This is a genomic window from Fictibacillus sp. 7GRE50 (assembly GCF_015903875.1).
GTDB classification, from domain to species: domain Bacteria; phylum Bacillota; class Bacilli; order Bacillales; family Fictibacillaceae; genus Fictibacillus; species Fictibacillus phosphorivorans.
This window is the reverse complement of record NZ_JACZDW010000002.1, coordinates 516,251-573,921: the sequence shown is the minus strand read 5'-3', so window position 1 is coordinate 573,921 and position 57,671 is coordinate 516,251. Positions and strand designations below refer to the sequence as shown.

The window sequence follows — 57,671 nt, the reverse complement described above, 5'->3', positions numbered from 1 at the left end:
AACAAGTAGGGGTAGGGGTGCTAGGCTATCAGCGTATCATCGCTAAATACGCTGGCTATGATTCCTGGATATCAGTCATCATAGCTGCCATTTTTGTACATGCTCTTATATGGATGATTTATTATGTACTCGATAACGGCGATGGGGATATCGTATCAACTCATAAATCGCTGTTTGGTGGTTTGATTGGAAACTTATTTAATCTATTTTTACTTCTATATTTTCTGCTCTGGTCGATTACAGTGTTACGAACGTATATTGAAGTCATACAAGTATGGATGTTTCCCACTCTAAGTACTTGGAAGATCGCTGCTGTATTCCTGATATTAACGTACTATGTGGTTTCGTCTGGTTTTCGAACGGTGGCGGGCATCTGTTTTTTAGGAGTTGTCATTCCATTAGGTTTGATCGTGTTACTCGTATACCCATTGGAATTTACTCATTTTTCTAATCTCCTGCCGGTCTTTGATGAGAATGTAAAAGACTATTTATCTGCAACGAAAAATATGATGCTGAGTTATCTTGGTTTTGAAACACTTCTTGTTTTTTATCCGTTTATTAAAAATGCAAAGCGGTCTCAAAAATTTGCGCATCATGCTAATCTTTTTACATTTATGATGTATTTGCTAGTCACTTTGTTTTCATTTGCGTTCTTTAGCGAAGAACAGTTGTCTAGAAATATATGGGCAACCCTTTCTATGGTGAAAATCGTTCAAGTTTCATTCGTGGAACGATTTGATTTTGTTTTCGTTTCGATGTGGTGTTTAGTGATTTTGCCAAATATTGCACTGGCGATCTGGTGTTCGAGCCGTGTGGCCAAACTGATGTTGAACATCCGCCAACATATCACACTGATCATTTTATTAGCGATCACGTTGGCTGCTTGTTATTACTTAGACACTCGTTTGAAGATCAACATGCTCAATAACTATACGAACAAGATCGGTTTTTATTTAGCCATCAGTTATATTCCACTTTTATTTATCATGACTTTTATTAAGAAACATATTAAGAAAAATAATAAAGAACAGACATCATCTACTACATGATTCACCACAATTAAAAAAACTGACTGTTAGTCTTCCTCAATCTGTTGCACATAGGAAAGAGGGAAGTTAGCAGTCAGTTTTATTATTTTTACCTAGGCTTGAAGAAGCATAGTTAATCGCGTCTTGTGTTTTTCGCGCTGTGAATCATCTGATGTATTATGCCAATTTTGAAGAGTTTCGTTGATCAATTGCGTGACCATATGCTTTGTCCAGACTACATATGCGCCATACGTATCACCTTTAAAAAAGGAAGAAAGCATATTATTATCAGGACCGAAGAAGAAACCGAGCTGATCATGAATGAGCGTTGCTTCATTCATCGAAAAAGGCATAATTTTATCTGAAAGAGTAAATTGATATGAATTATTTTCTTTTTTAATAAATGCGATCGCGTACACCTGTCCTTCGGGAAGAAATCCTTTTGTAGTAGGCAAGAGCAGTAACGGGTTATGTCCTTTGTCATAAGCGATAAAAAAGTCATTCACATCTTCCTCGAACTGTGGTGTGCGTGACATTGAAGCAAGTGCAATTTCTTTTTGTACGTTTAACATGTAACAACCCTCATTCCGTTATATTTCTTACTATCATTCTTACCGCTAGTTTGATAGATTATACGTGTCATTTTCTTTACTATACTGCTGTGATAAGTTGTTGAAAGGGAATTGACGGACAAATTGTAAACGCATACACTAGAAGTAGTTATTAGCCGTTAGAGAAAGAGTGATTCATGCAATGGCATTATCAAATGAACGTTTGATCGGAAAGATGGCCATGTTAGGGGTATTAGATGAAAGTTATCTGCCTGAGATCGAGAAATTGGGCTGGAAGTATTGCGTAGGCAAAGCCGGTTCAATGGATTCACAAAAGGTAGTAGCTGCCATTGAAACAGCGGCCAAAAGTGAAAATATAATTCAAACTGGGATTTATCGTGAAACACATTCTTTATATCATGCCATCATGGAAGCTTTTCATGGGGTGACAAGAGGACAGGTTCAGCTTGGAACCGTTCTTAGAACTGTAGGTTTGCGTTTCATCGTCGTTCGCGGTAATCCATATGAGAAAAAAGAAGAAGGTGACTGGATAGCAGTCGCTCTCTACGGAACGATCGGAGCTCCTGTAAAAGGATTAGAGCATGAAGCGATCGGTCTAGGAATCAATCATATTTAAATAGTGCCCATAGTAACTAGTGATGAGGGGGCGTATTCGAAAGAGTTTTCTTTCGGGTGCGCTCTTTTTGTATGTGAAAAAGCCACACCTGTTGACTTGAAAGTAGTTGATTTCCGTTACAGGTACTCGCTTTCCGGGGGGCGTGCGGTGAGCCTCTTAGCGCTCTGCGCTGTTAAGAGTCTCACCTGTCCCGCTGATCCCCCAGGAGTCTCGCACCTTACACTCCAATCAACTAATCATTGAAGTTTTTTGAGCAAAAGCGATAGACAGCCTTTCATAATCACTGTTGGTTTGAAAAATTCCTATTTGCTTTAAGTCGTGAAAAAGTTAGTAGAGAAGAATAAAAGAACAGAACCTTAGTAAAAGAGGGATGAAGATGATTACATTAACAGGTAATACGCTTTCGATGGAAGAGATCAAGCGGATTCTGCATGAGAATGAACCCATTGAAGCTTGCCCGGTCAGTATGAAGAAAGTGGCTGACAGCCGGAAAGCGGTTGAAGCGATTGTGGCTGAAGGTAAAGTGGTGTACGGAATCACGACTGGCTTCGGAAAGTTTAGCGATGTTTTTATTTCTAGAGATGATGTGGAGACATTGCAGATCAATCTGATCCGCAGCCATGCGTGTGGAATCGGAGAACCGTTTCCTGAGACGATCAGTCGTCTTATGCTTATTTTAAGAGCAAATGCTCTTCTGAAAGGCTTTTCGGGTATCAGGCCAATCGTAATCGAAAGGTTGCTAGAATTAGTCGAGAAGAATGTTCATCCTGTTGTTCCGCAACAAGGATCACTTGGAGCGAGTGGAGATCTTGCACCGCTTTCTCACTTAGCCCTTGTGTTAGTAGGTGAGGGAGAAGCGTACTACAAAGGAGAACGTATTTCTGGTCAGGATGCTTTAAAGAGAGCGGGAATTGAACCTGTCGTCTTAACAGCGAAAGAAGGGCTTGCCTTGATCAATGGAACGCAAGCAATGACAGCACAAGGTATTGCTGCCTATATAGAAGCGGAACGCATCGGACTCATGGCAGATGCGATTGCAGCGCTTACCACAGAAAGTTTACGAGGCATAACAGATGCGTTTGATGAAGATGTTCATCTTGCTCGAGGTTATCAAGAGCAGGTAGATGTTGCAAAGCGTTTAAGAGAATATTTAGAAGGCAGCCAGCTGACAACGAAACAAGGAGAGATCAGGGTACAAGATGCATATTCGTTAAGATGCATCCCTCAAGTACATGGGGCCTCGTGGCAGGTTCTTGGTTATGTAAAAGAAAAGCTTGAGATCGAGATGAATGCTGCAACGGATAACCCACTGATCTTTGATGACGGAAACAAAATCATATCAGGTGGGAATTTTCATGGTCAGCCTATCGCTTTTGCAATGGACTTTCTGAAGCTCGCCGCAGCAGAATGGGCGAACATTTCAGAGCGACGGATCGAACGGATGGTCAATCCTCAGTTGAGTGATTTACCTGGTTTCTTAAGTCCGAATCCAGGGCTTGAGTCAGGTGCGATGATCATGCAATATGCTGCTGCATCGCTCGTTTCAGAAAATAAAACATTGGCGCACCCTGCAAGTGTCGATTCGATTCCTTCATCAGCCAATCAAGAAGATCATGTGAGTATGGGTACGATCGCTTCTAGACATGCGGCTCAGATCATTGCCAATGCAAGACGAGTGCTGGCTGTTGAATTAATCTGTGCGATGCAGGCTGCAGATTTCCGAGGACCTGAAAAGCTCGCACCTAAAACAAAGAAAGTATATGAACAAGGAAGAATCGTTTGTCCGACGATACAGTGTGACCGTATGTTCCACAAAGATATGGAAGCTGTTGCTTCATGGATCCTTGATACATCGTGGAATGACATCTTAATCGGATCTAAAATTCAAAAGTTAGCACATTAAAAGGAGGTATTTTTACATGTCAAACGTAAAACATTCTATATCAGCTGCAAGAGGTACGAAACTATCTGCAAAAGGATGGGTGCAAGAAGCGGCAATTCGAATGCTTATGAACAATTTAGATGGTGAAGTAGCAGAAAATCCTGATGAGCTTGTCGTATATGGAGGAATTGGTAAAGCTGCCCGCAACTGGGACTCTTATCATAAGATCATAGAAACATTAGAGCGTTTAGAGAATGATGAAACCCTTCTCGTACAATCTGGAAAGCCGGTCGCCGTATTTAAATCGCATACTGATGCTCCGCGTGTTTTACTCGCCAACTCCAATCTTGTCCCTGCATGGGCAAATTGGGAGACATTCCGTGATCTTGAAAAAAGAGGTCTGATGATGTACGGCCAAATGACTGCAGGAAGCTGGATCTATATTGGCACACAAGGCATCCTGCAAGGGACGTATGAAACATTTGCCGAAGCGGCTCGCAAACATTTTAACGGATCACTAAAAGGAACGATCACGCTAACAGCAGGTCTCGGAGGTATGGGAGGCGCACAACCTCTAGCAGTAACAATGAACGATGGCGTTGTGATCGCAATCGATGTAGACGAAACAAGGATTCAACGTCGTTTGGATACGAGATACCTAGATAAAATGACAAAGAGTTTAGATGAAGCATTAAGCATGGCGAAAGAATATGCGGCCAAAGGTGAGCCCTTATCGATTGGTCTTCTAGGGAACGCTGCTGAACTTTTACCAAAGATGATCGAGATGGGAGAGATTCCTGATCTTGTTACGGATCAGACTTCTGCGCATGACCCGTTGCATGGTTACTTACCAGTAGGTTTTTCTATGGAAGAAGGAGCAGAACTTCGTAAACGTCATCCGGAACAATATATCGAAAAATCAAAGCAATCGATGGCGGTTCACGTTCAGGCTATGCTTGAGATGCAGAAGAAAGGTTCTGTCGTATTCGATTATGGGAATAACATCAGACAAGTAGCACTTGACGAAGGAGTAAAAAACGCATTCGATTTCCCTGGATTCGTACCAGCTTTTATACGCCCATTGTTCTGTGAAGGGAAAGGACCTTTTAGATGGGTTGCGTTATCGGGCGATCCAGAAGATATCAGAAAAACGGATGAAGTAATTTTACGAGAGTTTAGTGATAACGAGCACCTCTGCAAATGGATCAAGATGGCTCAGGAAAAAGTACAGTTTCAAGGCCTTCCTTCCCGTATCTGTTGGTTAGGATATGGTGAACGTGCGAAGTTTGGAAAAATCATCAACGAAATGGTAGCTAGCGGAGAATTGTCAGCACCAATCGTGATCGGGCGTGATCACTTGGATTGCGGTTCAGTTGCTTCGCCTAATCGTGAAACAGAAGGAATGAAGGATGGCAGTGATGCCGTTTCGGACTGGCCGATTTTAAACGCAATGATCAATGCGGTAAACGGAGCGAGCTGGGTCTCTGTTCACCATGGTGGCGGTGTTGGGATGGGGTATTCTCTTCATGCCGGAATGGTCGTTGTAGCAGATGGAACAGAAGAAGCAGCTCGTCGTTTAGAGCGTGTATTAACAAGTGATCCTGGAATGGGAATCGTTAGACATGCTGATGCAGGTTATGACCTTGCGATTGAGACGGCAAAAGAAAAAGGCGTAGATCTGCCAATGATCGAGAAATAAAAAAGGAGTGTGACGAATGCTAGATACATTGATTTTTGCTGGACAGGTGATTGTTCCAAAAAGTAATGGAGCGGCGCTTCGAGGTACACAGATGAACGAACTCTCCATCATTGATAACGGAGCTGTTGGGATAAAAGATGGTGTAATCGCGTTTATAGGAACTGCGGAAGAAGCATCTCAGTTACAGGCAAAAGAAACGATTGAGGCAACAGGCAAACTTTTATCACCAGGCTTGGTGGACCCTCACACACACCTCGTGTTTGGGGGATCGCGTGAGCATGAACTCGCTTTGAAACAACAAGGAGTTCCTTATCTAGAAATTTTGGCTCAAGGCGGGGGAATTCATTCGACCGTTAAAGCTACGCGTGAAACATCAGAAGAAGATCTCTATGAAAAAGGAATGTTCCATTTAAACAGATGTTTAACTTATGGCGTTACGACGATGGAAGCAAAGAGTGGATACGGACTGGATAAAGAGACCGAATTAAAGCAGTTGAGAGTAGCAAAAAAGCTGAATGAAACTCACCCGATCGACCTTGTTTCAACCTTTTTGGGAGCTCATGCGATTCCTGAAAATTATAAAGGAAGACCAGATGCCTTTTTAGAAGAGATGCTTTCTTTGTTGAGTGTAATCTCAAAAGAGGGTCTTGCAGAGTTTGTAGATATTTTCTGTGAAACAGGTGTCTTTACAGTAGAACAGTCTAAAGTCTTTCTTCAAAAAGCAAAAACAGCAGGATTTGGTGTAAAGATTCATGCGGATGAAATTGATCCTCTTGGCGGGACGGAGATGGCTTGTGAGATCGGGGCTGTATCTGCCGATCACTTAGTTGGAGCAAGTGAGGAAGGGGTTCGTATGCTCGGTGAGTCAGATACGATCGCAGTCCTTCTTCCAGGCACTACGTTTTATTTAGGGAAAGATCATTTCGCTCCAGCACGGGGCATGATCTCAAGTGGGGCAGCTGTAGCACTGTCGACTGATTTTAATCCTGGAAGTTCACCGACAGAAAATTTACAGTTCATTATGAGTTTAGCTGCATTAAAGCTGAAGATGACGCCAGAAGAAATTTGGAACGCTGTAACGGTCAATGCAGCTTTCGCTATTGGACGCGGAGATGTTGCTGGTAGTCTAGAAATAGGAAGAAAAGCAGATCTAGTTCTGTGGGATGTACCAAACTACAAGTATATTCCTTACCACTACGGTGTTAACCACGTAAATAAAGTATGGAAGAACGGTAAGTTAGTTGTTGGAAAGGGAGATATTCATGCAAACTATACCCTTTCTACGTAAATCGGATGAGGCACCCTTTACTGACCGCGGCATTAAAAAGGCAGGTCAGCTATTAAAGCCTTGGTCAGGAGAAGAAGTGAGAGGAGTAGCGATTGCTGGAGCTCCTCTCTCTAAGACTTCTATTTCACATTCAGGTGCACATCTCACACCACAGACCATTCGTGCGATGATGCATTCGTTTTCCACATATAGCATTGAAGAAGAAAGTGATCTTTGGGATCAGAGCATTACCGATTTTGGAGATATTGAGATGCATGTAACAGATCTCTTTACGTCACAATCCCGTATCCATTCGGTCTTAAAAGATATCGGAGCTCAGCATAGAGATGCATGTGTGATAACTCTGGGTGGTGATCATTCTGTTTCTGCAGGAGCGATCAAAGCTTTCCAAGAAACGAGGGGACGAGTTGGCATCATACAGTTTGATGCACATTTTGATCTCCGTAACACGGAAGACGGTGGTCCATCAAACGGTACGCCGTTTCGCCAACTTATTGAAAATGGTGTGATTACAGGCGACCAACTTGTTCAGATCGGTATTCGAGATTTCTCAAACGGGAAACTCTATCATGATTATGCGAAGGATCATGGTGTTACCGTGCATACGATGGGTGATGTTAAAAGAAGTGGCTTGCTTTCTTTATTGAAAAAATCAGTTGACCAGTTAAAACAGACAACAGATAACATATATATTTCTCTTGATATGGATGTTTTGGATCAGGCTTTTGCACCAGGATGTCCTGCAATCGGGCCAGGTGGATTAGACAGCGACTCGTTAATTGAAGGTATACAATATCTTGCACAAGAACCATCTGTTAAAGGAATGGACATCGTAGAGATTGATCCAACCTTAGATTTCCGCAATATGACGAGCCGATTAGCGGCCTACATCATCATACAATTCACACTTTTTTATACAAAAAGAAAAGGAGGAATAAAGGATGAGTGAATTTGGAAGGTTTATAGAAATGTCCAGAAACCAAAAAGGATTGAGTAAATCAGAGCTTGCTCGAAGATTAAGTATTACTCCTCAATACATGGCTGATATTGAAAAGGGAAGGATGATTCCTTCTGAAGAAAAGATAGAAAAGCTTGTAACGACATTGGAGTTAGACGAAAAAGAAGCGTTTAAACTCGCTGACAAACTTCCGTTACGTGTGTTAGCAGAAGCAAAACAACATTACTATAAGCAGGGGTCTTAGAATTTATTTTAATAGCACTCTTTCTATTTATTATATTCTTATCGGAACGAAAAAACACCGCTAGCCATTTCGGCTTAGCGGTGTTTTCTTTATGAAAACTAGCTCTCTCTAGGCTGAGAGGGCTTTGGTTTTAACATTTTTTTAAGCTTAGACCAACGTAGCTCTATAAACGGCTGTGTTAGTGCGATAACGGGTTTGCTAGCTAGAAATAGAGTTACGATAACAGCTAAGAACAGAAGCATAAAGTATGCACCGTTTTCCTCAATAGATGCAAATAAATCTGTTGTAAACAAGTATTTCAACACAAATCCATGCAGCAGATAGATATATAATGTGCGTTCACCGAATTCAGTGAAGAACATTCTTCTGCGGGGCAGAAGTGCTAAAAAGCTGAAGGTCGCCGCAAACATGACACCGTACATAGCAAGTCTGACAATACCCCCATACCAATCGTTGTATCCAAGGATTTCCGAGTAAGAAGATGACGAGAGGAGCCATTCTTTTGTTCCGTTAGGAAAAATAAAATGATACGTAACAAATAGTACGACTAAGAAAGCAGCTGAGACGATTTTGGCTCTCGGTCGTAAAATCTTTTTGAAGTCTCTCTTTTCAAGCAGATGTCCAAGCAAGAAAACAGGGAAGAAGACAAATGTTCGAAGGAGACTTAAAAATGTACCAATATCATGAATGTAGCCTACTGCAACTCCTATACCTATGGCAAGTACGAGCGGATATTTCATTTTCACAAAGACTTTTAAAAGTATGTTCCAGAAAACTAGACTTAATAAGAACCAGAGCGTCCAATGTGGAGAAAAGAAGTCTAGCTTAACTTCACTTTTACCGTACAAATCATAATAGAAAAAGCTGTAGATTAGTTGAAATACCAAATAAGGAATCAAAACCTTTTTAAAGATTTTTGGAAGATAACCGTCACGCCAAACACCTTTTGTAAAGAATCCCGCTATCAAAATAAACGCAGGCATATGAAAGGTATATATAAAGTTGTAGATCGTGTAAAGCCACTCGTTTTGACTTTTTATCGGGGAAATAAAGTGCCCGAACACGACAAGGAAAATTAGAATAAACTTTGCGTTGTCAAAATAATAATCGCGTTCTTTTATAGCAGTACTCATCGATATTCCTCCAATAATTATTCACCTTATAAAGTATTCGTATGAATTTCTCATTTTTTTTACTTATTCTTTATAATTCCCAACATTGCAGGTGTTTCTAACCTATAAATAGAAAAAAACGTGTTTCCTATTACAGGAAACACGTTTTTATTAGAAATCAATCTTTATTTTGATAAACCCTGCACTTCTTAATGCTTCATAAATGATGACGATAGCGGGACCGACAATCAATCCAATAAAGCCAAGAAGCTGGAATCCGATATATAAGGATACGAGAGCTGCTAGAGCAGATATACCAAGACTTGAACCAAGTATTTTTGGTTCGATGATTCTTCGAACAATCGTAATTACTCCGAACATGATCAGAAGTCCGAATGCAAGATGGTCATTATTGTTGATAAAGAATGAATAAGCGGCCCATGGGACAAGGAATGAACCTGTTCCAAGGATTGGAAGTATATCAACAATAACAATTAAAAGAGCGAGAATCACAGCATACTCGACATCTAAAATCATAAGTCCGATCAAAGCCAATGCATATGTAACAAAACTTAAGATGATCTGAGCACGAAAGAATCCTACCGTTGCTCTAGATAATTGACTAAAGACCAGTTCAACTTTTTCACGGGCTGCCGTTGTAAACAGGTTAAGAAACTCAGCATACAAACGCGGAAGATCCAACGAAAACAAGAAAACGGCTACTACATAGATAATAAAGTAGATCAGCAATCCAGGTATGGCTGTGATCAGCCCTAAGATACCAGATGTTAAGTTCTTTGCTGTTTCAACGCCATAATCCTTTAAACCTACTAATCCCTCTTCAAGTGTTCTTACCACTTCAGGAGGTAAGCTAGCATAAAAGTTTTCCATTTCATAAAATGTATTCTCTGCCACTTCGAACAGATGAACGGAATAAGATGGTAGAACAGTGATAAACTCGATGACCTGAATAACGAGCGTTGTCGTAAGCCAGTAAGAGAAAATACCAAGTCCCGCAAGATACAAGATAAAAGTAGCAGTGACGGCCAATAATCGTCTGCCTTTAAATAGTCTAATAAACAATTTCACTACTGGTTCTAGCATTATAGCAGTTAGCAATGCGAGAAGGAGAGGTATACTGTAAAAGACAAAGATGACGATTCCGGCAAGCAAAATGAGTAATAAGATTAAGTTTTTTACAGTCATTTTCCAGCCCCGATCTCCGTAATTTTAGCCGGTCAGCAAATTTTTCGTTACTATCCATTATGACCGGAAAAAAAGATGTTAATTCTTCATATATACACAATGATGTTACGATAATGTGAAAATGTCAATCACAGAAACTGAAGTTTTCAAAAATCTTCTTATTTTCTTAATTCCCTCTTTAATGCAAGTATCGCATTCAACTGTCCACCTGTGATTAAGATCATGGCAGAGAGGTAAAACCACACCATTAATGTTAATAATGCGCCTAAATTTCCGTATATCTGACCGTAGTCAAAAATAAGTACATAGGAAGAAAATAAGTAAGAAAATAGATGCCAGCCTGCAGTTGAAAAAATAGCTCCAGGCCACACGTTTCTGAACGTTAATCTTACATTTGGCGCAAAACGATAGAGTGCTGAGAAAATGGAGAGGAGCACAGAGAAACCTATAAGGTAGCGTGCTGTTTCCCAAATGTGCCAGACGGGATGAGAAAATCCTGTGCGTTCAAATATGTAAATCCCAATGTTTCGACCAAAGACCGGCAGTAAAAGGGCAGTAATAACTGCGATCACAAGGCCGAATGTAAGAAACATGCCTAATATGAGTTCTTTAATAAAAGGTCGGCTCTCTTCAACTTGGTAGGCTTGGTTGAAGACACGGATGATTGCGTGCGTTCCGATTGTTGCTAACCATATCATAATGATTAATGAAACAGATAATACATCTCCTCTATGCTCGTCCAATACAGCGACTAGATTATACTCTAGTAAAGCATATGCTTCTTCTGGTGCAATAGACTGAAAAAGTGATAGTACATAAGAAGAAGATATAGGCAGGAAGCTGAGTATAGTAAAAATGAGAAAAACAAAAGGAAAAAGAGAAACTAGAAAGTAATAAGCAAGCTGTGCAGAAAGATCGAATACTTTATCTTGAAAGAAACGGTGAAACCACTGTTTCATAAACCAATGCACGAGGACACCCCCAATAAATGGATCTTATCAATCTATCCTGCATTATTCCCTTAATAAAAAAAAAGAACGCTTTTTTTGAAACAAAACGTTCACTCAATCGTATCAGTGATGTGAAGTTACAGTCTAATTGCTGTTAAAACATACTACCTGAGTCTTTGTGAGCAACGATGGCAACTACAAACAACAATTAAAGGAGAGGTTACTGGTGTAGGTTGAGGCTGAATAAAAGGAAAACAGCAAGGATGAATGTCTCGACAAAATAATGGAACGCCACAAAAGTTTACACAGGATTGGCATCTAGGCTTACATCTGCAAGAACATGAACGCATAAAAAACACCCCCTTTGCTATTATTATATGTAGAAGTGGATAAGCCTGGCAGGGCATAAAGTGTGCGTAATTACTCATTTTTTTATTTTTCTTTAATGAAATTATTATTCTGCTTTCATTGACTATATGGATAAGATTAAACAGAAGTTTAACAGAGAGGATTTTTTGAATGGATTTTTTAACACCCGATTTTTGGTCGGCCTTATTGGCGATTGTTGTTATCGACTTAGTATTAGCTGGTGATAACGCAATTGTAATCGGCTTGGCAGCTAGAAACTTGCCGAAGGAAAATCAGAAGAAAGTAATCATCTGGGGAACAGTAGGGGCAATTGTAATCCGTGCAGCTGCAACACTTGCAGTTGTATGGCTCCTGAAGATTCCAGGCTTGCTGCTTGCAGGTGGACTAATTCTTGTCGTTATCGCTTATAAGTTGATGATCGAAGAGAAAGATCATGATATTGAAGCACAAAACAATGTTTGGGCAGCGATTAGAACTATCATTATTGCAGACGCGGTAATGGGTCTTGATAACGTTCTTGCCGTCGCAGGTGCTGCGCATGGTGATTTCTTACTGGTGGTAATCGGTTTACTGATTTCAGTGCCGATTGTTGTTTGGGGAAGCACATTGTTCCTAAAGGTCATTGATAAATACCCGTTCATCATTACAATTGGAGCAGGTGTCCTTGCATGGACGGCTTCTAAGATGATCGTTGGAGAAAAATTCATGGCTCCTTATTTCGAGAATGGATTTGTCAAATATGGCTTTGAAGTTCTTGTTGTTCTTCTTGTTCTAGGATTAGGAACACTTAAGAAAAGAAAAATAGCTGAAGACAGAGCATCTGAAAAGAACCTCGTTAGAAAAGAAGCTTAAGAAAACCGCCTCGTGCGGTTTTTTTTTGTTTGTATTTGTAAAACTCTGTGTGAATTTAGGTGAAAAGTACTTATTTTTAAAGTTTTTAAGTTAAAAATGATTCTTTTGTACCTGTTTAGACCTATTTCTTAAATCATTTATAACTAGATGTCGATATGTAGGTAAGGGGTTTTAGATGATAAATGGGGGTTAAGCAGATGTTTAAAAGAATTCAAACGAAGATCATGCTTTCTGTAAGTATTCTAGTTGCCATTACACTTTTGTCTGTATCGCTATTTTCTTATTTTCAAACAAAACAACAACTTGAAAGTAACAGCAACGAACAAGCAACAAGTCTTTCAAGCGAAGTTAAAGCCTCAACAGAGCTGTATCTGAAATCTTATGGAAATACGATCGATCGATACAGCCAGGATAGCAGACTTATCAATTATTTAAAAACATTAAAAACGGATGAAGCCAAAGGTCTAAATGCAGCTTGGCCGCTTGTAGATCAGGACTTCAAGCACTTTTTGGGTCTCAATAAAAACGTTGCGGTCTTATACGTAGGTGCAGAAACCAAACAGTTCAAAACGACTCCAAAACTTGAGCTTCCAGAAGGGTTCGATCCTACTGAACGCCCATGGTATCAAACGGCCAAACAATCACCAGAAAAGACGATATGGACGGAACCATATGAAGATGCAAGTTCTGGTGAATATGTTGTAACGGTTACGAAACCGGTGTTAGATCCTGCAACAGATGAGGTTCTTGGTGTAGTTGGTCTTGATCTGAATCTTGCTGGACTAACGAGCATGATTAATAAAACTAAAGTCAGCTACAAAGGATATCCAGTGCTTCTTGATCCAAAAGGTATGGCACTCGTTCATCCGACACAACAAGGAAAAGATTTAAGTAAAGAGACTTTTATTAAAGAAATATATAAAAGTGATAAAGGAAATGTTTCCTATACCTATCAGAATAAAGACCGAGAGCTCTATTATACGACGATAGCCGACACGAACTGGAAGCTTGGATTTGTCTATGACCAGAAAGAACTACTAAAAGATGCTGAAGAGCTATTAAATATGATACTAATCTTTACGTCGGTCGCAGTCATCGTTGCATTAGGCGTAACCTATATATTGGCAAAAAGTATTTCAAATCCGATTACTAGATTACAGACACAAGTACAAAAAGTAGCAGAAGGCGATCTTACCGTCTCTGTTGAAGCGAAATCCAAAGACGAAGTGGGGACACTCACTCATCATTTTAACGCTATGGTCGAAAACATGAGGGGACTGATTACGTCGGTCAGCCATTCTGTTGTAACTGTTAATGAATCTACTTCTAACTTGAGTGCCGTGTCAGAAGAAACGATCGCAGCAAGTGAAGAGGTTTCTAGAGCTGTCAGAGAGATTGCTTCTGGTGCTACAACACAAGCTGAAGATGCCGATGAAACAAACCGTCGAACGATGGACTTATCTCTACAGATCGAAAAAGTAAACGAACAAGCAGAAGAGATGACTCGATTGTCTTTATTAGCTGAGGCTGCAAATAAAAAAGGAATCTCACAAATGGACGTCTTACGTGAAAAAACGGGAGAAAGCAACCAGGTTTTGAAAAACATCGAATCTGTCATTTCTGGACTTGCTGTTAAAGTAGAAGAGATTGAACAAGTGATTCAATCAATTACTGAAATCTCGAATCAGACCAATCTACTCGCATTAAATGCAAGTATTGAAGCTGCTAGAGCGGGTGAGAGCGGGCGTGGTTTTGCGGTCGTTGCCGATGAGGTACGAAAATTAGCGGAACAATCTGCTATTGCTGCAGATAAAGTCCGTAAGACGATCTCCGGAATAGGAGAAGAGTCAGAGCGTGCTGTAAATGAGATGGCGTATACGAAAAGAATCGCTCACGATCAAAACATGACCGTAACAGATACAGAGTCTGCTTTTAATGAAATCTCAGGTACGATGGCAGATATGGTGAAGTCCATCGAACAAATTACGAGTGAAGTAGAGATGATCAACAACTATAAAGAGGAAGTAGTAGCGTCTATTCAAAGTATCGCAGCCGTAGCCGAACAATCTGCAGCGGCAAGTGAAGAAGTGAGTGCGTCTTCTGAAGAGCAAGTTCGGGCACTATCCACGGTTTCTCAGTCAGCCGAAGAATTGAACGATGCTTCACAAGCATTGACTGAAATGATCAAACACTTCAAAATCTAGTAAATGTAGCAATTGGACAGATAATGGTGTCGAATGGCTAAATTATATTCTCGATTGGACAGATTATCCTCTGAATCGGACAGATTAAGGAATCAATCCGACAGATTAACTACGAGAACGGACAGATTACCTTCAAAAAACTAGAAACGAGTCACATAAAAAAGGAAACCGACTTCGGTTTCCTTTCTTTTTTTCTATTTTAATAGATATCTCGCTTAGAGAACGTAACGAAAGCGATGATGAACCCAGCGATTCCCCAGACGGCTAATACGCTCATCGAGAAACCTAACGACATCCCCTCGATTGGAGTTGCCATTCCACTCACATAGTTCGTAAGGTTCAGGTTTACCATAAAGAAATATTTCGCGCTTTCCCAAGAAGATACCATGTTTGCTAGAATGGCTCCAGCAATGAGTGATGCGAGCATGATTCCCATAACGGCAGCAGTACTTCGTAACAATACGGACAGCATGAAGGTGAGTGTCCCGACAATCATACAAACATACCATACAAGGCCAAACTCCATCAGAATGTATTGCCATTGTGGGACGATGTGTACATTTTCAGTTAAAAGTTCATCTCCAGAAACCGTAAATCCTGTTAAAAGAGGCATGTTCCATCCCCCATATCCGAAAACGACGCCAGATATGCCATACGATAGAACGGCTACGGATAAAACGATGAATGAAATCGAGAGCAGCATCGCTAAATATTTGCTAAGCAGAATGCGCCATCGTTTAACAGGACGAGTGAGCAAGAGCTTTATCGTTCCTCCGCTTGACTCAGAGGATACGAGGTCTGCCACGATGACCATGACGAGTAACGGGAGAAGTAGATCGATCGAGTTCTCAACGAATATACGCATAAACGTAGGTGCACCTGGAGCACGTGGATCGATATCGTTCTCTAAATAATATTGTTGCTGAGAAAGTCTAATTTTTAGAAACTTACGCCATTCATCTTGAATACGGCTCGAGCTTAATCGGTTTTGTGTGTCAGTGATCTCTTGCTGCAGCGTGGTACGCCAATCTTGATTCCCCATCTTCTCACGTTGATCTTGAATCTCTTTAAACTGAGCATATGTAAAAAGAGGAACAAGGAACGCGATGATCAAGATGATGACATACAAGCGTTTTTTTCTAAGAAGCTTTAACATTTCATTCCGGACAAGATTAATCAATGCTTTCGCCTCCTGTTACTTCTAAGAACAGATCTTCTAAAGAAGGAAGCTGAGTTCTCATTTCTTTTACCTTCACACCAGCATTTACGAGTTTCTCGTTCCAATCTGGCAGCAGTGGCTCATTATATAACGTGATCAACGTATCATCTGGGCCTTCCGTAACTTCTGTTTCTAGAGAAAGAATCTCTTTAGCGAGTGGAAGAGGTTCAGCGCGCCAGATCACACGTTCTTGCTCAGCCAATAAGTTATCAACAGAGTCTGTTCGTAATACCGCCCCTTTTGATATGATCGCAACTCGATCACACATCAGCTGAATTTCACTAAGCAAATGAGAAGATACAAGAACGCTTAAGTTTTCTTCTCTTGCTAATTGTCGTATAAATTCACGCATCTCACGAATACCAGCAGGGTCTAGACCATTTGTCGGCTCGTCCAAAATAAGAACTTTTGGTTTGCCTAAAAGAGCTTGAGCGATACCTAAACGCTGTCTCATACCGAGTGAATAGGTGCTTACACGATCGTGAATTCGATTTTGTAATCCGACCAGTTCGATGACTTCATTCAATCTTGTCTTTGGAATGGAAGAATCCATTTTTTGAAAGTGTACAAGATTTTCCCAGCCTGTTAAATACGGGTACAGTTCAGGGTTTTCAACAATACAGCCGAGATGTCTCATCGCTTCAGTAAATTCAGTTCTTACATTCTTACCACCGATTTTAATCGTTCCAGAAGTGGGAGAGATCAAACCGACAATCATTCGAATCGTAGTCGTTTTCCCAGCACCGTTCGGCCCAAGAAAACCAAAGACTTCTCCTGGAACAAGTGTGAATGATACACCTTTTATGATCTGCTTGCCTTTAATTTTCTTCGTTAGATTCTCTACTTCTAATGCAGGTATTTGACTCATGATTCGTTCTCCTCCTGTTCAAATTTGATCAGTGAGGCTACTCGTTCAGCAATCAGCTTGTAACCTTCCGTGTTAGGATGAAATTGATCGGTATATAGATAGTTTTCTACTTGAAGCTGAAAGAGATCAAAGGTAGGTACATATACGATGTTATTGAAGCCAGCTGCAGTTTCAGCAGACTGAAAATTCCAGTCTCTAACGATTGATGAAGTCGTTTTTGAATCAGGCATGTTGCTAAAAGGGTTGTACAATCCGACATGATAGATGACTGCGTCAGGATTCAGTTCTCTAAGCTGAGTATAGATTTTCTTAACATTACTTAAATAGATCTGTTTTTTACCGTTAATCGCATTATTGTCTAAATTCTCAAGTGCTGCTCCTTGTTGAAAAAGATCATTACCGCCAATCGTCATGACAATAACATCAGCTTGTTTGGCTTGACGTTGGATCTCACTTTGTTGAAGCTGCTTCAGAAGACCTCTAGATGTTTCTCCCTTGATGGCGGTGTTCAGGAGATTAATATCTTGATCTGTTTTTTCTTTTAAGCGCTCAGTTAGATAGCCTGTATAACCTTTTCCATCTGCGTCGCCCGTTCCGCGAGTAAGAGAATCACCTAATGCAAAAATTGTAAGTGTGCCGTCTTGCTTTTCTGTTGAAGTTGATTCGGTTTTTTCTTTGAGCTGTGAAACTTTTTTATTAGCAGAAAATTGATCTTGTAACGTCCAGCCAAGACCAAACAGCCATAATAATGTAGCTGCAATAGAGACAATTGAAACGACCGTTAAGGTATATTTTTTCAAAACCGCTTTCATCCTTCCCAAATCCTTGATCTGTTCTTTATAGAATAGCAAATAATGACTCATATTCTAACTTTTTTGCCTATTTGCGGTAAAATAAACCAAAGGGAGTGGAATCATGGAAAAAAATTTTAAGTGGGGTTCTTTATGAATTGGAGACCAGTCGGAGATCAAGAACGAATTCAATCATTAGATATCATGCGTGGTATAGCCATTTTTGGCATCTTACTCGTAAATATGAAGTCCTTTTCAGGACCTGATTCACCCATCCGTGCTTTAAGTTATGAGTATTTTGACGAGCCGTATAATGTTTGGACAAATGTCCTGCTAGAGTTTTTTGTTCAAGGAAACTTTATTACGATGTTTTCCTTTTTATTCGGGTTCGGGATCGTATTGATGGCAGAAAGAGCGAAAGCCAAAAATATGAGGTTTGTTCCTGTTTTTCTAAGAAGACAGTTTGTTCTGCTTCTCTTTGGCATTCTGCATGTCCTGTTTTTTTGGTACGGTGACATTTTGATCATGTACGCGATAGTAGGTTTGTTCATGCTGATCTTCTATCGCTTAAATAAGAAAGTATTAATCATAACTGGTTTCGTATTAATAACATTGTACAGCCTATTTATGACTACCTTAACATATGATTATTGGACTAGTGGCGCAGCTCTATCGTATCAAAGCGCTCAAAATGAGTTCAATGAACAAGAAATCTTTCAATCCATTGAAGTGTATAGCGAAGGTACATACCTTGAGATCATGAAGGAAAGAATTCGTGAATGGGGAGATTTGAACCGGTACGTTCTCTTTTTTATAGCTGGACTTTTGCCGATGTTTTTATTCGGTGCTTATGCAGCGAAGAAAAGAACGTTCACGAACAAAGAATTATGGAAGATTTGGCTGTTAACATTGATCCTAGGTCCAGGCAGTAAAATATTTGCTGTGATTTTTTTTCCTTCAAAAGGGGAAGATTGGCGTTATGAAACTGCGATGTCATGGGGGTATGAGTTTGGAGGTGCGATGATGAGTATCTTCTACATCTCTAGCATCGTTCTTCTTTATCGAAGCGGAAGATGTAAACGTTTGTTTAACTATTTTCAATTTACAGGGCGAATGGCTTTTACCAATTATTTAACTCAATCCATTATTGCGACAACGTTCTTCTATAGTTATGGATTAGGTCTGTACGGTGAATTTGGACCATTTGTTGGTGTTATATTCGCTTGCATTATTTTTGCTATCCAAGTTCTTTTTTCAAAGTGGTGGATAGAGAGGTATTACATGGGTCCGCTTGAATGGGTGTGGCGTTCGCTGACATATGGAAGAAAACAACGATTAAAAAGACATGAAATAAGCAATGTTTAAAGAAGCTGAGATATTTAGCTTCTTTTTGTTTTGCACAATTCCAAAATTTTCGGTACACTCTAAGTAACATATATGAGCATATGTTCATATAATAAACAAAGCCGAAATATAGGGGGCTGTTTTCATGACTGATCAACAAAACAAATATGAACATCTTGATGAGGAAACACTATTTATCGTATCTCAAACATTTAAAGCACTTTCGGACCCAACCCGAATTCGAATACTGCACCTTTTAGGGGAGAAAGAATGCAACGTTTCTGAAATTGCAGAAGAACTGTCACTTATGCAGTCAACCGTATCCCATCAATTACGCTTTTTAAAAAATTTAAGGCTCGTAAAATTCAGACGTGCAGGAACAACACTATTTTACTCAGTAGATGATGAACATGTGATGACCCTTCTGCATCAATCTATACATCATGCGAGACACGACTAACGAAAGGAGGGACCATTAATGAAAGAGCATAAGATCACCGGACTATCTTGTGGCCATTGTGCATTAAAGCTGGAAGAACAGATTCAACAGCTTCCTGGTGGAGAACGAGCAAAAGTTCAATTTAACTCAAGTAAAATTGTATTAGATGAAAACATGGACATGGACAGCGTACGTTCTATTCTTTCGTCGGAGAATGTACGTCTTGAATCAGACGGAGAGCCTAAGGGTCCAAACTGGCTAATGATCGGGTTGTATGTGTCCGTTGCTTCTTTTATTGCAGCCCTTATAACAGAACATATGTTGAACACTACGTATGTCTCCATAGTATTTTATGCTGTTGCGACGATAGCTTCTGGTTATTCGACGTTTTTAAAAGGTCTTCGAAATCTGACGAAGTTAAAATTTGATATTAACACTTTAATGACAGTAGCATTAGTTGGTGCAGTTGCCATCGGAGAGTGGAAAGAAGCTGCTCTTGTGGCTATCCTTTTTGGTATTAATGAACTGCTTGAATCTTACGGAATGGAAAAAGCACGGAGCTCGATGGAATCCCTTTTAAAGGTAGCACCGAAAGAAGCACTTGTATTAAGAGACGGGAAGACAGAAGTCATCTCTATTGAAGAACTAGAAGTGGATGATGTAGTACTTGTAAAAACAGGGCAAAAGATTCCATCAGACGGCGTTGTTGTCTATGGAAAAAGTTCTGTGAACGAAGCGGCGATTACGGGTGAATCACTTCCGGTGGAAAAAGAAGATGGAGAGACCGTATTTGGTGGCAGCATCAATAATGAAGGTGTACTTCATGTGAGAATAACGAAGACGTATAACCAATCAGCGCTTTCTAAAATACTTGCTCTTGTTCAGGAAGCACAAGAATCTAAAACACCAACAGAGCTTTTTATTAATCGATTTGCAAACTATTACACACCAATCATCATGGTTGTTTCAGCTCTAGTTATGTTAGTACCACCACTTTTATTAAATGAACCGTGGGGTGAATGGTTCTACCAAGGTCTTGCGGTATTGATCGTCGGTTGTCCTTGTGCACTCATTCTATCCTCGCCGATCGCGATACTTTCTGGGATTACAGTTAATGCAAGAAACGGAATCTTGATCAAAGGTGGAGCTTATCTTGAACAGCTTGGTAAGATAAATGTCATTGCTTTTGATAAAACAGGTACGCTTACACTAGGTGAACCGCACGTTGTGGCGGAGAAATCGTTTCATCCCGATTTTTATAAAGTAGCTTATGCGATTGAAAAGTCATCTTCTCATCCCCTTGCAAAAGCAGTCGTAGCAAAGTGTCGGGAAGTTGGTGCTGAAGAAGTAGAAGCGGATGAAATGACTACAGTTAGTGGTCAAGGAATTACAGCGGTAGTTGATCATAAAACGTATAGGCTAGGAAACGAAAAAATAATTGGCAGTACGCTAGCGAGTGAGGACGTAAAAAGTGTTATCGATTCATTTAAAGAAGAAGGTAACACGATCGTCCTTGTTGCAAGTGACACTGAAATTCTTGGTGTGTTTGCTATTGCTGATGAAATTAGAAAAGAAAGTCCTGACATTATCTCTCTGCTTCATGAAAAAGGAATAAAAGAAACGGTCATGCTGACTGGTGATCACCCACTTGTTGCAGATAAAGTTGCTAAGAAAACGGGAGTGTCTTCTTTCTTCGGCGGACTGCTGCCAGAAGATAAAGTAGAAAAGATTAGATCACTAAAGAAGCATGGAAAAGTAGCTATGATTGGTGATGGAATCAACGATGCTCCCGCACTAGCTACTGCTGACCTAGGTATAGCGATGGGAAAAGGAACAGATAGTGCGATCGAAACGGCAGATATTGTACTCATGCAAGATCATTTAGGAAAACTTCCAGATGCTTTACAGGTTTCAAGGAAAGTAAATACAATCATCAAGTGGAACATCGGATTATCACTTGGGTTGAAGCTTTTAGCTTTGCTGCTTACGATTCCGGGGTGGCTCACACTTTGGATTGCAATCCTTTCTGATATGGGTGCTACAATTCTTGTAACATTGATCAGTCTGACTGTCCTGCTTCACAATAGAAAATAGTGAACGTAAAAAGTCATGCAGCTGCATGGCTTTTTTAGTACCATAAAGGGGATGAGGTTAGGATTTTTTTTAGGAGGAACGCATGTCATGTCAGAAACCGTTATTCAATTTTTCCAAGAGTATAGCGAATGGGCGATTATAATTTCACTCGTACTCAATCTATTAATTGGAATTCTAGGTGTTGTTCCTACTGTTTTTATAACAGCTGCAAATATTTTATTCTTTGGGTTTTGGTACGGGACATTCATTTCATTTATCGGAGAAGCATTAGGCGCAATGGTTGCCTTTCTACTTTATAGGAAAGGATTTAAACAAGTTTCTAGAGAGAAGCTTAAAGGGTACCCCAGGGTGGTAAGGTTGTTAGAAGCAAGGGAGAAAGAAGCATTTCTCCTGATTCTTTCACTTCGATTGCTGCCGTTTGTACCTTCAGGATTTGTTACATTCGCAAGTGCGATTGGGGCTGTTTCAGCTTTGACTTTTGTTGTAGCGAGCTCTATCGGAAAGATACCAGCATTGGTACTTGAAGCATATTCAGTGTATAACGTAACGGAATGGAATACAGAAGGAAAGATCATTTTAGGAGTTGTAGCGTTGGTAGGGATCTACATTTTTGTAAAAGAAAGAAGAAATTAATCAGAATATTTGATACTATAGGGGGGTATAGTATATACTAACTCTGTAAACATCCAAAACGAAGGGATGAACTCATATGGAACAAAAAACACATCGGTGTGAGAGTTATAAACAAGATTTAAACACCCGTTTAAAAAAGATTGAAGGCCAAGTTCGTGGTCTTCAAAAGATGATAGAAGATGATCGTTATTGCATAGATGTTCTTGTTCAGATTTCTGCTGTGACAGCAGGATTAAATAGAGTAGGATTTCAATTGATGGAAAGTCACACCCAGCATTGTGTGGCTGATGCGATAAAATCTGGTGATGGAGAAGACGCTATAGAAGAGTTAATGAGAGTCATTAAGCAATTCTCAAAATCATAAAAGAAGGTGAAGACCATGAGCCAAAAGAAAGTAAATCTAGGAATCACGGGCATGACATGCTCAGCTTGTTCAACTCGAATCGAAAAAGTGCTGAACAAAATGGACCATGTCGATGTTAACGTCAACTTAGCCATGGAAAAAGCCTCTGTATTATTTGATCCTCAGATGATCAGCCTTCAAGAGATCGAAGCAAAAATTGAAAAGCTAGGATTCGGAGTAGTTAAAGAGAAAGTAGATCTTGATATTTCGGGTATGACCTGTGCAGCATGCTCTACACGAATTGAAAAAAGCTTAAGCCGTATGGAAGGTATCTCTAGTGCTACCGTTAACTTAACGGGTGAAACGGGATCGATAGAATATAACCCGTCGATTGTTTCCGTAGATGAAGTGTTAAATAAGATACAAAAACTTGGATATCATGCGACTACTCAACAAGATCGCGTAACGAAAAAGACAAAGAAGGAAGAAGAGATCACGTTAAAGAAAAGAAAGTTAATTCTTTCTATCATCTTGTCTCTTCCACTTCTATATACGATGTTTGCTCATATGCCATGGGATTTTGGTCTCTCAATGCCATCTGTTTTAATGAACCCTTGGTTCCAACTGCTTCTTGCTTCAGTTGTCCAATTTTATATCGGAGGGACGTTTTATGTAGGTGCTTTTCGAGCACTACGTAATAAGAGTGCGAACATGGATGTTCTTGTTGCATTAGGAACGTCTGCAGCCTTTTTTTACAGCGTTGTTCAAGCCTTTAAAACGCTCGGTAACCCAGACTACATGCCACAACTGTATTTTGAAACGAGCGCTGTTCTAATCACGTTAATCTTAGTCGGTAAATATTTCGAGACTCTCGCAAAAGGTAGAACAACTGAGGCGATTTCTAAACTTTTGAATCTGCAAGCAAAAGAAGCTACTGTCATTCGAGATGGAAAGGAAGAGAGGGTTCCTTTAGATCAAGTGGTAGTAGGAGATATGCTGCTCATTAAGCCAGGCGAAAAAATACCGGTCGATGGCACCGTCCTCTCTGGTAATTCTTCCGTCGATGAAAGTATGATTACTGGTGAAGCGATACCTGTTGAAAAAACAGAAGGTGAAACCGTTATAGGGGCTACAATCAACAAGAACGGCACACTCCGTATGGAGGCTAAAAAGGTAGGGAAAGAAACGGCTCTAGCGGGAATCATAAAGATTGTTGAAGAAGCTCAAGGATCAAAAGCACCTATTCAACGAATGGCGGATTATATCTCTGGTATTTTCGTGCCAATCGTTGTGGGTATTGCAATAATGGCCTTCACGGTTTGGTATTTCCTTGTTGATCCAGGAAATCTGCCTCAAGCACTTGAAGTTAGCATTGCCATTCTAGTGATTGCCTGCCCGTGTGCACTTGGTCTTGCAACGCCAACATCCATTATGGTTGGAACAGGTAAAGGAGCAGAGCAGGGAATCTTGTTCAAAGGCGGGGAGTATCTAGAAGGTGCACAAAGAATTGATGCTGTACTACTAGATAAAACAGGAACGGTTACAAAAGGAAAACCAGAAGTGACAGATCTCACAGAGTTAAAAGAGGGTTTTGTATCTCACGTGATTTCAGCAGAGAAAAGTTCTGAACACCCTTTAGCGGAAGCCATCGTTGAGTACGGAGACAAACAGAATATTCCTCTCATTGAAACGGAGTCCTTTCATGCTATTCCGGGATATGGGATTGAAGCTAACGTGAGTGGAAAAACCATACTCGTCGGAACAAGAAAGCTCATGAAAGAAAAAGATGTAGAATACAAAGAGCACGAAGCACTTCTTGAGACATATGAGAACGAAGGAAAAACAGCTATGCTTGGAGCTGTAGATGGAGAACTCGTTCTGGTTATAGCTGTTGCTGATACGGTGAAAGAAACTTCAAAAGATGCGATTAACTCTTTAACAGAACAGGGTATTGATGTGTATATGATCACAGGTGATAACGAGAGAACGGCATTTGCGATCGCTCAAGAAGTGGGTATTAAAGAGATATTCGCTGAAGTGTTACCCGAAGATAAAGCACGTATCGTGAAAGAGCTTCAAGATAAAGGGAAAACAGTTGCGATGGTAGGTGATGGGATCAATGATGCTCCAGCACTCGCGACTGCTAATATCGGAATGGCGATCGGTACAGGAACAGATGTCGCGATTGAAGCGGCTGATGTTACGCTTGTTGGCGGGGATCTGAATCATATTCCAAAAGCGATAGAGTTAAGCCGTAAGACAATGCGAAATATTAGGCAGAACTTATTTTGGGCATTGTTTTACAATACAGCAGGTATTCCAATCGCTGCATTCGGTCTCCTCGAACCATGGGTTGCCGGGGCTGCTATGGCTTTTAGCTCTGTATCTGTGGTTACTAACGCATTGCGTTTAAAACGATTAAACTTAAACAATATTTAGGAGGAAAAGATGATGGAAACAAAAACATTAAATGTAGAAGGCATGACATGTGGCCATTGCAAAGCGTCAGTAACGAATGCACTAAATGAACTAGATGGAGTGAAAAACGTAGTGGTTCACTTAGAAACTGGAAAAGTGGATGTAGAAGTAGATTCCTCGAAAGTGACAGATGCCGAAATGCGTGAAGCGATTGAAGATCAAGGATTTGACGTAAAGTAAATGTGAAAAAAGCCTCTCCAATCGGAGGGGCTTTTTTATTTAAGCATTATTAAAGGTTACCTTTAAGTGCTTTTGCTACTTTTGCCACGCGTTTGCCTAATCGTGAAGCCATTGTTTTTTCTGCATCTTGAGGTTGTTGACTGCCATCTGCTCCTGCAACCGTCGAAGCCGCATAAGGTGAACCTCCGATGCCTTCTGAGGTCATCTGTTCAGGGTTTTCTCCATAAGGAAGACCAACGTATATCATTCCAAAATGCATGAGTGGGACAAAAGAAGTAATAGCTGTTGATTCTTGTCCACCATGTATTGTATTTGAACTTGTGATCACGGCAGTGGCTTTGCCCTCTAGATCACCATTCGCCCAGAGCCCGCCTGCAGAATCGAGTAATTGTTTGATTTGTGCTGGCATCATGCCGTATCGTGTTGGGATTCCCCATACAATACCATCTGCCCATTTTAAATCGTCAAGTGTAACCTCAGGAATATCAGCCTGTGCTTCTTGTGCTTTTACATAAGCATCTTGCTGAGACATGTATTTTTTCGTAACTTCAAATTCAGGAACTTTTACCACTTTTACATCCGTGCCTTCAACTTGCTTTACACCTTCTGCTGCTGCTAGTGCCATCTCATGAATATGACCATAAGAGCTATAATATACAACCAAAATATTAGCCATTATATTACCTCCTTAATTAATGTGACTCTTGTACACTTCCCGTTTTTAACCATTTGAAATCATAAAAAAATCCGCCTGTGAGTTTCAGGCGGTCTGCTTTAATAATAAGGATAAGGATATGGATAGGGCGGGTAATAAGGATACGGGTAAGGCGGATAATAGGGGTATAAAGACAAAGCTGCAAGAGTGGCGAGCGGGAAAATCTGACGATAATATCGTCGGTAATACGGATTTCCATTCCATTGGCGCTGATTCTGCTGATTTGTTTGTTGTTGTTGCCCCTGTTGGCTCTGCTGTCCAGGTTCACTCGCCTGAGATGTTTGTTCTGTTTGAGGGGTTTGTTGCTGCGTTTCTTCTGCAGGCATCATATTTTGCGGCACCATCATATATACATTTTTTTTATCTAAATCAGTAATAATGCCTTCGACTTCTTGACCGTCACGCGTTTTGATCGTGACATGGTAATACATGTGAGACTTGCACATTTGGTGCATGTTATCTGCACGAACTTGGTCAACTGCATTCGTTTGTGCATCCCTCATCGTAATCACTCCTTCCCATGTTATTCATATTTGCCTTCAATCCTAGTTATGTCTGTACATGAAAATTGTTTTGTAAATGGTGTTTCTTAAGCTGCAAGAACAAAAAAAGAACCGCTTATATAAAAGCAGTTCTTCACCTTAACTTTTTTCTGTGCTTTGAAGTTTTGTTTTAAACATTCGTTTAAAAAAGCTGAATACTGTTTCAGCCTCAAGATAATAAAACAGTTTAAAAAGCAGGCTGCTAAGTAAAATACCAGCAACGACATCTAGTACAACATGTTGTTTAACGAAAAGTGTCGACAAGATGATACTGTAAGCAATGGTTGAGACAATGATATCTTTTCTTATCGTCCACATCTTACTATGGCGAATTCCTAATATCATAAGATAACTACTCAAAACATGAATGCTTGGAAAACAGTTGAATGGTTGATCAGCGCCATAAACATACTGAACCATCTTTGTGAGTATGCCACCTTCAACTAATTCCGGACGGGGGACCGTGGTTTGAAAAAAGAAATAAATCACATAACATACCAGCATTCCCACACAAAAACTTAATAAGGTCCGATAATAAATGGCTCTGTCATAAACACAAAAGTAAACAAACATTAGAAAAATAAAAGCATACCAAAGTACATAAGGTACTATAAAAATCTCTGCAAATGGGATTTGGTGATCCACTGCTGTAATAAGTTGCCTCGCCCCGCGTTCCCCATGATTTAATACTTGATAAATAATATTCAGTAAAGGGATAGAGAGGAGAAGACATAAAGCTAAAATATTCTCTTTTATAATACGCAATACGAACTACTCCTTTATCTATATCATCAGCTAACTAACATATTCCCGTTTTTAAAGGTTTTACACGTTTTGAAATACACCTTATTGAGGTTACCATATTATGGTTTATTTGTCATAGGTCATGAGACGTATTCTACTATAAATTTTATATCAATTTATCGTTATGTCTAGTCTTCCCAAGTAGGGTTACAATTTCTTTGCCACAATTTGCGTCAAGTAGTAAATGTACCCGTATATTATATATTCAGACGATTACTTTTTGACTTTTCTGATAAAAGGAATATAATGGAGGTACAACCGTAAGACCTAATGCATATTTAACCTCTTTGAAAGGGAGTGTTATGGATGTATGTAGGCAATACCATAAAAGTAGACCGTTATAATGGTGAGTATTTTATGATCAGCCAAAAGTGGCTGATGGAAGTGGTCTGGAACAAATATAACATGCCATTGCACGAGTTTTTATTAGCGTATGACAAGTCAGACAGTGACTACATCATGTCACTCGCAGAACGGCAAAGGATTCAATATCAAATTGAACATGATGAAGACTACCTGTACATTGGGTAGTTTTTTTATTTTACGTATGTCAAAAGCCCCTCTTCCTACATACACTGTGTTTAGGATTCAGGGGGAGGGCACATATATGGCTAAAAAAAATGCAAAGAAGACAATAAAAAATAAATATGACAGTCAGGTTAACAAATACCAGCACACACAAAAGATGGTTACAAGTGAGACATGTATCGCCTGTAAGACTCAATGCGTAAGAGGATTAGCTTACATGGAAAGAATGTCACAGCCAGGTGCTATAGGCAAAGGAGTACCCTGCCATTTGACAAAAGGAAGAGGACATAAATAAGGGTAATTGTGTTCGCTGGCCTATTTAGGGGCCAGCTTTTTTTTGAAGGGTTTTTATAGGTAGAGAAGTGAAGAGAGGGTTTTGTGGGAATTTCTTGTGTACGACAATAACGGATTTCTGTTATTTAGGGATTTATGATCGATACCGAGGGTTTATGATCGATGTTGGGAATTTATGATCTATACGAAGGAATATGTGATTCATTCCCGAAAATTTCACCCAGCCCACAAACCATATATCAACAACCTCATCTACGACTCAAACACCGCCAAAGACGGAATCATCTGTCGTGTGGTACACTTTGTTTGGCTTATATTACCATAAGAAGGATGATACATATTTATGATCAAAGCAAATCGCTATTTTCATTTTTTATGGAGTGGACAGGCGCTCGGAAATTTAGGAGACATTCTATACATTATTTGTCTGATTACACTTGTATATAATGAAACGGGATCTGTCCTGCACATGGCTTTAATTCCATTTGCGAAGACGATGTCCTTGCTCGTCTCAGGTTTTATTGCCCCTTTATTTATTGAAACGTACAAACGAACAAGTTTGCTGATCAATACGCTGCTCCTTAAGACAGGGTTATTATTCTGTTTATGTTTATTGAGTTTATATGGCATACATACTGGTATAACTTATGCTCTTTTATATGTTTTAATCGTCGTTGTTTCTCTACTCGAAGGGATAGGAAATCCTGCAAGAAGATCAATGATACCTGATCTCGTAGAAAGTTCTGAGCTTGTAAAAGCAAACAGTTTTATTAGTATTGCCAACCAGACCTCTATGCTTTTATCCTGGCCACTAGGCAGTGTGCTTTTAGTGATATGGGGTGAACAAAACATGCTCTGGGTCACTTTCCTTTTATTTGTAGCAGCGACTTTACTTACAACACAAATAAAGGTTAACGAAAAAGAGAACGTTCAATCACAAGAATCCAAGTGGCACACGATGAAAGAAGGTTGGCAACTGATTTTTCAATCTAAAAAGCTTACCACATTAACGGTTATGGATGTCCTTGAAAACTTCGGTCATGGGGTGTGGATTGCCGCGATCCTTTATGTTTATGTTGAAACGGCGATCGGAAAAGGAGAAGCATGGTGGGGTTACATTAATGCGTCTTTTTTTGCAGGGATGATGGTAGCGGGTCTCGTAGTATATCGGTTTTCTAAGAAGATGGAATCGCATCTAGGTTTTGTTATTATGACTTCTACAGTTTGTTTGATGTTACTAAACGTCTGGTTCGGTTTGACTTCATCAGCTTGGATTGCCTTAATCGTTTCATTCGTTTTTGGGTTTCCGCAGATGGCACGTGATGTTTCTCAAAACACTCTGATCCAAGAATCCTATAGAGATAAACAGCTTGCAAAAGTTTACGCATCTCATGGAACACTTGTTTATGGGACATTTGGAATAGCGACTTTAATACTCGGTTGGTTTGCAGAAGAATTTGGGGTTCGTGAAACATATATTCTCGTGAGCTTTCTGTTTTTTCTTTCCTTTTTGATAGCATTCCTAAATCGTAAATTCCTACATTCATACCAGAAAAAAGATACTTTAGGACATGAGGTTATATAGATAACCTATCAATTCTATCTAATAAGTTGGGAAAACTGCATGTATTTTACTAAAAAGAAAGCACATGTTCTCCTTCAATTTTCCCAATACAAAGCAAGTCGGCATCCTGTTACAATAATTATACACCCTCTTCCCAGCAAGACGGGTAGAAAAGTAACAGGAATGGGTGAATACCTTTGAAAAAGAAAGTACTTGTCTATTTGTATCCACAATTTAGAGAAGTTGAAGTAATGACGACTTTATCTATCATAGGTAAAAAATATGAAGTGCTGCCTTTCTCGCTGTTGCCAGGAACTGTTACTAGTGAATGTGGTTTACTGATGCAACCTACGATAAAGATGAAGAATATTAGCCCTATTGATTATGAGATGCTAATCATTCCAGGAGGAAAACAAGCATTTACACAAGGAAATCCGAGACTTCTGCATCTGTTGCAAGTGTTCAACAGAGAGAATATTAAGATTGCAGCTATTGGGAACGGCTCAGTTATTCTAGGACGAGCCGGCATATTAAACGGCAGATCATATACCGTTTCTTTGCACGAAGATGAATTTGCTAAAACTAACAGCTGGTTGAATGGTACTTATCAATCCAAACAGATTGTAGAAGATAAAAATCTGTTAACAGCAAAAAGCCATGCTTATATTGATTTTGGTTTAACGATCGGGGACCGTTTGCAATGTTTTGACGGCCTTGAAGAATATAATTTTTATAAAGGCACTAGTTCCTTTTGATGGAACACTGAATTTCGCTCCCCCTTATCGCTTTCTGGCTATTAGCTAGAGAGCGTTTTTTATTGGAAAAAAATCACTAAAATAAATTATGATAATAATTAAAAGTTTAGTGCTTGACAAAAGTAAGTTATGGAATTATGATGTAAAGGAATCAACTTACTAAAGAGAAGTTAATCACTAATTACAACAGATATTAAAAGGAGAGAATCACAAATGAAAGTACTTTATATTAATTCAAATCCAAAACCAATGGATCAATCTTTCGGACTTCGATTAGGACGTCACTTCTTAAACGAACTAACTAATCAAAATGAAAACATTGAAATCGAAACGGTAAATCTTTATGAAGAGAACATTCCGTTTATTGATGCAGATGTTCTAGATGCTTGGGGTAAATTAGCTGCTGGCTTAGAGCTTTCTCCATCACAAGTTGAAAAAACAAACCGTATGGGAGAAATTTTAGAACAATTCCTTTCTGCAGACATGTATGTATTCAACACACCGATGTGGAACTTGAGCTATCCTCCAATGCTTAAAGCATATATCGATAACGTAGTAATGGCAGGTAAGACATTTAAATATACGGAGAACGGCCCAGCTGGATTATTAGGAGGGAAGACTGCCGTACACATTCAATCTCGTGGCGGTGTGTATTCTGAAGGTCCTGCTCAAGCATTCGAGTTCACGAACGGATATCTTCAAGGTGTGATGGCATTCATCGGAATTACTGATTATCATCATGTATTTACAGAAGGTATGGCAGCAGCTCCAGATCGTGCAGAAGAAATTTTGGCTGATGCAAGAGAAAGAGCTACAGAATTAGCTAAGGAGTTAGTCGTAGCTAAACGCAATGCATAATTTTTGACTTCAACTGATAACCCACTATAATTGGTGGAATAGTAACGAGGTGTCAACGAAATGTGGCACCTCTTTTTTGTAGAGAATTCTAGAGAAATGTGGGATAAGGAGTGGAAAAAATGAACGAAACATTTAAAGTTATGGAAGAACGCTCTTCTGTTCGTCTGTATCAAAAAGATAAAGAAATCCCGAACGAAACACTTCATCAGATCCTTGAGATGGCAGGAAAAGCACCATCAGCATGGAACCTTCAGCACTGGCGTTTTATTGTGATAACGTCTCAAGAACAAAAAGAGAAACTTTTTCCGATTGCTTATAATCAAAAGCATGTGCTAGATGCGTCTGCAGTTGTAGTCGTCTTAGGAGATACAGAAGCAGATAAAGTGGCTGCGGAAGTATTCGAAAAAGCTCCAGAAGAAGCAAGAAATATTTTATTGAAAAATATCAACTCTGCCTATTCACAAGGTCGTGCAGTTGGTGAGAGAGAAGCACTAAAGAACGCATCACTCGGTGCGATGCAGCTCATGCTTGCCGCTAAAGCAGTTGGAGTTGATTCATGTCCGATGACAGGGTTCGATCATGCTGCAATAGTGCCAGCACTCGGAATTCCAGAACGATTCATTCCTGTGATGATGATTACATTAGGATATGCTGACGGCCCAGCAAAACCTACAGAGCGCTTTGATATCGATCGCATTGTCATGCATGATAAATTTGAAGAAAAATAAATATTTAATTCTAAGCAGTTGTGCCTAATATCGGCATAGCTGCTTTTTTTCATAGCACTATCACTATAGTGCCAAGTTTTCTTAATGGGAAAATGTGCTATCATACAAGTAAAATCAGTTTTAATAAGGAGTTAGTATGAGCACATTAAGCATCTCAATATTAATTACCCTCGTTATTATCATTTTTGTCGTTATTATTTTCGCAGCAGCTATAACAAAAGGGTATTCTTATAAGCATACAATCGATCAGTTAGATGACAATCCATATCTGAAAAATGAAACAAAAGAAAAAGAAACAAAAGAAGGTAAGGAGCGTTCATAAGAAGGGATGTAAGAGGATGAAGTTTGTAATTGAACCTAAACCACCTTTTGACTTTCAAAAGATGATGCAGCGCCTCACAGTTACAGGAAAAACGCATGTCTTAAAACTCAATGAACAATTTACAGAATACGAAAAAATAATCAGAATCCAAGATGTTTCTTGTTATGTAAAAGTAGTATCCAGCGGTACTGTTACAAGCCCTGTTCTGAGTTGTAAGGCTATACCTTTAAATGGTTTAATATCTGAGGATGCAGTTAAGAAAAAAATTCAACAGCTGTTCTCAACTGAAGTCGATCTGTCGCCTCTTTATAACCACTTTTGTGAAAACGAGAAATTGGATGGAGTACTACAACGTTTTAAAGGATTAAAACTCCTTACAGACACTGATCTATTTGAATCCATTGTAAAGATTATTATCGGTCAACAAGTAAATTTAACTTTTGCTGGAACCTTGACCGAACGACTTATTGAACACGCTGGTGAAAAAGTGGAGGTAGAAGGAAGTACATTTCAAGTCTTTCCAGCTCCAAATCTCGTTGCAACGCTTAAGTATGAGGACCTTCGTAAGCTTCAATTCAGTCAGAGAAAAGCAGAGTATATTATCGATCTGGCAAAGCTGATCTCAGACGGAACTATTGATTTTGAAAGCTTATGGAATATGTCAGATGAAGAAGTAATGAAAGCGATGTTGCCGATTAGAGGGATAGGGAAATGGACGATCGAATGTCTTTTAATCTTTGGTATGGGGAGAACCGATGTACTGCCCGCTGCAGATATTGGATTAAGAAATGCCATCCGTCAAGTTTGGAAGTTAGCTGAGCAACCATCAGAGGAAGAGGTAAGGGTGCTTGCGCAGGATTGGACACCATGGCGTACATATATCACGTATTATCTATGGGAGAGTTTAAACCAGACTCCTACAGTTGTGGATCATACATAATAAAAAGTGAGGGGCATTCTTAGATGCCCCTCACCTTTTTCATTTATAATTCTTTACCTAAAAATTCCGCGATCGCCTTCATGCCATATATATTTGCCTCTGCTTCAGCATCTCGGTTGTAGTTTGTATTCGTGTTTACATCATACGCATATACGTTTCCACTCTTGTCTGTAATGATCTCAATGCCGGCAAACGTAATCCCGTTTGCGTCTAAGAACGCTTCATAACTTTCTTGATTTGGTAGAACAAAGTCTTTAAGAATCTTAAACTTTGGTGTTGGATTCTCTGGCTGGTCTGTAATTGGACAGAATTGATCACCAATCTGGCAAGCGTCAGCCGGACAAAGTTCGAATCCATCAGAAGTATCTACTTGAACGGCATATAAAAATTTGCCGCCTATAAATTCGCAGCGCACAATATAAGGTTCTGGTGCTTCGATATAATCTTGCAAAAGAGTGATTCCGTCGATGGATTCATCAAAATTTTCCGACTGTACATAAGACTCTAGTGCACTCTGGGTTTGGAACAATTGAACCCCAAGCCCTTTACCCGCACGGTTGTGTTTTGTAATGAAAGGGCCGTTAAATTTCGTTGCAGCATGTATCAGTTCATCTTTTCCGTAAGCTGCAATCGTTCGTGGAACAGGTATATGAAATGCTTTTAATGCGCTGTATTGTTTCACTTTACTGATCTCGAGCTGAAGGGCTCTTGAGTCGTTAAATACTTTACGACCATAGCTCTCAAGCCAGGATAGTACCGCTGATGTATATTCAGGCGAATATCTGTGTCCTCTCGTATGAGAGGAGGCACTCATTCTGTTATAGAAAATACCTTGTGGGGGAGCTTCTGTCAGATCTATGTGTCCTTTTTTCATATGCCAATCTTCATAAGGTAGACCGAGCTCTTCAAAACGTTGGAATAACGGAGCAGTCCATTCGCTATTCTCATGAATCACATATATTTTTTTTGTCATAATATCCTCCTTGTATGCTAGAAATCCGACTATTTATATAATATTAGTCTATATTAAATGAGGTGGTATGAACAGAAAAAGAAGCCGTCTTATTTCGGCTTCTTCAAGTGATCCGACTTTTCGAATTTTTTTAATGCACTTACATACTGATTGTACTCAGTATCAGAAATGCTCTCTTCACCGTAACGTACTTTTTCGTATGCAGCTAGAACAGAATCTGCATCTTTTCCGGAAAGTCCAAGTCTTTGAAACCAGTTCACAGCAGATTCACCAGGTTGCCTTCCGAATCCTTTCTTGTCCAATACTTTTTCAAAGTGCAAAAATCTTTTTCTTGTTCTATCTTTCGACTGAAGCCATCTTTTTTTACCGATCATCTGGCTGTTAGCATATGTACTATCAAGAACTGAAATGTTTCCGTTTACCAATAAGCTGGACTGGTTGTTGAACACATTCCTCTTTTTCCAAAGAAAGAAAAGAACCATAATGATAAGAATCGCGATTGTCGTGTATAAAAGTATGGGAGATTCTGCTAGTGTTTCAGGACGCTGTTCTAAGACATCTGTCTGATTACCTGTATTCACCTTTCCCTTTTCCTCCATTTTAAACAATTGTTTAAGCATTTGGATTAACGGAGGAAGAAGGGAGATTACCTTCCAGAGTGGAACCGCTAAAATATAATACAAAATAAAGAACACACCGTCTAATGCCCAATAAAGTAATTGTTTTAAAGGTCCTAATATAGCGAGAATCACTCCGCTTAACCCAACTAGCGTTAAGGGAACCATAAAATCCTTCATTACAATTTGAATCGAATCATTCTTAAAATAATGCAGAGTCATTTTAATGAACAGCATAAGCATGAATTGGATCCACACGGCTCCATACATCACCGTAAAGCCATCCTTAAAAAACAGGGATAGAAGTAATGTTAACACGGCGCTAATTGCAAAGATCAATTCAAGATCTGTTTTAAAGGAATCATTCCAATTTTCTGCGCTTCTCCACATCAGGACGAATGAGATCAATATGGATAGTATGAGGGAAGAAGTCATGAACCAGAACAATAGTGTTGATACAATAACAAAACAAAATAGTGTGATCTTGAATAAGTTTGGTTTGTAGAGATACAAAGCCCCGCTTATCGCTACAATCAGGATCAGATTTGCAGAGAACCATCCGAACTCAAGCCAAGTTGCTCCTCCTGAAAAGATGGTCAGCATTATGAAAACAAGCATGGCGTCAAAGCTTAAGTTCATACCGTAAAGAGTAAATTGCTGACTTTTCTTTAACATGATGCGACCTCCGATGAAAAGTATGGCATCAGAATGGCATGTTCTTCGTTGTGTTCGACATAAAAGGTTCTCCCACCTGATCTAGACCATTTCTTAATCAAGATCTGAGAATTCGAATCTGTAGGAATATGACCTAAAAAAATGACAAACGGACTCGTACCAACAAAATTACGAGCCATCTTATTCCACATGATCTGAGGTTTGACGATGACATTGGAACGATCAATTCTCGCCAAACCTTCAAGGATACTGCTTAAGTGAACCGCTCCGCTCCCGGTTGGTACATGATACATTCCGATCGGGCCAGGAACTTTAAAGTTGATGTATACTTCAAAAGGTATTCCTTTTTCCGCCGCAAACTGACACATGTATGCCAAATGGCTGATCTCGCTCTCCATATCCTCAGAAGATTTCATCTCTTTATGATCAGGGAGTATCGTATAAACAAATGTCCAGTGATACACAACTGTTTTTTCAAAGACCTTCGTTTGAAGAGAGCCAGACCGTGCTGTAGCTTTCCAATGTATTTTATGAAAAGCATCTCCAGGAGCGTATTCTCGGTTCCCTGCAGGCAGAGAAACGTTTTCAAACAAAGCGAAAGATCTTACAGATTCACCACTGCCTTGAGAAAATAGATGCTCAATTCGATGAACGGGAAGCGGTCTAGGATAAACAACGATTTCAGTTGGGAAGATCCCCATATAAGCCAATGCTTGACCACTCAATGAAAGAGGATCTTGTACCTGCAGTGTAAGATTGGAAATTCTTGTTGTTCCTCTTTTTGTAGCAGTAAAGGGTATTGTTTGTGTAAAAACAGTTTTGCGATAGAGTGCAAAATGACGTTTAACTTCAATTCTTCCTTTTGCAGTGTTGTTCGATTCAACATCTCCTGTGACAGATATAGGTGCTCGGTGTGTGAAGATGAGTTCGCCACGATAAGAAGGCCATCTTCCCTTATGAAGAAGTTTTACATAAAACTGATCCGTATCACCAGGAAACAAACGATGAACTTGTTTTGAAGTATCTAGTACAATCTCATTTATTGCGGACTTAGATTGCAGCAATAGCGTTCCATATAAAAAAATGATGGCCAACCCTAATAAAAATAGAAATGAGATATTACGATAAAAGCCAATCAAAAGTATTATGGGGCTGAAAACAACTAAGACCCGAAAGATGGATTTAATCCATACCTCGCTGCGCCATTGCATATTATCTACCCGCCTCAGACTCTACAGGGACTATAATTGCTTCAAGAATCTCTTTTAACACTTGGTCTTTCGTCTTTCTCATCGTTCCTTCCATCGTTAATACTAAACGATGAGTTAATACATACGGTGCGACGAATTGAACATCGTCTGGAGTAACGAATGTTCTTCCCTGAACATAAGCAGCGCCTTGAGCGGCTCTCATGAAAGCAAGGGTGCCACGAGGAGAAACACCGTTCTCAATAAACTCATGACTGCGAGTAGCGTGAACAATGGACAGTAAATAATTTTCGACACTATCACTAACATGAATGTGCTTCACTTCTTCTTGCATGACTAATATATCTTCTAAAGAGAAGACTGGTTCTAAAGAGTCTTGAGGATTTTTTTTACGATACATGTGAAGCATTTCTTTCTCTTGATCATAATTTGGAAAGCCAGATGGCAATTTCATAAAAAAACGATCAAGCTGTGCCTCAGGAAGCGGGAATGTTCCGTGAGATTCAATAGGATTCTGTGTGGCAAGAACTAAGAAAGGAGACGGAAGGGGAAGGGTTTCACCATCAATCGTAACCTGTCTTTCTTCCATCACTTCTAATAGACTGGATTGAGCTCGTGGCGTCGCACGGTTAATTTCATCGGCTAATAAGATGTTAGTCATAACCGGACCGGGACGCAGCTCAAACTCTTGATGTTTCGGATGAAAGAACTGTATGCCCGTAATATCAGCTGGAAGGATATCGGGTGTGAACTGAATCCTTTTAAATTCTCCCCCTATCAACCGAGCGAGGCTTTTTGCAAGTACTGTTTTTCCTGTTCCAGGAACATCTTCTAATAATAAATGACCTCTATTGACTATCGAAATCATCGTTAATTCAACAAGTTCTTCTTTCCCTGTTAATACTTCTGCTATTGCATTTTTTATAATTGTCATCTGATCCTTCATGTTCATTTATGTACATCCTCTCAAAAATGTTAATTTAACTTTATCATTATTATAATATTTAGAAAATAAAAAAATGTAATATTTTTGAAATTAATGTAAACATAAAAAAACTCACAGCTTTAAAATAAACTGTGAGCGAAGGAGAAATGAGGTACATTTACCTCATCTCATTAATTTAAAATTGTAATATTTATGCTTTTTCTTCCCCAATTAATGGCATCAGAATAGTTTTTCATAAATACATCGATTTCTTTACCATTGATTCCACCACCGGTATCATCAGCTACAGCATATCCATAGCCAGGAACATAAACAACAGATCCGATAGGAATAACATTTGGATCAACAGCGATTACTTTTGCATAAGGAATTTCTTTTAGATTTGTACCATTGAAAGTTGTACCGCTGCAGCCTTCACAACTTGCCGTATAAGCAGTCGAAGCAACAGTCATACTCTTTTTTGTAACGTTATTTTGAATGCTGTTAAACGTTTGAGGTCCAGCAATACCGTCTACGGATAAGCTTTTAGCTCGTTGATAATCTGTTACGGCTTGTTTAGTAACGGGACCATAATAGCCTGTTGTTACAGCAAAATCATAGAATCCTAGCGCTTTTAATTTTCCTTGAAGTTCATATACGTCATTGTCCCAAGTACCCGGTCGGAGAGTGTGATCCCCCATTGCTGCAAATCCACTAACGGGAGCAGAAACGAGCAATCCGAATGCTAGAGCCCCTGTAATTACCCATTTTTTTATCATGATAACTCCTCCTAATATGTATAATTGGTTAAATACGCCTCGGTTGCCAATTATACTAATCGAATGTAACAAACTCATTAGGAGAAGATAACAAAGAGATTACATTACTATTTTCATATAATAATAGGTAATTATGGAATTTAATAGATAATGATTATGTAGGTTCGTTTAAGTTGATAATCATTCTCTCTCAAACGACAAATTTCCCAGGAAATAGACAAAAATTACGAGTTGTCGCTAGGTTCGCCAATAAAGTCATCTAAGCGGTTCAATAACTGATCTAATTCCTGACTGCAGATCACTGTTTCTTTAGCGGTTAAACCATATGTTTTGCCAAGACATAACAATACTTCACGTTTTTCCTCAATTAATTGCAATAACATTTTCTATTCACAACTTTCATGAGAGATTTTGTCTTCACTTAATATGCAATAAATTTACAAAAAGAAAAAGGGTTTCGGCTAAAATAGTGATAATGTTACAAAAAACTACAATATTGAAGGGAAGGAATGTCGAATTAAGTTCGAGAGGGAAAGTAGTGTTTTAGTTAAAAAAGTAGAAGGTTACGTTGAAATAAAAAAACGACCTAACAAGCAGCCGTTTTTATACTTTCTGTTCAAATTTAGAGTACTGGTTCAATAGTTGATCGAGCTGTTGGCTGATCGTGACCAATTTTGGGTGTGTTAATTCATAGTTTAGTTGGTTTGAAATTCGATATAATTCTTCTCTTAATAAACGGATTCGTTCTTGAATATTTTTTTCTATCATAAGTGGTTCTTCCTTTCCAGTTATAACGAAGAAGGAGTCTCTATTGCGATCGACAAGCATATCATTAAAGGTAGACCTAACTTCATAGAATTCTGTTCTCTTTTCTCTAAAATTTTATCTTGTGTTGATTGTTTCTAAAAGCCGATATCAGACACTTCTATTCATGTTATCGGTAAAAATTGGAATTGTTTTAGGCGTTAAATGTGTATCTTTGGTCAATTTCAACGGTTTCCTTTAAAATAGATATGATATACATGAATGAGTATAGATGTATTTTGCTATAATTGGTAATAAAAAGAAAGGGGGGAGACGGAATGAAACCAACTGAAGAGCATAAAGATAAGGGCGAAACTCAAGTTCATTATGAAACGCCTGAGCAAAAAGTTCAAAACACACATTCTGTTCAACTATGGCGAGAGTATTTTTCAGAACGGTTTGAAACTTTCGAGAGACGTAAACTGCAAACCGTCTCCTTTCGAGATCTCGTTGATGGAAAAGATACGAGTTATACGTTTGTTCATATCTATCGCGATTATTATCCTGCGCTCTTAAATGCAGGGCAGTTCTTTGACGAAGATATAGCATTATTATACAAATATCACGTACAGATCGAAACGCTGATTCGATTGTTTTCGTTTGAAGGTCAATATGGTGTAGCTACATATATGCAGTCCAATTTTGATGCGACTGTTGAGAAACTAAGTGATCAAATGTATATAACTTTAAAACAGATCGACAGCAAAAAGTTACTAAATGAGAATAAAAAGCTTTTGGAAGAGAGCTTAAGAAACTTTCAGAGTCTTTATGAGATCCCTCCTAAGTGGGGACATCTTCTCTTTTATCTATTTCAGATCAGCTGGTCGTTACTCTATATTGAGCAGGCTTGGGTTACTAAATATGAAAAACAGCTTTTAGAAGAAAAAGAGAGTGGCAAAACATCTCAAATGCTTGAACTAGCTCTTGTTCATTTTGCTTTTGCTAGTGGAAATGAACAACTAGCTTTTAAACGGTTAACACAGTGTGAGAAGAAAGTAGATATGGTTCATTATCTTGTTTGGATGAAGTTATTGGTAGACAAACAAGAATGGGATCGACTCTTGTTATGGCTACTTGATCTAAAGCCATATTTTTTAGAAGGTGTTGGTACGTACTATTACCATTCTGAATCTCGTGAGTTTTTTCATGAATACTTAAGCTATTTTTGGAAGTACGCTCAACACACAGGTGACGAGGATCAGTATGAAGAGATGCTGATTGAATTCTTACCTATTACGTTCTATGAATACGGGGAGTATTTGATGGTGATCGGTGAGCATGAAAGATGGGTAGAACTGCAAGTGATCATGGGCTATTCACCAGAGTTGATTCAAAGAAAGGATTTAAAAGAGGTCGTGTCCTTTCAAAAAGAATCCGCACTGCCGATCTATCACCAAGCGATTGACAGGCTGATTAATGAGAGGACAAGAAAATCTTATCAGTCCGCTATTAAACATTTAAAAACACTTCGATCCTTATATTTTGATCTTGGTGAAGAAGAACGTTTTTCACAGTATATCAATCGTATTGCTACTGTTTATGGACGGCTTAGAGCCTTTCAGGAAGAGCTAAGGAAAGGAAAGTTTATTTCATGATCGATACAAGCAATCTTTTGCTACACGCGAAATGGCTTCATGGCAACATGGTTTTATGGGCCACTAAACATTCGAAAAGAGTGCATGTAAACGACTGGAAACCTCTTTTATTTACATGGCATAAGCCTTCATTTTATGGGACGATGCTAGAAGTTGATGATGACCAGAATGTTTATTTAGATGCGGGGGAAGCTTTTGATCTTTTTAATCGATATCCCGAATTCTTTCTAACGAAAAACAATTGGGAAGATGATTCTTGGACTTTTGTAAAAGAGGCTAACGATGTCTTTCGTTTGATGCAGAAAGAAAGGGTTACTCCTGACTATGAAGCATGGAAGACAGGATCATGGGCATGGAGAACGGATGGAGAGAGAATTGAATCCGCCTGGGTGAACGAAGCTCTCTCAACATTGCCACATGACGGCAACACATACATGCCTATAAATTTTAATAGAGAACGCATGAAGGGTATACCTCGACAGATCATATCCGCCTTGAATCATTTAAGTGAAGAGGAATGGCTGATTAAGATCGGCTGGAGAAAAGATCCAAAGCCCTTTGATATCATATTTGAACTGTCTGAACCTGCAAATGATGGTGAAGCTATTGAAGATGTATGGAAGCTAGATGTCATTCTTCAAGAAAAAGAAGATGGGATAGCTGTGCCGTATCTCGGAAAAAGTACCCTTCTTCCAGAGGAATGGAAACCTTTCAAAGAGATGTTAGAGTCTGATATAGAGCTCGTGACAAAATTAATCTCTTGGTTAAAACCAAATGCGAGAAAAGAAATCCGAAATGAAATAACAGAAAAAGAGGCTTGGGATTTTTTAACACTCAAAAGCGATCTGTTAAGACAGATTGGACTTACCGTTGTTCTTCCAGCATGGTGGCAAACCGTTCAAGAACTTCAACCAAAAGTAAAGGCAAAGATCAAAACAAAATCGCAGCAATCTGGTGGAGCACCTTCGTTCTTGGGATTAAATGCGATTATGCAGTTCGATTGGCGAATGTCAACGGGCGATGAAGAGCTTACGGAAGAAGAATTTCGTAAGCTGGTTGATGGAAGCAGGAGGCTCGTGCGAAGAAACGGCCAATGGTACAGAGTAGATCCTGAGTGGATGAAACAAGTGCGTCATCTTATAAAGAATGTGGATCGTACAGGAATTCAGTTGAAGGACGTACTAGAACAACATCTTCTAAATATGGAGACCAACCCTGCTGAAGATGGTCTTCTAGGAATAGAGTCTGACGGACCGATGCTCGACATTGAGTGGGATGAACCGTTAAACGCATGGATGGATCAGCTGACAGAGATCAAAACACTGCCGATTGAGCCTAAAGCAGAAAACTTAATCGGAACATTAAGAGATTATCAGAAAACAGGAAGTTCTTGGATGTATTTTCTCCGGGAATTCGGCCTTGGTGGTTGTTTAGCTGATGATATGGGTTTGGGTAAAACAGTCCAGACCATTGACTACTTCTTAAAGGTGAAAGAAAAAGAAAAACATGAAGGTACATTTTTACTTGTATGCCCTACCTCTGTAATTGGCAACTGGCAAAAAGAGCTTCAAAATTTTTCACCTACTTTATCCGTAGGTCTTCATTACGGGGGAAACCGTAAGAAGGGGGATCATTTTGCTGAGTGGCACAAAAAATTTGATGTTGTTATTACTTCTTACACGACTTGCCAGCTTGATTTTAGTGAGATGGGTGAAACATATTGGGAAGCAATCGTGCTTGATGAGGCACAGAACATTAAGAACAGCTATACAAAACAGTCAAGAAGTATTCGCAGACTTAACGGACGCCACAAGATCGCGTTAACGGGAACACCTGTAGAAAACAGACTTCTTGAACTGTGGGCTATTTTCGATTTTTTGAACCCAGGATATTTAGGGAGCGAACCATCGTTTCAGAAAAAGTTTGTAGTGCCAGTGGAGAAAGATAATGATACGTTGCGTTTACAGCAATTAAAACAGCTTGTTCAACCATTCCTGCTACGTCGTACGAAAATGGATCCTGCTGTTCAGCTCAACCTGCCTGAGAAACAAGAGATCAAAGAATATTGTCCGTTATCAAAAGAACAAGCTTCTCTATACGAAAGACTTGTTCAAGATACATTTGAGCAGTTGGAAAAGGTAACAGGGATGCAAAGGCGTGGACTATTACTCGCGATGTTAGGAAAACTGAAACAGATTTGCGATCATCCAGCTCTCTATACAAAGAATGACAAGCTAGGCAAACTTGAAGATCAATCTGTAAAATTCGCTAAGACGATTGAATTGATCGATGCTATTCTTGAAAAGGATGAGAAGTGTCTGATCTTTACTCAATTTATTTTTATGGGTGAACTGATAAAGAAGTATGTGGAGAAAAAATTCGGACGAACAGTACTCTTTCTGCATGGCAGTCTAAGCAAGCAAAAACGCGACCAAATGATAGAAAGCTTTCAAGATGGAGAGCATCCTATTTTTATCTTATCTCTAAAAGCTGGTGGAACAGGACTCAACTTGACCGAAGCAAATCACGTTATTCATTATGATAGATGGTGGAATCCAGCTGTTGAGAATCAAGCAACAGATCGTGCTCATCGTATCGGACAGAAAAAATTCGTGACGGTGCATAAGATGATTACGCTTGGCACATTAGAAGAGAAGATTGACATGATGCTTGAGAGTAAGAAAGAACTCTCAGAAAAAGTGATTCAGAGTGAGAATTGGATTACAGAATTATCAACTGACGAATTAAAAGATCTATTTACGCTGAGAAAAGAGTGGGTAGAATCGTAAGTAAAGCACAGCCGAATAGCTGTGCTTTTTTTAGTGGGCTGTACATGATGATTGAGTTGTTCAATGTTACGAAACAGCTTATGAGCAAGTTGTATTTTGTTGTTTTCGATTTCTATTGGATAGCAGCGTCTTTTTCACAAATTTTTTGATAAACTTATATTATTATCCAAAAATTAGGGGGAGAACGATGCGAATGGAGTCGTTACTAGCTTGGGGCATCTCAGTCATTTTTCTTGTATTATTGATACTCATTTATACGAAGAAGGCAGACCGCGAAGAATCAAAGATCGGGTGGAAACTGATTGGTTACTTTTTATTAGGTACGTTTACGTTTCGTATTGAATCTTGGGTACTACCAGTGGGACTGGCGATCTTCCTGCTCTTTTTCCTTCCTAAGATCATCGTAAATAAAGATGCTAAAAAGTGGGCTGCTTCTCTAGGAGTGTTATCTTTTGCATCAAGCTTAATTATGAACTACTCGGTAGCTGCTTATTATGAAGAAGTGTTCCGAGTTAATGCTCTAACAAATGCATACGAAATGAAATTAAATAAAGAGTATGAGAAGGTAAAGAAAGCGCTGCATGCAGAAGGAGAGCTTGCTATCAATAACCTGTCGCTCATTTTTAATAAGAAAGGAAAGATTCAGCAGTTTAACTATGAAGCTTCTTATTATAGAGACGGTCGAGATATGAATGCATGGGTCACTTTACACGATGGCAAATATCAAATTAGTACTCAAATTCAGGATGCAGAACTCCAGATGGTAAATCGTCAAAACTATATCTCTTCACCTCACATTTACTTTAAAGCGCTCGATCTGCATGGATTAAAACAGATGGTTCCAAAAGGTGATTCCTATTATTTGAGCTTCACAAACTTTGAACAAGTACAGTTTGATAGTGTGGACAGCTCTTTGTGGAACATAGAGAATTCAGGTATTAAAAAAATTACTGATCTAGTTGTACGTGAGGACGATTCTGAAATGGAAGACGATATGGATATACCTACTTACCAAATTAGCATTCATACGATGAATACTTATGAGACAAACCAAGAACGTTACTTCATCATTTCCCCCGAACTTTTTAACTAAATAGAGGAGGTCGTATACGTGTATTTACCGTCATTTTCACTTAAAGGCAAAACAGCACTCGTAACTGGTGCTGGAAGAGGAATCGGAGAGGCGATAGCGATTGGATATGCAGAAGCCGGAGCGGATGTCGTGATTGTATCTAGAACCCAATCTGATCTGGAAAAGACAGCACAGTTGATTGAACGTGCTGGAACGAAAGCGTATCTTTTTGAAGCTGATGTTACGAATAAGGAACAAGTTATTGGAATTTTTGAAACGCTAGACGCAAAGGGGATCAGCGTAAATATTCTTGTCAACAATGCCGGAATGAATATCCGCTCAAAAGCTTTAGATGTCTCTGATGAAGAATGGGATATCATCATGCATACGAACCTTCGATCAGCTTTTTGGTTCTCGCAACAAGCTGGGGAACGGATGAAACAAGCCGGCGGGGGTAAGGTAATTACTATTTCTTCTGTTGCAGGACATGTCGCTCTTCGTACAGGTGTAGTCTATGCCTCTACAAAAGCTGCGATCATACAGATGACAAAGAACTTAGCTCTTGAGTGGGGACAGTACGGAATTAATGTGAACAGCATCGGTCCTTGGTATTTTAAGACACCATTAACAGAGAAACTACTAGCCGACGAAAAATATCTACAAGACATACTCGCTGTTACTCCACAAAAGAGAGTAGGAGAACTACCGGACCTTGTGGGACCAGCGGTATTTTTAGCTAGTGAAGCAGCTGATTACGTGAACGGCCAAACACTATTTGTTGATGGTGGTATGACCATTCAAGGGTTCTAATTCGAAAACGAATTATTAAACTATATAAATATTTTTCGGAATTTTGTATCTTTCTGTATGAAACCTATCTTTTTCGTTAATAATGTTGCTACACAAGCAGTTCATTTAATGTTTGAAAGGAGCAACTCATAATGAAAAAGATGGATTTAGTAGATGCAGTTCGAAATGCAACGAGTATGAACAAAAAGGAATCAGCGCTTGCCGTTGATGCAGTGCTAGATGCGATTACAGATGCTTTGAAAAACGGAGAAAGCGTACAGCTTATTGGTTTCGGAACATTTGAAACAAGAAACCGTAACGCAAGAAAAGGTCGCAATCCTCTTACTGGTGAAGAGATCATGATTCAAGCAAGCAATGTGCCAGCTTTCAAGCCCGGTAAATCGCTAAAAGAAGCGGTAAAAGCCGTTTAATCGTCAGCATATACAAGAGACGCTTTCCACAAGGGAAGCGTCTTTTTGTCATATTTAGGCGAAAAATAAACGAATTTGACGTGCGAAACTCTAAAAAAAATAAAGGAAAATTGACCCTTTTATTTAATTTATAGACGTTAAGAAAGTTTTAGTAAAAAAGGGTGGATATGATGAAAGTATTGAGCCAGGACGAATTACCTGCAGTTGCCACTTTAAAAGAAATGATTGATGTCCTGCCTGAATTTGTTTGTTTAAGATATCCGGATGGAACTTGGGCAGAAGCGAACCGGTTTGCTCTTAATATTTATGGAATCAACCACGATGAATATAAAGGAAAAAGTCTTGAGGAACTAGATACAAGACTTTCATATGAAGCAATTGAAAGATGTAGCCTTTCTGATAAGAGAGCTTGGGAAACAAGAAAGCCAATAAAAACAGCTGAAAAGATTCTCATGAAGAGCGGTCGTAAAGTAATGCTAGAGCTCATTAAGCAACCGACATTTACGAGTGATGGTAAACCTCAAGTATTAGTCATTACAGGACGTGATATAACTCCTCATAAGCAGAAGGAAGAAGAGTTGAGTGTGGCTCTAGATTTATTAGAATCGGTTTTAAAAGGAACGACAGATGCCATTCTCATCATCAATACGAGACAAGAAGTTATTAAGGTAAATGATGCATTCAATCAGATGTTCGGTTGGGCCGAAGAAGATTTCTCAGAGGATAATGACGACTATCCCGTTATTACACCTGAACATCTACAAGGTGAATCAAAGGAGATCATTGATCTCTTAAAACAGGGGCAATCGGTTCCGCTTCATGAAACACAGCGTATACACAAAGACGGAACCGTTTTTGATGTATCTGCATCTTTTTCAAATATATGTGACATGGACGGAAAAATTATGGGGTTCGTAATCGTATATCGTGATATTACTTCACAGAAAAAGGTAGAGCGTGCTCTACGGGAAAGTGAGGCGAAATATCGTTTGATCGCAGAACATTCTACAGATCTGATTACTGTGATTGATCCATCCGGTATTATTCAATATGTATCTCCTTCACATTTACCGGTTCTTGGCTATGAAGATGGTGAGATTAAAGGTGCTATCCTTGAAATGGTTCATCCAGAAGATATACAGAGCCTCTCTGATCAATTCATGAGAGCACTTGTGAAAAAAGAACCGTTTCAAACAGAGTTCAGGTTGCTTCATAAGAATGGTGATTGGATCTTATTAGAGGCACGTGGTGTACCGGTTATGACAAAAGACGGACATGTTGAGAGTCTAGTAACCTTTGCTAGAGACGTTACGAAAGCAAAACAGACAGAAGAACTTATGTTGAAATCGGAGAAGCTGTCTGTTTTGGGTGAGCTTGCTGCAGGAGTGGCGCATGAGATTCGGAACCCGCTAACTTCATTAAAAGGATTTACGAAACTATTATCGGATGCAGACGATGTGATTCGATTAGAATATCTTAGAATCATGGAGTCAGAGCTGAATCGAATCAACGATATTGTCGGGGAACTCATGCTTGTTGCTAAACCTCAGGCAGTGAGCTTTGAGCATACGAACATTCAAGAACTGATCTATAGTGTTGTAAGATTGTTAGAAACGCAAGCGATCATGAAAAACATACAAATCTGGGTAAATATCTCGGATAACATTCCACTTGTATATGGTGTGGAAAATCAACTTAAACAGCTTTTCATCAATCTATTAAAGAATGCGATTGAAAGTATGGATAAAGACGGAGAGATTCATATTAAGATCGGAACTCGCAACGATTCTGTTCTTCTCGAGCTAAAAGATCAGGGTTGTGGTATTCCAGCGGAACGTTTGAAAACCCTTGGAGAACCGTTTTATACAACAAAGGAAAAGGGTACGGGGTTAGGCTTGATGGTTTGCTTTAAGATTATTGAAGAGCACGGTGGAGCGATACAATTTTCTTCCGTTGAAAACGAGGGAACGAAGGTGGAGATCGAACTTCCGACTGCACCGTCTTCATCAAAATAAGGTTTAATGTGTGTGAAATCCGACCACACTGTTTCTAAGGGAGTGTGGGAAAGATGAATAAATATCGTATCTTTTTTGTGTATCGCGTGAAAGATTTAAATTATATTCATGTGCATGGGATGAACATGGAAAATAAGAAATTGTTCACGGTTCTGATCTCATCTCCAAACGATGAGATGAACCTTGTCAATCATCACAGTGAGCTTCCAAATGAATTGCTGTCATTATTGGAGGCGGAGAGTACCCGGATTAATTCTGGACTCTATGATCTAGCTCATTGGGAACCATATACGTATAGCTGATGCTCCTTTCAATTTTGTTGAAAGGAGTTTTTTTGTGTAAAATGTTCCTAAAAGGATAAAAGGAGAATTTCTTATTATGACGCAAGACGAAATTGTTGACTTGTTAACAGGCAAGATCAAGCTTGTACGGACGGAACTTGGATATACACAAGACAAGATGGCCGATATATTAGGTATTTCAAAGAAAACGTTAGTGCAGATCGAAAAAGAAAGAATCAAAGCGAGCTGGACTGTAATCGTTGCTATGTGTGCACTTTTTCGTAATTCTGACATTCTTAACAATGCCCTTGGTGGAAATCCGCTCGATGTTATGGAACTAGTCGTTCATGAGTATGTAGCGGTACCGAAAGAAAAAACTTGGGGTGGACATGTGTGGTGGAAAGAAATAGAGTCACATAAAGGCTACCGGCTTCAGCAGAATGTAATCAGTCAGCATTTCCGAATTCTTAATCAAAATGATTATCGCGTTTTTAGTTCGTTTGAAGAAGAAGAAGCTAAAAAGAGGTTAAAAGAAATATGATCGACCAATTGTGGAAACACCTTGACCGTTGTGTCTAGGTGTTTTTTTAATTATGCATCTGTATAACTAAAACAATTGAATTTCGTAACCGATAAAAGAGTGAGAACTCATGACTATTGTTTAATGAAGAAATACCTAGAAAAGGAGCAAGTGAGATGTCGCTTAGCACTCAAACGTTAAAAATTGTTGTAATTACAGCGGGTGTTGAACAATATGGGCTGCCGATCGAACATGTGGCTTCGATTGAGCGCGTTCTAGAGATCACACCCATGCCAGAGACGCCTTCAGACGTATTAGGAATCATACATCTAAGAGGGAACGTTATTCCGATCATTGATTTTGGACAGCTGATCGGCAAAGGAAAAACTGAAATTACAGATCAGACTAGAATTGTTATTTTACAGAATGAAGAAAGCTTCTTAGGACTTCTAACTGAAGCCGCTACTGATGTAATTGATATTGAAGCGGATTCCATACAATCACCAGGAAGTTTTCGTTCAAAAGAGGACTCGTTAATAAAAGGTGTCTCTAAGCAGGATGATCATTTAATCATTGTGCTAAATTGTCCGGTTATTTTTAGAAACAGAAATGTATAAGAGGTGACGTATGAAACTAACGTTGAGAAAAAAGCTAGTAGGATCTTTTTTAACGATTGCCGTTCTTTTTGCCGCAACTTGCGGTGTTTTCTTTTACTTTCTAAAAGATATGCAACATACATACAGTGAACTATTAGACAGAAGAACGGTAATCTATAACAATGCTAAAGAGATTGAGCTTCAAGCGACCGTGCAAAACAATAGTGTCCGCGAGTACTTGCTTGAGCAGTCGACCGAAAGCAAACAAAAGTTGACCGACGCAAATCAAAGGATTAATGCACTCGTGAATGAAACGATGAAACTGGTTCAAGTTAAGGCGGATAAAGACAGACTTGAGAAGATTTATTATTTGAACAATGATTACAAAACTGAATCAGACCGGGTACTGCAAAATTCAATGAGTAACATGGAAGCTGCAAATGAATATGCGAAAAGCACTCTTTTTCCACTAGGAAGAGATATGAGAGCTGTTACAGAAGAGATGGGGAAAAGACAAGCAAACTTAATGGCTGAAGGCAGAATTGTCGTTGCGGACAAAGAGAAGTTCGTTGTCTCGCTCATCACAATATTAGGAGTCATTATTGTAGTGGCTGCACTTGCAATCGGTTACACGATCTCGCTCATGATCTCTAGACCGGTAGTGAGAATGTCCAACATGCTTAATGACATCGCAGACGGTGATCTGACGATGGATCCGATCTCTGTAAAAAATAAAGATGAAATTGGTATGCTCGCAGATGGCATCAACCATATGGGTACAAACCTTGCCGCCTTAATCAGGCAAGTAAGAGCCACAGCAGAACAGGTGGCAGCATCTTCTGAAGAATTAACGGCTTCAGCTGAGCAAACGAGTATGGCAACAGAACAGATCGCGACAACGATAGGTGAGGTGGCAGGCGGATCTCAAGAACAAGTACGAACGGTTGATGATATTGTTGAAGCCATGAACCAGCTTTCTGCTGGCATTCAACAGATCGCAGTTAGTATGCAGAACATGTCTGAAGCATCAGCTCGTTCTATGCAAGTAGCAGAGGGTGGCAATGATACGATTCAAAAAACGATCGGCCAGATGGATGCGATTCATACTTCTATGGATAGCACTTCTCAGGTTGTGAAAGATCTTGGTGAGCAGTCACAAGAAATTACGAATATTGTTGATGTGATCACGGATATTGCCGGTCAGACAAACTTGCTAGCACTGAATGCAGCAATCGAGGCAGCACGTGCAGGTGAACAAGGGAGAGGTTTTGCTGTAGTTGCTGATGAAGTACGAAAGTTAGCAGAGCAATCTTCAGCATCTGCATCTCAGATCGGTCAACTGATCACTAGCATTCAGGAACTAACTGAAAAAGCCGTTGCCGCTATGAAGAACGGTGCGATAGAAGTGAATGACGGTAGAGAACTCGTCTATCAATCGGGAGAAGCCTTTAAAAGTTTGTACGAAACAGTTGCAGAGGTTTCTGGCCAAGTGAGCGATATCTCAGCCGCTACAGAGCAGATGACAGCAAGTACTGAACATGTTGTCGGCTCGATCGATGTGATCTCGTCGATGGCAGAAACAGCAGCTTCGTCAACGCAAGAAGTTTCGGCTTCTGCAGAAGAACAGCTAGCTAGCATGGAGGAGATCTCATCTTCATCGAACGCGCTTTCACAGCTAGCAGAAGAGATGAATGAAGCGATTAATAAATTTAAAGTGTAGAAATGAAAAGAAGTTTAGTGAAAGCCGCCCAGCTTGAATGGGTGGCTTTTTTCTGCTTCATTGAGCGGTTACAGGTGATAAATAGTGGTTTGCAGGTGGTCCGAGAGAATTTAGCGGAGAACGCTTAACAGTTAATAAAATCACGTACCGTAAAAGATGTAATAATCTCATCAATTAAAATAACACAACAAAAAAGCAGCTCTTCAAAAAGTGCTGCTTAAATAAACGAAATAATCTATTCTTCTTTATAAAACCGATCGCCGGTTTCCGGATTATAATAGACGCGTTCTCTTTTTCCAGAAGTAGGATCGATAGAGATTTCATCTGTCCAAATATAGCCTGAGGGTACTTTTGTTTCATTCTTTTTATAACGCTTATCAAAATAAAGCCAAGAGATGATGCCTAAGACAATTAAGAAAAAGATAGACAGAACCTGCCAACCGATAAGGATGTTTACGATGTTCATTGTTTTTCAATGACGACAACAGTGCCATAAGCAACAATCTCGCTCATGTTATTGCCCATCTCTCCAGAATCAAAGCGCATCATGATGATCGCGTTGCCACCCATCTCAGTGGCATTCTTTACCATGCGATCAACTGCTTGTTTACGGGCATCTTCAAGCATGCTCGTATACTCTTTTATCTCACCGCCCATGATTCCTCGCAGTCCTGCCATGATGTCGCCGCCGATTCCGCGAGCACGCACAACAACTCCGAAAGCAGAACCTTTTACTTCCTTCACTTCATAGCCTTTTATGTTCTCTGTTGTAACGACGATCATGATATAACGCCCCCTCTTTGGTTATTACTCCTATACGAATCATACAAGCTCTTCGTTTCATTTCTATAATATGATCTTACCTGGGTTTAAAATGTCGTTTGGATCCAATTGTTTTTTTATAGCTAACATGATGGGAAGAGTATCAGCATGTTCCTTAGCCAAATATTTTGCTTTTCCGATACCAATGCCGTGCTCGCCTGTACATGTCCCACCTTTTTGAAGAGCATAGTCCACTATACTAGCATTCACCGTATCAGCTTTTTCACGCTCTTCCAAAATTGAGCTATCATACATCAAAATGGCATGAAAATTTCCATCCCCTACATGACCGAGTACGGCACCTGGTACACCAATCTCATCCATCGTTTTTCTCGCATGTACGATTGCTCCGGACAATTCAGAGAGTGGAAGACAAACATCGGTGAACATCATCGATTTTCCGGGATAACCGTGTTTAAATGCATAAGCTAGATTGTGTCTTGCTTCCCAAAGCTTAGCACGCGCTTTAGAATCACGTTCCTCCACCCATTCTAAACCTCCAAAGCTCTCTAGCAACTCTTTTGTCAATGATGCTTCATATGAAACGCTTGAAGGGTTTCCTTGAAACTCTAAAAATAAGGTAGGAGCTTCTGTATACGAGGTATCGCTATTGTGGTTCACTTGAACGATCGAGCGTTCATCAACCAGCTCCATCCTTGCGATACCAGTGCCAGAGCCAAGAACCGCACCAGCTGCTTCAACCGCCGATTGAACCGATGGAAATGTGCACCGTGCTGCTAAAACTGATTCAGGGATGCCGTATACTTTTAATGTAATCTCAGTAAAAACCCCAAGTGTACCTTCTGAACCGACAAACATGGAGGTCAAGTGATAGCCCGCTGACGATTTAGCGGCCATTCCGCCGGTTTGAATAACCTGTCCATCAGCCAGTACTACCTGGAGATTTCTTACTTGGTCACGCATGATTCCATATTTTACGCTGGTTGTTCCACTTGCATTCGTAGCTGCCATTCCACCGATCGTAGCATCAGCTCCAGGGTCCACGGGAAAGAACAATCCGAATTTTTTTAGTGCTAGGTTTAGCTGGGTGCGTGTAACACCAGGCTGTACTTTCACTAGAAAGTCATCAGGACGAATCTCTAACACTTCATTCATTTCTTGAAAGTTTATAGAGATGCCGCCTTTAACGGGAATACAGTGACCTTCAAGACTGGAACCTGCTCCGTAAGGCACAACAGGAATTTTGTTTTCATTTGCGAATTTTAGTATAGAAGAAATTTCATCTGCTGATATAGGGTATACAACTATATCGGGAGAAACAGGGTGGTGATATGATTCATCGTGGCTATGCTGCCAGAGAATCGTTTCATTTTGTGTGGCACGCTTTTCAGAAGTTATTTTCTGCATCTCAAGCAAAAGATCTGACTTTGTCATTTCCAAAGAAACACACTCCCTATACGTATAAGTTTATTTCTATTTTACATGAAGTAAGCTAAAAATCCTTTTTAAACATGAAATTCCGTATATATGCCCAAACTAACAAGTGAGGTGAAGAATGATGAGAAAATGTTGGATCAACAAATGGCATGTTATACTGATCATATTATGTATTTCGATAGTCGCTACAGGCTGTGGGAACAGTGACAGCCAAAACCAATCCGAGGGGAGAGAGCAACCGGTGATAGGTGATGGTAAAGAAGATAATAAAAAGAAACAAAGTCCTAAGGATGGCAATGAAGAGCGATCTGGACAAGATGGTCAGAACGGTATCGTTGCAGGAAATATTGAAGGTACAATCAAGGTTCAAGAACAGCAGAACGCAAAAGGTATCCTATTTCGGTATGAGTTAAAAAATCAAACAGAAAAAGAGAAGGTATTTCAATTTTCATCCAGTCAAAAGTTTGATTATGTAATCAAAGACAAGAATGGAAAAGTTGTTTATCAATACTCTAAAAATCATATGTTCATGCAGGTTCTCACTTCATTAAAGTTGAAGCAAGCGGATGTTTTTACGCAAGACATTTTAGTGAATAATCTTGAGCCAGGTTCATATACACTTGAAGTGTGGTTAACGCCAACTGGAGAAACAGAAGATTACAGACAAAAAATCACTTTTAATTGGAACTGATTTGGGGAAGAGATGAGTTAAGAGCTCATCTCTTTTTGTTATTTTTAACAGTCAAACAAAATACTTGAAAGTCAAAAAAGGTCAAAGTATAATATGATTAAAGGTGAAAGGTCAAAGAAAGTCAAAGTCAAATTTTGAGCAATCAAACCAAAACACCTTAACCAAAAAAGTTGCGAAACGAAAAGCATAACGTTATAATCGCAAATAATTTATACAAATTTTCTAAAAATCTAAATAGGGGGTTACAATTATGCGTTGTGAACAATGTGAAGTTAATCCTGCTACGATTCAAATGAGTATTTCGATGAATAAAGAAAAGAAACAATTTGTGCTCTGCTCGGATTGTTACCATAAAGTAAAACAAGAAATGACTACTGGAGGAGGAATGAATATGAACTTTTCTTCTTTCGATGATATTTTTCAACAGATGATGAATGGACAAGCTTTTGCAGATCAGTCTAACGGTCATCAGCATCAACAAACACAAAAAGGAAAACGAGGCGGAGGCTTCCTAGATAAATTTGGCCGTAACTTAACAGATGCGGCAAAGGCAGGAATCATCGATCCCGTAATCGGACGTGATCAAGAGGTACGTCGTGTTATCGAAATATTGAACCGTCGTACAAAAAATAACCCGGTATTAATCGGGGAGCCAGGTGTAGGTAAAACAGCAATTGCTGAAGGCTTAGCTACTAAAATTGTAGAAGGTAATGTACCAGCAAAGCTACTGAACAAAGAAGTGTACTTGTTAGATGTTGCTTCACTCGTTGCAGATACTGGCGTAAGGGGTCAGTTTGAGGAAAGAATGAAACAACTTATTGCTGAACTTCAAAAACTCAAGAATGTGATTCTCTTTGTAGATGAGGTCCATCAGATCGTGGGAGCCGGTTCTGCTGAAGGATCTATGGATGCAGGAAACATTTTGAAACCAGCACTTGCTCGTGGTGAACTTCAGATGGTTGGTGCTACAACACTCAAAGAATATCGCCAAATTGAAAAAGATGCAGCGCTAGAGCGCCGCTTCCAGCCTGTTATTGTTAACGAACCGACACCTGTTGAAGCGTTTGAGATCCTTAAAGGACTTGCTTCACGATATGAAGACTATCACCAAGTTAAATTTACAGAAGAAGCTTTAAAAGCTTGTGTTACATTATCACATCGTTATATTCAAGACCGCTTCTTGCCAGATAAAGCGATTGACCTTATGGATGAAGCAGGTTCTAAGAGCAACCTGCAACATATTACGATTGAGAAATCTTCAATTGAAGAGCGCTTGGAGGAACTCGTTAAAGAAAAAGAAAAAGCTGCTGCAGATGAAAATTATGAACTCGCAGCTAAGCTTAGACAAGAAGAATTAGTACTCGATGAGAAACTTAAAACACAAGAAGAAGATAAAAAGGCAGCAATTGTTCAAGTAGAGGATATTCAACATATCGTTGAACAAAAAACAGGAATTCCAGTTCGTAAACTGCAAAGTGATGAACAGTCTAAGATGAAAGAGCTAGCTGCAAAACTTTCAGCTCAAGTAATCGGACAAGATGAAGCAGTTGAAAAGGTAGCAAAAGCTATCCGCAGAAGTCGTGCAGGGTTAAAAGCGAAAAAGCGTCCGATCGGTTCCTTCCTATTTGTAGGACCAACGGGTGTAGGTAAAACAGAATTAACGAAAACATTAGCTAAAGAAATCTTTGGCGATGAAGACAGCATGATTCGTCTCGACATGAGTGAATATATGGAGAAACACGCAGTTTCTAAGTTGATCGGTTCACCTCCAGGATATGTGGGACATGAAGAGGCTGGACAACTAACAGAACAGATTCGCCGTAAGCCATATAGCATACTGTTGCTCGATGAGATCGAAAAAGCTCATCCAGATGTACAGCACATGTTTCTTCAAATCATGGAAGACGGTAGATTGACCGACAGCCAAGGACGTACGGTAAGCTTTAAGGATACTGTGATCATCATGACAAGTAATGCCGGTTCAGCTGTAAAACAAACAAAGAAACTAGGGTTTAATACAGAAGAGGTTGAAAAAGAGACGCAGATTCTAGACTCTTTAGGTGGCTACTTCAAACCAGAGTTTCTAAACCGTTTTGATAGCATCGTTCAATTCCAGTCTTTAAAAGAAGAACACCTTGTGAAGATTGTTGATTTGATGCTGCAAGATCTTTCTGTTCAACTCCAAGAGCAAAACATCTCGATCTCAGTTACTTTTGCTGCAAAACAGAAGCTTGCGAAACTAGGGTATCATCCAGCTTTCGGAGCAAGACCACTTCGTCGTATCATTCAAGAGCACATCGAAGATAAAATTGCAGATGTTCTTTTAGATGACGAGAGCGTCGAGAAGCTAACAGTAAATGTTTCAGAAGGGCAGATTGTCGTCAAGAAAGCATAGACTAGCTACGATTGTATAAAAAACAGTTAAAACTAAAAACCTTGCTCGGAGAGTATCTCCAGCAAGGTTTTTGTTTTACAATTCATAGAAAGGGTAATTCTAGCTTTTAGATAAATTTATCCGAAAAAATAAGCCATGCATCTGCATGGCAGAATGAATAAAAAATAAAACTCTCTGTCTTTATGAATCATCTTTGGAGCGGATTATGGTAAGAACAAGCATTGAAAAACCAATCATGAGTGACATCGCTTCAAATACTGTCATCCCCATCCCTCCTTGCAAATTAGGAGTAAGACTCGTACAGAAACTAGAGAAGGAAAAGTATTGTATGTTTACCATTTTATCCCGATTTGAAAAATGATACAAGAATCGGAAAGACTATTTCTAATAACACTATTTAGGTCAATAGGATTATTTTACCAATATTATTTTCGATCAAAAATCGAATTCTTTTTCTATTTTAACTGGGGTGAACCAAAAGACCTATAAATAATTAATTTTAAAATATTTTAGATAACAGGTGTAGCTAGGAACATCACGAAAAGAAATATAAATAAGCTAAATACGAAGAGCAAACACTTTCTTTTCATTTTTTCATCCCCCTTGTGTATATCAATGTATAAAAAAATGACATTGTTCATGACTATTATTCAAGGAAAATTTTAAGGAGGATTAATCGTTGGACACATCTTATGTTTGGTATGTCAGTTATGGATCTAATTTAATGGAGCATCGTTTTTTATGTTATATTCTTGGCGATCAGCCGGAAGGTTCTACTCAACGGGAAAGAGGCTGCAGAAACCCAGCCATGCCGCTGAAGAACGGCAAAGCAGTTCTGCCATATCCCCTGTATTTTGCAAGAGAGCGAACGAAGTGGGGGGAAGGTGGGGTTGCCTTTATCGGCCATGAAAGAAATGAAGCTTACGAGACGTTTGGGAGAAAGTATTTGGTCACTGTTGAGCAGTTTTTAGATGTTACAGCCCAAGAAAACAGCTGTGATGAAATAGAGGCTGATCTGGAGGAAGTCATCAAAAAAGAATATATTCACTTTGGCCAAGGCTGGTATAGTCGAATGGTCTATTTAGGCGAGGACCAAGGATATCCGATGGTTACATTCACTTGCAATCTTGATATGCATGAACAGGATTTGAATCCAC

General features: G+C 39.4%; 59 protein-coding genes (2 of these 59 running past the window's edge). 38 read left to right on the top strand and 21 right to left on the bottom strand.

The genetic code is table 11. From position 1 onward, the window contains the following. Positions 1–1,049, top strand: the 3' portion of a protein-coding gene (locus IHV12_RS10085) for a GerAB/ArcD/ProY family transporter (protein WP_197126940.1). Its footprint begins 64 nt before the window's first position; 1,049 of the gene's 1,113 nt are visible here — the last part of the coding sequence; the start codon falls outside the window, past its left edge; it ends in the stop codon at positions 1,047–1,049. A 92-nt stretch (positions 1,050–1,141) separates the two neighbouring features. On the opposite strand, the gene IHV12_RS10080 is transcribed toward IHV12_RS10085, so the two are convergent. Beyond that, entirely contained in the window at positions 1,142–1,600 is a 459-nt protein-coding gene (locus IHV12_RS10080) for a hypothetical protein (RefSeq protein ID WP_197190770.1), read from the bottom strand. Positions 1,601–1,781: 181 nt separating this feature from the next. Between IHV12_RS10080 and hutP the strand changes: the two genes are divergently transcribed. From hutP to IHV12_RS10050, 6 genes are all read left to right on the top strand, one after another. Further along, positions 1,782–2,216 carry a hut operon transcriptional regulator HutP gene (hutP, locus tag IHV12_RS10075; RefSeq protein WP_066391539.1) on the top strand — a complete coding sequence of 145 codons (435 nt, stop codon included), beginning with the start codon at positions 1,782–1,784 and terminating at the stop codon, positions 2,214–2,216. Between the two features lie 376 nt (positions 2,217–2,592). After that, positions 2,593–4,119 carry a histidine ammonia-lyase gene (hutH, locus tag IHV12_RS10070; protein ID WP_197126942.1) on the top strand — a complete coding sequence of 509 codons (1,527 nt, stop codon included), beginning with the start codon at positions 2,593–2,595 and terminating at the stop codon, positions 4,117–4,119. A gap of 16 nt (positions 4,120–4,135) precedes the next feature. Further along, positions 4,136–5,797 (top strand): urocanate hydratase, encoded by a 1,662-nt coding sequence (gene hutU / locus IHV12_RS10065; RefSeq protein ID WP_197126943.1) that lies wholly within the window; start codon positions 4,136–4,138, stop codon positions 5,795–5,797. 16 nt (positions 5,798–5,813) lie between these two features. Then, entirely contained in the window at positions 5,814–7,085 is a 1,272-nt protein-coding gene (hutI, locus tag IHV12_RS10060; RefSeq protein ID WP_197190769.1) for an imidazolonepropionase, read from the top strand. Continuing rightward, positions 7,060–8,034, top strand: coding sequence for a formimidoylglutamase (gene hutG / locus IHV12_RS10055; protein ID WP_197190768.1), 975 nt, complete (start codon positions 7,060–7,062; stop codon positions 8,032–8,034). The genes hutI and hutG overlap by 26 nt, the downstream gene beginning before the upstream one ends. Then, on the top strand, positions 8,027–8,287 hold the full coding sequence (locus tag IHV12_RS10050; protein WP_197126946.1) for a helix-turn-helix domain-containing protein: 261 nt from the start codon (positions 8,027–8,029) through the stop codon (positions 8,285–8,287). The genes hutG and IHV12_RS10050 overlap by 8 nt, the downstream gene beginning before the upstream one ends. A gap of 98 nt (positions 8,288–8,385) precedes the next feature. Here the strand turns inward: IHV12_RS10050 and IHV12_RS10045 are convergent, their stop codons facing one another. The 3 genes from IHV12_RS10045 to IHV12_RS10035 all read right to left on the bottom strand — a co-directional run bounded on the left by IHV12_RS10045 (position 8,386) and on the right by IHV12_RS10035 (position 11,576). Next, positions 8,386–9,420 carry an acyltransferase family protein gene (locus IHV12_RS10045; protein WP_231618095.1) on the bottom strand — a complete coding sequence of 345 codons (1,035 nt, stop codon included), beginning with the start codon at positions 9,418–9,420 and terminating at the stop codon, positions 8,386–8,388. Positions 9,421–9,570: 150 nt separating this feature from the next. After that, the gene (ytvI, locus tag IHV12_RS10040) at positions 9,571–10,605 is read right to left on the bottom strand and encodes a sporulation integral membrane protein YtvI (RefSeq protein ID WP_197126947.1); all 1,035 of its coding nucleotides are present in this window, start codon (positions 10,603–10,605) and stop codon (positions 9,571–9,573) included. A 158-nt stretch (positions 10,606–10,763) separates the two neighbouring features. Next, complete coding sequence (locus IHV12_RS10035; protein ID WP_197126948.1) at positions 10,764–11,576, bottom strand: YihY/virulence factor BrkB family protein; 813 nt, start codon at positions 11,574–11,576, stop codon at positions 10,764–10,766. Positions 11,577–12,074: 498 nt separating this feature from the next. Here IHV12_RS10035 and IHV12_RS10030 point away from each other — a divergent pair, with 498 nt between their 5' ends. Further along, the gene (locus IHV12_RS10030) at positions 12,075–12,776 is read left to right on the top strand and encodes a TerC family protein (protein WP_197126949.1); all 702 of its coding nucleotides are present in this window, start codon (positions 12,075–12,077) and stop codon (positions 12,774–12,776) included. Positions 12,777–12,973: 197 nt separating this feature from the next. Further along, on the top strand, positions 12,974–14,980 hold the full coding sequence (locus IHV12_RS10025; protein ID WP_197190767.1) for a methyl-accepting chemotaxis protein: 2,007 nt from the start codon (positions 12,974–12,976) through the stop codon (positions 14,978–14,980). A 199-nt stretch (positions 14,981–15,179) separates the two neighbouring features. Here IHV12_RS10025 and IHV12_RS10020 read toward each other — a convergent pair whose 3' ends face one another. The 3 genes from IHV12_RS10020 to IHV12_RS10010 are packed head-to-tail and all read right to left on the bottom strand — an operon-like array spanning position 15,180 to position 17,867. After that, positions 15,180–16,160: an ABC transporter permease gene (locus IHV12_RS10020; protein ID WP_137790451.1), complete on the bottom strand. Its 981-nt coding sequence runs from the start codon at positions 16,158–16,160 to the stop codon at positions 15,180–15,182. Continuing rightward, positions 16,153–17,067 carry an ABC transporter ATP-binding protein gene (locus IHV12_RS10015; RefSeq protein ID WP_197126951.1) on the bottom strand — a complete coding sequence of 305 codons (915 nt, stop codon included), beginning with the start codon at positions 17,065–17,067 and terminating at the stop codon, positions 16,153–16,155. Before IHV12_RS10015 ends, IHV12_RS10020 begins: the two co-directional genes overlap by 8 nt. After that, positions 17,064–17,867, bottom strand: a complete 804-nt coding sequence (locus tag IHV12_RS10010; protein WP_197190766.1) for an SGNH/GDSL hydrolase family protein — start codon at positions 17,865–17,867, stop codon at positions 17,064–17,066. The genes IHV12_RS10015 and IHV12_RS10010 overlap by 4 nt, the downstream gene beginning before the upstream one ends. A 144-nt stretch (positions 17,868–18,011) precedes the next feature. Here IHV12_RS10010 and IHV12_RS10005 point away from each other — a divergent pair, with 144 nt between their 5' ends. From IHV12_RS10005 to copZ, 7 genes are all read left to right on the top strand, one after another. Beyond that, positions 18,012–19,223 carry a DUF418 domain-containing protein gene (locus IHV12_RS10005; RefSeq protein ID WP_197190765.1) on the top strand — a complete coding sequence of 404 codons (1,212 nt, stop codon included), beginning with the start codon at positions 18,012–18,014 and terminating at the stop codon, positions 19,221–19,223. Positions 19,224–19,347: 124 nt separating this feature from the next. Then, positions 19,348–19,662 carry an ArsR/SmtB family transcription factor gene (locus IHV12_RS10000; RefSeq protein ID WP_197126954.1) on the top strand — a complete coding sequence of 105 codons (315 nt, stop codon included), beginning with the start codon at positions 19,348–19,350 and terminating at the stop codon, positions 19,660–19,662. Positions 19,663–19,680: 18 nt separating this feature from the next. Then, entirely contained in the window at positions 19,681–21,735 is a 2,055-nt protein-coding gene (locus tag IHV12_RS09995) for a heavy metal translocating P-type ATPase (protein WP_197190764.1), read from the top strand. An 87-nt stretch (positions 21,736–21,822) separates the two neighbouring features. Beyond that, a complete protein-coding gene (locus IHV12_RS09990; protein ID WP_197190763.1) occupies positions 21,823–22,368 on the top strand; it encodes a TVP38/TMEM64 family protein in 546 nt (181 codons plus the stop codon). Between the two features lie 76 nt (positions 22,369–22,444). Beyond that, positions 22,445–22,732 carry a metal-sensing transcriptional repressor gene (locus tag IHV12_RS09985; RefSeq protein ID WP_197190762.1) on the top strand — a complete coding sequence of 96 codons (288 nt, stop codon included), beginning with the start codon at positions 22,445–22,447 and terminating at the stop codon, positions 22,730–22,732. A 15-nt stretch (positions 22,733–22,747) separates the two neighbouring features. Further along, positions 22,748–25,150 (top strand): heavy metal translocating P-type ATPase, encoded by a 2,403-nt coding sequence (locus tag IHV12_RS09980; RefSeq protein WP_197190761.1) that lies wholly within the window; start codon positions 22,748–22,750, stop codon positions 25,148–25,150. Positions 25,151–25,162: 12 nt separating this feature from the next. Beyond that, positions 25,163–25,369 (top strand): copper chaperone CopZ, encoded by a 207-nt coding sequence (copZ, locus tag IHV12_RS09975; protein ID WP_197128141.1) that lies wholly within the window; start codon positions 25,163–25,165, stop codon positions 25,367–25,369. 49 nt (positions 25,370–25,418) lie between these two features. Here copZ and wrbA read toward each other — a convergent pair whose 3' ends face one another. From wrbA to IHV12_RS09960, 3 genes are all read right to left on the bottom strand, one after another. Continuing rightward, positions 25,419–26,045 carry an NAD(P)H:quinone oxidoreductase gene (gene wrbA / locus IHV12_RS09970; RefSeq protein WP_197190760.1) on the bottom strand — a complete coding sequence of 209 codons (627 nt, stop codon included), beginning with the start codon at positions 26,043–26,045 and terminating at the stop codon, positions 25,419–25,421. A gap of 98 nt (positions 26,046–26,143) precedes the next feature. Beyond that, the gene (locus IHV12_RS09965) at positions 26,144–26,587 is read right to left on the bottom strand and encodes a hypothetical protein (RefSeq protein ID WP_197190759.1); all 444 of its coding nucleotides are present in this window, start codon (positions 26,585–26,587) and stop codon (positions 26,144–26,146) included. Positions 26,588–26,725: 138 nt separating this feature from the next. Further along, the gene (locus tag IHV12_RS09960) at positions 26,726–27,391 is read right to left on the bottom strand and encodes a phosphatase PAP2 family protein (protein ID WP_197126961.1); all 666 of its coding nucleotides are present in this window, start codon (positions 27,389–27,391) and stop codon (positions 26,726–26,728) included. Positions 27,392–27,736: 345 nt separating this feature from the next. On the opposite strand from IHV12_RS09960, the gene IHV12_RS09955 reads away from it, so the two are divergent. The 8 genes from IHV12_RS09955 to IHV12_RS09920 all read left to right on the top strand — a co-directional run bounded on the left by IHV12_RS09955 (position 27,737) and on the right by IHV12_RS09920 (position 33,419). Further along, positions 27,737–27,961: a hypothetical protein gene (locus IHV12_RS09955; protein WP_197190758.1), complete on the top strand. Its 225-nt coding sequence runs from the start codon at positions 27,737–27,739 to the stop codon at positions 27,959–27,961. A 76-nt stretch (positions 27,962–28,037) separates the two neighbouring features. After that, positions 28,038–28,253, top strand: a complete 216-nt coding sequence (locus IHV12_RS09950; RefSeq protein WP_197126963.1) for a hypothetical protein — start codon at positions 28,038–28,040, stop codon at positions 28,251–28,253. Between the two features lie 342 nt (positions 28,254–28,595). After that, positions 28,596–29,837: an MFS transporter gene (locus tag IHV12_RS09945; protein ID WP_197190757.1), complete on the top strand. Its 1,242-nt coding sequence runs from the start codon at positions 28,596–28,598 to the stop codon at positions 29,835–29,837. A gap of 176 nt (positions 29,838–30,013) precedes the next feature. Continuing rightward, positions 30,014–30,571: a DJ-1/PfpI family protein gene (locus IHV12_RS09940; RefSeq protein ID WP_197190756.1), complete on the top strand. Its 558-nt coding sequence runs from the start codon at positions 30,014–30,016 to the stop codon at positions 30,569–30,571. Between the two features lie 213 nt (positions 30,572–30,784). Next, positions 30,785–31,429, top strand: coding sequence for an FMN-dependent NADH-azoreductase (locus IHV12_RS09935; protein ID WP_197190755.1), 645 nt, complete (start codon positions 30,785–30,787; stop codon positions 31,427–31,429). 119 nt (positions 31,430–31,548) lie between these two features. Beyond that, the gene (locus IHV12_RS09930; protein ID WP_197126967.1) at positions 31,549–32,157 is read left to right on the top strand and encodes a nitroreductase family protein; all 609 of its coding nucleotides are present in this window, start codon (positions 31,549–31,551) and stop codon (positions 32,155–32,157) included. Between the two features lie 136 nt (positions 32,158–32,293). After that, positions 32,294–32,479: a YtzI protein gene (ytzI, locus tag IHV12_RS09925; protein ID WP_197190754.1), complete on the top strand. Its 186-nt coding sequence runs from the start codon at positions 32,294–32,296 to the stop codon at positions 32,477–32,479. A 16-nt stretch (positions 32,480–32,495) separates the two neighbouring features. Then, on the top strand, positions 32,496–33,419 hold the full coding sequence (locus IHV12_RS09920; RefSeq protein WP_197190753.1) for a DNA-3-methyladenine glycosylase family protein: 924 nt from the start codon (positions 32,496–32,498) through the stop codon (positions 33,417–33,419). Between the two features lie 43 nt (positions 33,420–33,462). Here the strand turns inward: IHV12_RS09920 and IHV12_RS09915 are convergent, their stop codons facing one another. The 7 genes from IHV12_RS09915 to IHV12_RS09885 form a co-directional block, all read right to left on the bottom strand. Further along, a complete protein-coding gene (locus IHV12_RS09915; RefSeq protein WP_197190752.1) occupies positions 33,463–34,392 on the bottom strand; it encodes an ATP-grasp domain-containing protein in 930 nt (309 codons plus the stop codon). An 89-nt stretch (positions 34,393–34,481) separates the two neighbouring features. Next, complete coding sequence (locus tag IHV12_RS09910; protein WP_197190751.1) at positions 34,482–35,684, bottom strand: DUF4129 domain-containing protein; 1,203 nt, start codon at positions 35,682–35,684, stop codon at positions 34,482–34,484. Then, positions 35,678–36,895 (bottom strand): DUF58 domain-containing protein, encoded by a 1,218-nt coding sequence (locus tag IHV12_RS09905; RefSeq protein WP_197190750.1) that lies wholly within the window; start codon positions 36,893–36,895, stop codon positions 35,678–35,680. The genes IHV12_RS09910 and IHV12_RS09905 overlap by 7 nt, the downstream gene beginning before the upstream one ends. A gap of 1 nt (position 36,896) precedes the next feature. Beyond that, on the bottom strand, positions 36,897–37,844 hold the full coding sequence (locus IHV12_RS09900) for an AAA family ATPase (protein WP_231620702.1): 948 nt from the start codon (positions 37,842–37,844) through the stop codon (positions 36,897–36,899). A 164-nt stretch (positions 37,845–38,008) separates the two neighbouring features. After that, positions 38,009–38,596: a 3D domain-containing protein gene (locus tag IHV12_RS23070; RefSeq protein ID WP_197126973.1), complete on the bottom strand. Its 588-nt coding sequence runs from the start codon at positions 38,594–38,596 to the stop codon at positions 38,009–38,011. Between the two features lie 224 nt (positions 38,597–38,820). Then, positions 38,821–38,979 (bottom strand): aspartyl-phosphate phosphatase Spo0E family protein, encoded by a 159-nt coding sequence (locus IHV12_RS09890; protein ID WP_197190749.1) that lies wholly within the window; start codon positions 38,977–38,979, stop codon positions 38,821–38,823. A gap of 220 nt (positions 38,980–39,199) precedes the next feature. Continuing rightward, complete coding sequence (locus IHV12_RS09885; protein ID WP_197126974.1) at positions 39,200–39,364, bottom strand: aspartyl-phosphate phosphatase Spo0E family protein; 165 nt, start codon at positions 39,362–39,364, stop codon at positions 39,200–39,202. A gap of 314 nt (positions 39,365–39,678) precedes the next feature. Here IHV12_RS09885 and IHV12_RS09880 point away from each other — a divergent pair, with 314 nt between their 5' ends. From IHV12_RS09880 to IHV12_RS22875, 11 genes are all read left to right on the top strand, one after another. After that, complete coding sequence (locus IHV12_RS09880) at positions 39,679–40,995, top strand: hypothetical protein (protein WP_197190748.1); 1,317 nt, start codon at positions 39,679–39,681, stop codon at positions 40,993–40,995. Then, entirely contained in the window at positions 40,992–43,784 is a 2,793-nt protein-coding gene (locus IHV12_RS09875) for a DEAD/DEAH box helicase (protein ID WP_197190747.1), read from the top strand. Before IHV12_RS09880 ends, IHV12_RS09875 begins: the two co-directional genes overlap by 4 nt. A 193-nt stretch (positions 43,785–43,977) precedes the next feature. After that, complete coding sequence (locus IHV12_RS09870) at positions 43,978–44,877, top strand: hypothetical protein (RefSeq protein ID WP_197190746.1); 900 nt, start codon at positions 43,978–43,980, stop codon at positions 44,875–44,877. 18 nt (positions 44,878–44,895) lie between these two features. Continuing rightward, on the top strand, positions 44,896–45,666 hold the full coding sequence (locus IHV12_RS09865; protein WP_197190745.1) for an SDR family NAD(P)-dependent oxidoreductase: 771 nt from the start codon (positions 44,896–44,898) through the stop codon (positions 45,664–45,666). Positions 45,667–45,797: 131 nt separating this feature from the next. After that, entirely contained in the window at positions 45,798–46,076 is a 279-nt protein-coding gene (locus IHV12_RS09860; RefSeq protein WP_066236049.1) for an HU family DNA-binding protein, read from the top strand. A gap of 167 nt (positions 46,077–46,243) precedes the next feature. Further along, complete coding sequence (locus IHV12_RS09855; protein ID WP_197126979.1) at positions 46,244–48,091, top strand: PAS domain-containing sensor histidine kinase; 1,848 nt, start codon at positions 46,244–46,246, stop codon at positions 48,089–48,091. A 53-nt stretch (positions 48,092–48,144) separates the two neighbouring features. After that, positions 48,145–48,393 carry a hypothetical protein gene (locus IHV12_RS09850; RefSeq protein ID WP_197126980.1) on the top strand — a complete coding sequence of 83 codons (249 nt, stop codon included), beginning with the start codon at positions 48,145–48,147 and terminating at the stop codon, positions 48,391–48,393. 76 nt (positions 48,394–48,469) lie between these two features. Beyond that, a complete protein-coding gene (locus tag IHV12_RS09845) occupies positions 48,470–48,913 on the top strand; it encodes a helix-turn-helix transcriptional regulator (RefSeq protein WP_197190744.1) in 444 nt (147 codons plus the stop codon). 155 nt (positions 48,914–49,068) lie between these two features. Then, positions 49,069–49,509, top strand: coding sequence for a chemotaxis protein CheW (locus IHV12_RS09840; protein ID WP_197126982.1), 441 nt, complete (start codon positions 49,069–49,071; stop codon positions 49,507–49,509). Positions 49,510–49,519: 10 nt separating this feature from the next. Then, positions 49,520–51,208, top strand: a complete 1,689-nt coding sequence (locus IHV12_RS09835) for a methyl-accepting chemotaxis protein (RefSeq protein ID WP_197190743.1) — start codon at positions 49,520–49,522, stop codon at positions 51,206–51,208. Between the two features lie 2 nt (positions 51,209–51,210). Continuing rightward, the gene (locus IHV12_RS22875) at positions 51,211–51,336 is read left to right on the top strand and encodes a hypothetical protein (protein WP_255552567.1); all 126 of its coding nucleotides are present in this window, start codon (positions 51,211–51,213) and stop codon (positions 51,334–51,336) included. A gap of 107 nt (positions 51,337–51,443) precedes the next feature. On the opposite strand, the gene IHV12_RS09830 is transcribed toward IHV12_RS22875, so the two are convergent. From IHV12_RS09830 to IHV12_RS09820, 3 genes are all read right to left on the bottom strand, one after another. Continuing rightward, positions 51,444–51,674 carry a hypothetical protein gene (locus tag IHV12_RS09830; RefSeq protein ID WP_197190742.1) on the bottom strand — a complete coding sequence of 77 codons (231 nt, stop codon included), beginning with the start codon at positions 51,672–51,674 and terminating at the stop codon, positions 51,444–51,446. Continuing rightward, the gene (locus tag IHV12_RS09825; RefSeq protein WP_137790415.1) at positions 51,671–51,991 is read right to left on the bottom strand and encodes a YbjQ family protein; all 321 of its coding nucleotides are present in this window, start codon (positions 51,989–51,991) and stop codon (positions 51,671–51,673) included. The genes IHV12_RS09830 and IHV12_RS09825 overlap by 4 nt, the downstream gene beginning before the upstream one ends. A gap of 63 nt (positions 51,992–52,054) precedes the next feature. After that, positions 52,055–53,425 carry an FAD-binding oxidoreductase gene (locus tag IHV12_RS09820; RefSeq protein ID WP_197190905.1) on the bottom strand — a complete coding sequence of 457 codons (1,371 nt, stop codon included), beginning with the start codon at positions 53,423–53,425 and terminating at the stop codon, positions 52,055–52,057. Positions 53,426–53,546: 121 nt separating this feature from the next. On the opposite strand from IHV12_RS09820, the gene IHV12_RS09815 reads away from it, so the two are divergent. Further along, the gene (locus tag IHV12_RS09815; protein WP_197126985.1) at positions 53,547–54,119 is read left to right on the top strand and encodes a BsuPI-related putative proteinase inhibitor; all 573 of its coding nucleotides are present in this window, start codon (positions 53,547–53,549) and stop codon (positions 54,117–54,119) included. Between the two features lie 250 nt (positions 54,120–54,369). Further along, positions 54,370–56,514: an ATP-dependent Clp protease ATP-binding subunit gene (locus IHV12_RS09810; RefSeq protein ID WP_197190741.1), complete on the top strand. Its 2,145-nt coding sequence runs from the start codon at positions 54,370–54,372 to the stop codon at positions 56,512–56,514. A 180-nt stretch (positions 56,515–56,694) separates the two neighbouring features. Here IHV12_RS09810 and IHV12_RS22635 read toward each other — a convergent pair whose 3' ends face one another. Beyond that, a complete protein-coding gene (locus tag IHV12_RS22635) occupies positions 56,695–56,784 on the bottom strand; it encodes a putative holin-like toxin (RefSeq protein WP_222122228.1) in 90 nt (29 codons plus the stop codon). 409 nt (positions 56,785–57,193) lie between these two features. Here IHV12_RS22635 and IHV12_RS09805 point away from each other — a divergent pair, with 409 nt between their 5' ends. Next, on the top strand, positions 57,194–57,671 hold the 5' portion of the coding sequence (locus IHV12_RS09805; RefSeq protein WP_231620701.1) for a hypothetical protein. The gene runs 152 nt beyond the window's last position; only the first 478 of its 630 coding nucleotides appear in the window; the start codon lies at positions 57,194–57,196; the stop codon falls past the right edge of the window.

Coding starts and splice junctions, on each gene's coding strand:
- IHV12_RS10025 (WP_197190767.1), top strand. CDS start 12,974: ATGTTTAAAAGAATTCAAACGAAGATCATGCTTTCTGTAAGTATTCTA.
- hutI (WP_197190769.1), top strand. CDS start 5,814: ATGCTAGATACATTGATTTTTGCTGGACAGGTGATTGTTCCAAAAAGT.
- IHV12_RS09945 (WP_197190757.1), top strand. CDS start 28,596: ATGATCAAAGCAAATCGCTATTTTCATTTTTTATGGAGTGGACAGGCG.
- IHV12_RS09835 (WP_197190743.1), top strand. CDS start 49,520: ATGAAACTAACGTTGAGAAAAAAGCTAGTAGGATCTTTTTTAACGATT.
- IHV12_RS09815 (WP_197126985.1), top strand. CDS start 53,547: ATGATGAGAAAATGTTGGATCAACAAATGGCATGTTATACTGATCATA.
- copZ (WP_197128141.1), top strand. CDS start 25,163: ATGGAAACAAAAACATTAAATGTAGAAGGCATGACATGTGGCCATTGC.
- ytvI (WP_197126947.1), bottom strand. CDS start 10,605: ATGACTGTAAAAAACTTAATCTTATTACTCATTTTGCTTGCCGGAATC.
- IHV12_RS10015 (WP_197126951.1), bottom strand. CDS start 17,067: ATGAGTCAAATACCTGCATTAGAAGTAGAGAATCTAACGAAGAAAATT.
- IHV12_RS09840 (WP_197126982.1), top strand. CDS start 49,069: ATGTCGCTTAGCACTCAAACGTTAAAAATTGTTGTAATTACAGCGGGT.
- IHV12_RS09990 (WP_197190763.1), top strand. CDS start 21,823: ATGTCAGAAACCGTTATTCAATTTTTCCAAGAGTATAGCGAATGGGCG.
- IHV12_RS09890 (WP_197190749.1), bottom strand. CDS start 38,979: ATGTTATTGCAATTAATTGAGGAAAAACGTGAAGTATTGTTATGTCTT.
- IHV12_RS09985 (WP_197190762.1), top strand. CDS start 22,445: ATGGAACAAAAAACACATCGGTGTGAGAGTTATAAACAAGATTTAAAC.
- IHV12_RS09980 (WP_197190761.1), top strand. CDS start 22,748: ATGAGCCAAAAGAAAGTAAATCTAGGAATCACGGGCATGACATGCTCA.
- IHV12_RS09995 (WP_197190764.1), top strand. CDS start 19,681: ATGAAAGAGCATAAGATCACCGGACTATCTTGTGGCCATTGTGCATTA.
- IHV12_RS10000 (WP_197126954.1), top strand. CDS start 19,348: ATGACTGATCAACAAAACAAATATGAACATCTTGATGAGGAAACACTA.
- IHV12_RS09965 (WP_197190759.1), bottom strand. CDS start 26,587: ATGAGGGATGCACAAACGAATGCAGTTGACCAAGTTCGTGCAGATAAC.
- IHV12_RS09900 (WP_231620702.1), bottom strand. CDS start 37,844: ATGAACATGAAGGATCAGATGACAATTATAAAAAATGCAATAGCAGAA.
- hutH (WP_197126942.1), top strand. CDS start 2,593: ATGATTACATTAACAGGTAATACGCTTTCGATGGAAGAGATCAAGCGG.
- IHV12_RS09920 (WP_197190753.1), top strand. CDS start 32,496: ATGAAGTTTGTAATTGAACCTAAACCACCTTTTGACTTTCAAAAGATG.
- wrbA (WP_197190760.1), bottom strand. CDS start 26,045: ATGGCTAATATTTTGGTTGTATATTATAGCTCTTATGGTCATATTCAT.
- ytzI (WP_197190754.1), top strand. CDS start 32,294: ATGAGCACATTAAGCATCTCAATATTAATTACCCTCGTTATTATCATT.
- IHV12_RS09825 (WP_137790415.1), bottom strand. CDS start 51,991: ATGATCGTCGTTACAACAGAGAACATAAAAGGCTATGAAGTGAAGGAA.
- IHV12_RS09830 (WP_197190742.1), bottom strand. CDS start 51,674: ATGAACATCGTAAACATCCTTATCGGTTGGCAGGTTCTGTCTATCTTT.
- IHV12_RS09905 (WP_197190750.1), bottom strand. CDS start 36,895: ATGCAATGGCGCAGCGAGGTATGGATTAAATCCATCTTTCGGGTCTTA.
- IHV12_RS10050 (WP_197126946.1), top strand. CDS start 8,027: ATGAGTGAATTTGGAAGGTTTATAGAAATGTCCAGAAACCAAAAAGGA.
- IHV12_RS10080 (WP_197190770.1), bottom strand. CDS start 1,600: ATGTTAAACGTACAAAAAGAAATTGCACTTGCTTCAATGTCACGCACA.
- IHV12_RS09930 (WP_197126967.1), top strand. CDS start 31,549: ATGAACGAAACATTTAAAGTTATGGAAGAACGCTCTTCTGTTCGTCTG.
- hutP (WP_066391539.1), top strand. CDS start 1,782: ATGGCATTATCAAATGAACGTTTGATCGGAAAGATGGCCATGTTAGGG.
- IHV12_RS22635 (WP_222122228.1), bottom strand. CDS start 56,784: ATGGGGATGACAGTATTTGAAGCGATGTCACTCATGATTGGTTTTTCA.
- IHV12_RS23070 (WP_197126973.1), bottom strand. CDS start 38,596: ATGATAAAAAAATGGGTAATTACAGGGGCTCTAGCATTCGGATTGCTC.
- IHV12_RS09915 (WP_197190752.1), bottom strand. CDS start 34,392: ATGACAAAAAAAATATATGTGATTCATGAGAATAGCGAATGGACTGCT.
- IHV12_RS09810 (WP_197190741.1), top strand. CDS start 54,370: ATGCGTTGTGAACAATGTGAAGTTAATCCTGCTACGATTCAAATGAGT.
- IHV12_RS09845 (WP_197190744.1), top strand. CDS start 48,470: ATGACGCAAGACGAAATTGTTGACTTGTTAACAGGCAAGATCAAGCTT.
- IHV12_RS09870 (WP_197190746.1), top strand. CDS start 43,978: ATGGAGTCGTTACTAGCTTGGGGCATCTCAGTCATTTTTCTTGTATTA.
- IHV12_RS09860 (WP_066236049.1), top strand. CDS start 45,798: ATGAAAAAGATGGATTTAGTAGATGCAGTTCGAAATGCAACGAGTATG.
- IHV12_RS22875 (WP_255552567.1), top strand. CDS start 51,211: ATGAAAAGAAGTTTAGTGAAAGCCGCCCAGCTTGAATGGGTGGCTTTT.
- IHV12_RS09850 (WP_197126980.1), top strand. CDS start 48,145: ATGAATAAATATCGTATCTTTTTTGTGTATCGCGTGAAAGATTTAAAT.
- IHV12_RS09955 (WP_197190758.1), top strand. CDS start 27,737: ATGTATGTAGGCAATACCATAAAAGTAGACCGTTATAATGGTGAGTAT.
- IHV12_RS09910 (WP_197190751.1), bottom strand. CDS start 35,684: ATGTTAAAGAAAAGTCAGCAATTTACTCTTTACGGTATGAACTTAAGC.
- IHV12_RS09855 (WP_197126979.1), top strand. CDS start 46,244: ATGATGAAAGTATTGAGCCAGGACGAATTACCTGCAGTTGCCACTTTA.
- hutG (WP_197190768.1), top strand. CDS start 7,060: ATGCAAACTATACCCTTTCTACGTAAATCGGATGAGGCACCCTTTACT.
- IHV12_RS09880 (WP_197190748.1), top strand. CDS start 39,679: ATGAAACCAACTGAAGAGCATAAAGATAAGGGCGAAACTCAAGTTCAT.
- IHV12_RS10045 (WP_231618095.1), bottom strand. CDS start 9,420: ATGAGTACTGCTATAAAAGAACGCGATTATTATTTTGACAACGCAAAG.
- IHV12_RS09885 (WP_197126974.1), bottom strand. CDS start 39,364: ATGATAGAAAAAAATATTCAAGAACGAATCCGTTTATTAAGAGAAGAA.
- IHV12_RS09875 (WP_197190747.1), top strand. CDS start 40,992: ATGATCGATACAAGCAATCTTTTGCTACACGCGAAATGGCTTCATGGC.
- IHV12_RS09935 (WP_197190755.1), top strand. CDS start 30,785: ATGAAAGTACTTTATATTAATTCAAATCCAAAACCAATGGATCAATCT.
- hutU (WP_197126943.1), top strand. CDS start 4,136: ATGTCAAACGTAAAACATTCTATATCAGCTGCAAGAGGTACGAAACTA.
- IHV12_RS10005 (WP_197190765.1), top strand. CDS start 18,012: ATGAATTGGAGACCAGTCGGAGATCAAGAACGAATTCAATCATTAGAT.
- IHV12_RS09950 (WP_197126963.1), top strand. CDS start 28,038: ATGGCTAAAAAAAATGCAAAGAAGACAATAAAAAATAAATATGACAGT.
- IHV12_RS10030 (WP_197126949.1), top strand. CDS start 12,075: ATGGATTTTTTAACACCCGATTTTTGGTCGGCCTTATTGGCGATTGTT.
- IHV12_RS09820 (WP_197190905.1), bottom strand. CDS start 53,425: ATGACAAAGTCAGATCTTTTGCTTGAGATGCAGAAAATAACTTCTGAA.